This is a genomic window from Kitasatospora sp. MAP12-44 (assembly GCF_029892095.1).
Classification (GTDB): Bacteria; Actinomycetota; Actinomycetes; order Streptomycetales; family Streptomycetaceae; genus Kitasatospora.
In genome coordinates this window covers 4,912,070-4,968,430 of sequence record NZ_JARZAE010000004.1, presented here as the reverse complement: position 1 = coordinate 4,968,430, position 56,361 = coordinate 4,912,070, and the positions used below count along the sequence as shown (strand labels likewise).

The following is a 56,361-nucleotide window of genomic DNA, read 5'->3' as shown; positions in this document are numbered from 1 at the left end:
CTGCCACTGCCACTGCCACCGAGTCTGACCATCGCCTCGATCCGCGCGACCTGCGCAGCCGGCTGTTGGCCAACTGATCGACACCGGCGCGGAACTGGAAATTCAAGTTCCCTTTGTTTCCGCATACAGATAAACGGTCGGCCGCAGTCCCTGGGGACTGCGGCCGACCGTTTATCTCAGATCAACCCATGGGTTGGCGTCAAGCCGATATCGAAATCAGCCCTGCGCGGCGTTCAACTTGGGGTTGGGACCGTACTGGTTATCGCTCGGCTGACCGTCGGAGACCGTGAAGACGAGGAGGATGATCCCGCCGATGAACGGGATCGCGCCGATGAGCAGCCACCAGCCGGAACGCCCCGTGTCGTGCAGGCGGCGGACGGCCACCGCGAGCATCGGGAGCAGGACCGCGAGCACGTAGATCCCGGTGATGATGCCAGTCGTGCCGAGGACCGCGTCGATGATTTCCGCGACGACCATGGCGATGGTGTTGAAAAGCGTGAACATCCAGTATTCCTTGCGGCGCGCCCGACCGCTGAAACCCGCGTAGTTCTTGAGTACTGCCAGATACCAGTCCACGACTGCCCCGTTCCCCTTTTTCCGTTCTGCTGAGCGTTGAGAACGTACGGCCTGGCCAAAGAGCGGTCAAGTGAATAGGTTCGACTTGATGCGCGACCGTGATTATTGCCGGGGGGGATTTGACGGGTTTGGGGTAGCTAGGGCGGAGTTCCAGGACGGAGCCCCGGGGCTCGCCTCGGTCACAGCACCTCGGCCAGCTCCCGCAGCAGCTTGGCCTTGGCCCGGGCGCCGACCATCGACTTCACCGGCTGACCGGCCCGGAAGACCATCAGGGTCGGCATCGACAGCACGCCGTACGCCGCCGGGGTCTGCGGGTTGCTGTCCACGTCCAGGCTGACCACCTTGAGCCGGTCCGCCTCCTCCACCGCCACCTGGGCCAGCACCGGGGCGATCATGCGGCACGGGGGGCACCAGGAGGCGGTGAAGTCCACCAGGACGGGGAGGGCCGACTCCAGTACCTCGGCCGCGAAGGTCTCGTCGGTCACCTCTGTGAGCTGTGCGGTCGTCGTCATGCGGGTAGCTCCTTCGACGTCTGGTGAGAGGACAACTCACAGCGCGGGTCGGCGCGTTCGGCGCCCAACTCGGCGCGGGCCAGCTGCGCCGCGACCTGCTCGCGCACCACGCCGAGCCGGGCCAGGCAGTCGTCCAGCTCGGCCAGCTTGCGGCGGTAGACCTCCAACGAGGCCGGGCATGAGTCCCCGGCGGGATGGCCTGCCTGGAGGCACTCCACGAACGGGCGGGTGTCCTCCAGCTCGAAGCCGAAGTCCTGGAGCAACCGGATCTGCCGCACGAGGTGGAGGTCCGCCTCGCCGTACGCCCGGTACCCGTTCCCGGCCCGCCGCGCGGTCAGCAGCCCGCGCGCCTCGTAGTAGCGCAAGGTGCGCGTCGTCGTCCCGGCCCGCTCGGCCAACTCCCCGATCCGCATCGGCCCCGCCTCCTACCCGTCGCTGTCCCACCGACGGTAGACCTTGCCCCTGACGTCAACGCCAGTCCGGGGTGCCGTCCTCCGGCGGATCCGCCGCTCCCTGCGCCTGAGCCATACCGCTCGCCTCGGCGATCGCTTCGACCTCCCGCCGATCGCGAGCACGCTGCCCTTGGGCGACATCGAGTTTGTCCCGCATCGCCCGCAGGCGCTCCGGGTCTGCGGCAACCTCGGGTGGCACCAGCGACATCGCGCCGCTGACATGCGCGCCATCGCCCAGGTCGGCGACGACATGCTCGGACCGGTCCTCGCGACCAGGCTGCATCGCGCCGATCAGGCCCATCACGGCGAGCAACTCCGCACGCACCTCGGAGGTGAAGAGCTCTCTCTCCTCATCGTCCATCCGCAGCCGCACCGTGCCGCCGCCGGCCTCGGACCACATGCGCAGGACGTCCATCAGCAGCTTGAACTGGGCCTGCGGCATCCGAGCCGCAAGGGCCTCGATGTAGAGCTCCAGCCGGAGGCGCGGCAGGTCGGCTGCGCTGTCATCACCATCGCTCAACTGGTCCTCCGGGGTGAGAGGTTCGAGGTTCGGAGCAGGGCCTCTCATTCCAGCACACCGGCGGATGGCCGAGCGCCGCCTTCGGGAAGCACGACTGTGGCCCCGGCACGCCGAGGCCACAGCGGTGGGGCGGGTCGGGGCGGGCTAGTTGTGGACGGCCGAGAGCCGGTCAGCGCCGGCTGCGGCGGCGAACGCGCCCCAGGCCGCGCGGGAGAAGCGGAGCGCGGGGCCGGCGGGGTCCTTGCTGTCGCGGACGGCGATGTCACCGGACAGCGGGGCACACTCGACGCAGTTGTCATTGGGGTTGCTTCGACTCGACTTCTGCCAGACCACAGGAAGGGCGGCAGCGACAGGGAAGTGACTCATTTGATCTCGTCTCTCTACTCGGCGAGGCTCAAACAGACGGCAGATCGCCCACCTTGATCGCGGCGACGAAGGCACACCAGGCGTCAGCGGGAAAAGAGAGCACCGGCCCGTGCAGGTCCTTGGAGTCGCGTACCGCCTGGCCGTTGGCGACCGTCCGAGCAGTCTCCACGCACTCGCCACCCTGCTGGGAGTACGAGGACTTCCTGAACGATGACACGATGTCGGGCGAGCTCACAGCGGTCTTTCTCCCTGGCTTAGTCCTGCGGGAGCCGCCGGAACGCGTCCTCCAGGAAGTTCAGGGTCTGTTCCGGCGTCCACGCAGTCGATCTCAAGGTGTCAAGCGCATAGGAGTATAAGTTCAACTCCTCTTCCACGGCTAGAAGGTTGATGAAGCCCTGAAGGGTCAGTCGTGGACGACCGAGAGCCGGTCAGCGCCGGCTGCGGCGGCGAACGCGCCCCAGGCCGCGCGGGAGAAGCGGAGCGCGGGGCCGGCGGGGTCCTTGCTGTCGCGGACGGCGATGTCACCGGACAGGGGGGCGCACTCGACGCAGTTGTCCTGCTCGTTACTCCGACTCGACTTCTGCCAGATCACCGGCAGGGAAGCGGCGTTGGGGAAGTAGCTCACTTGATCTTGTCTCTCTTCTCGATGATGAGACCGAGCGAGTCATCGAGGTTCAGAGCTGTCGCAATGATCTCGTTGAAGCCCACTCGGTAGACCTCCACGCGGCCAGGGTCCTCCACCCACTCGCTGGCCACATGACTTGGCGTCAGGACGACATCAAGGGCACGCGTTGGAAACTCCAGAAGCGTGAAAGCGCCGTTCATGCCCGGGTGCGGAGGTGCCGAGGAGTCCATGATCTGGACGTTGATATTCGGGCTGCTGCTCAGGCTGATGAGCCTGTCGAGCTGGTCGACCATCACCCCATGGCCCACGTTGGTCGAGAGCGCCGACTCATGGATGACCGACCACATCGCAAGCGGGTTCTCCGTCCGGGTCAGGACGGCCTGCCTTGCGATTCGGACGTCAACCATGGCCGGAATGCCTGCCAGGTTGGGACTCAGCTTGGAGAAGATCGCCTGCGCGTACGCCCGCGTCTGGAACAGTCCCGGGATGAACGATGCCTCATACGACTTGATGCCGACGGCGCTTGCCTCCAGGGTGATCAGGTCGGTGTAGAGCGGGTTGAGCGCATCGCGGTAGCCCTGCCACCAGCCGCGTCGGCCCTTCTCCCTGGCGATCTCCAGCAGGGTGGTCTTGAGATCACCGTCGCAGCCATAGAGGTCGAGCAGTGCCTCGACCACCTCCGCCTTGGGATTGGCGACGCGGGCGTTCTCGTAGCGGCTCAGCTTCGGAAGGTTCATGCCGGGAAGTCGACTGATGACCTCCTCCGCGGAAAGATCCTTCTCCTCACGCAACCGGCGTAGCTCGGCTGCGATGCGCCGGTGTCGCACCGTAGGCACGTCGTTCATGGCCACGCCTTACATCCCTCCCGACCTGTCACGGGACCAGTCTGCCCGGCGGACCGGCCCTTCGCCACTGTCAACCCGACTTCTGGGTAGCCGAATTCAGGTTCGAATTGAATGTTTTCACATTTTGCTGACGCGCTTGCACGAAGAGGAGCGGAGGGGTCATGCTGAGCGTGACGGGAAGCAAGCAGAGAGTGGCGCGCTTCCCGCGAATCCTGGTGCCCAACCACATCTGACAGGCCGCGACTGGACCATCGAGTTCCGAAATCCCCTGGAGCCTCTGACGGTCAGTCACTCAGGTGCGTGCGTGCCTCACTAACGCACCCGCACCCATTCCCTTACCGGTGATCCCGTTCCCACAGGGGGCGTTCGCATGTCCGAGACCCTGAACCTCACTCCTGCACCAACCGGCGAACAGCACTGCTGGCTGCCCAACAGTCGGCGTGCGCCGGGGTTGGCCCGGCGGCTGTTGCGGGAGCTGCTGGACCGCGTCGAAGGTGGTCAACGGTTTCTCGATGACGGGGAGTTGGTGCTCTCCGAGCTGGTCACCAACGCGCTGGTGCACGGCACCAGAGCTGACCGGCTGATCTGGATCGGGCTGCGCGTCAACAGCTCCGAGCTCTGGATCGCCGTCGAGGACGCGTGCACGGATGCTCCGCAGCTGGCCTGCGAAGGGCTGGCGGAGTCCGGGCGGGGGCTGTTGCTCGTGCAACAGCTCTCGCTCTCCTGGGGCTTCGGACCTCGGAAGGGGATCGGGAAGCGGGTGTGGAGTGTGGTCGCGCCCGGGCGGCAGAACTGAGCGCCCCTGAGGGCAGGGCTGCCCTCAGGGGCGCTACGTCAGTTGGCCTTCCAGGTCAGCGGGGTGTTGTCCTTGTTCATCCACAGCACGTACTTGACCGGCGTGGCCGTCGGGGCCAGGTAGACCGCGCACTCGTGCTCGGTCTGGCCCTTGACGAAGTTGGCGCCGCCCTGCGGGACATCGCTGGCGCACTTCGAGAAGGCGCCGATCAGGTCGATCTTGGAGGCCTGGGTCTGGGCGTCGACCATCGCGCGCAGCTGGAGGTTGAAGTACGGCTCGAAGATGCCGTTGCCTCCCTCGTGGGTGTAGCTGACCGTGACGTAGTACGGGGTCTTGCCCGCAGTCTGGTCAGGCTTGAGGTCGAAGCTGGCCAGGTCGGCGATGTCGCCCTTGACCACCTTCACCGGGCCGATGGAGAGCGAGATGTCGCCCGCCGTACTGTCGTTGAAGACGCCCTTGGCCTGCGCGCCGGCGGCCAGCGCGCCCGGGAGGTCACCGCCCGGAGCCGCGCTGTTCGGGTCGGTCGGGGCGGTGGCGGGCGCGGACGGTGCGTCGGACGGCGCGGGCGCGGCGGAGTGGAACGACTTGCCGGACGAGGCCGCCGCGGACGGTGCGGCAGTGCCGTTGCCGGTGACCGAGGTGTCGTCCGGGCCGCAGCCGGTGAGCAGCAGCGCCAGCGCCGCGGTGGGCACGGCGACGCGCAGAAGCGTGCTGGTAAGCGTGTTGGTGTACGTGTTGGTGCGCATGAAACTCAAATCCCCCATGAAGAAAACCATTTCAGGCGCGGGGGGACAGAGCTGCGCCGTGCTTCACGGTCCGCCACTGGCTCCCCCGGCTCCCCGGCGAGCGCGCAGCGCGCACACCGGGGACTGCTACCGCAACTGCTGCGCGGTACCGCCGAGCGAAGAGTTTAGTGGCTGGTCAGGACCGTTGATCGACTGTTCCACCAGTCGAAGTTCATCCAGACGAGGTCTCCACTATCTCCACTAGTCGAGCACCGGCAGCAGCTCGGGCAGGTGGCCGTCGGAGGCCAGCGCCGCCGCGCGGCGCTCGGCCGGGACCTCGCCGTACGTGGTGGTGCGTTGACGCGAGGGGCGGCCGGCGGACTCGGCGATGGCCTCCAGGTCGCGGATGGACTGGTAGCTCCCGTACGCCGAACCGGCCATCCGGGAGATGGTCTCCTCCATCAGCGTGCCGCCCAGGTCGTTGGCGCCGGAGCGGAGCATCTCCGCCGCGCCCTGCGCTCCCAACTTCACCCAGCTGGTCTGGATGTTGGGGATGCGGGTGTGCAGCAGCAGCCGGGCCATCGCGATCACCGCGCGGTTGTCGCGGTGCGTGGGGCCCGGGCGGGCGATGCCGGCCAGGTAGACCGGGGCATTGGTGTGGATGAACGGCAGGGTGACGAACTCCGTGAACCCGCCGGTCCGTTGCTGGATCTCGGCGAGCAGGCGCAGGTGTCCGAGCCAGTGCGCCGGGGTGTCCACGTGCCCGTACATCATGGTGGAGGACGACCGGATGCCCAACTCGTGCGCTGCGGTGACCACTTCGATCCAGGTGGCGGACGGCAGCTTGCCCTTGGTGAGCACCCAGCGGACGTCGTCGTCGAGGATCTCGGCCGCCGTGCCGGGGATGGTGTCCAGGCCGGCCTCCTTCGCCGCCGCCAGCCAGTCGCGGATCGAAAGCCCGGTCCTGGTGGCCCCGTTGACCACCTCCATCGGCGAGAAGGCGTGCACGTGCATGCCGGGGACGCGCTCCTTGACCGCCTTGGCGATGTCGAAGTAGGCGGTGCCGGGCAGGTCCGGGTGGATGCCGCCCTGCATGCAGACCTCGGTGGCGCCGACGTCCCAGGCCTGCGCGGCCCGGTCGGCGACCTGGGAGAGCGAGAGGGTGTAGGCGTCGGCGTCGGTGCGGCGCTGGGCGAAGGCGCAGAAGCGGCAGCCGGTGTAGCAGACGTTGGTGAAGTTGATGTTCCGGGTGACGCAGTAGGTGACGGTGTCGCCGACCGCGTCGCGGCGCACCGCGTCGGCGATCGCGCAGAGCGCGTCCAGGGCCGGTCCATCGGCGTGGAAGAGGGCGAGCGCCTGGTCGTCCGTCAGCTTCAGCGGGTCGTCGGCGGCCACCGCCAGCGCCTCGCGGACGTCGCCGGACAGCCGCTCGGGGGCCATCGCGCCGACCTGCTCACGCAGGGCCTCCCAGTCGCCGTAGACGTCCTCGAAGTCGGCCCGGCGGTCGCCGGTACGGCCCTCGGTGTCGATCGTGCGGTGCAGGTCGGTGCGGCCGGAGGCGGCGGGCAGCTCCTCGGGCTCCTGCCAGGGCCGGCCGACGGGCAGCGCGTCAGGGCGGGCCAGCTTGGTCACCGGGTCGGCCAGCGCGTCGACGTGCGGCATGATCCGCGGGTCGAGCCAGGGTTCGCCGCGCAGCAGGTACTCGGGGTAGACCGTCAGGCGCTCGCGCAGCTCGAAGCCGGCGGCCGCGGTGCGGGCGGTCAGGTCGTCGATCTGCGGCCAGGGGCGCTCGGGGTTGACGTGGTCGGGTGTCAGGGGCGAGACGCCGCCCCAGTCGTCGATGCCGGCGTCGATGATCAGCTGGTATTCACCGTCCAGCAGGTTCGGCGGCGCCTGGACCCGCGCGGACGGGCCGAGCACCACCCGGGCCACCGCGACGGCGGCGGCCAGCTCCTCCAACTCGGCGTCCGGCATGGCGCGCATCGCGGTGTCCGGCTTGGCCCGGAAGTTCTGCACGATGACTTCCTGGATGCCGTGGTACTGCCGCGCGATCCGGCGGATCGCGAAGAGCGAGTCGGCCCGCTCCTCGTACGTCTCGCCGATGCCGATCAGGATGCCGGTGGTGAACGGGACGGCGCTGCGCCCGGCGTCCTCCAGCACCCGCAGCCGGACGGCCGGCTCCTTGTCCGGCGAGCCGTGGTGCGGGCCGCCGGGCTCCGACCAGAGGCGGGTGGCGGTGGTCTCCAGCATCATCCCCATCGAGGGGGAGACCGGCTTCAGACGCTGGAAGTCGGTCCAGCTCAGCACCCCGGGGTTGAGGTGCGGCAGCAGACCGGTCTCCTCCAGCACCCGGATCGACATCGCGCGGACGTACGCGAGGGTGTCGTCATAGCCGTGCGCGTCCAGCCACTCGCGGGCCTCGGGCCAGCGGTCCTCGGGGCGATCACCGAGCGTGAAGAGCGCCTCCTTGCAGCCCAGCGCGGCACCCTGACGGGCGATCTCCAGCACCTCGTCGGGTGACAGGTAGAGCCCGTGGCCGTCCTTGCGAAGCTTGCCGGGCACGGTCACGAAGGTGCAGTAGTGGCAGCGGTCCCGGCAGAGCCGGGTGAGCGGGATGAAGACCTTCTTCGAGTACGTGATCACCCCGGGGCGACCGGCCTGGGCCAACCCCGCGTCGCGCACCCGGGCGGCGCTCGCGCACAGATCGCGCAGGTCCTCGCCGCGGGCCTGGAGCAGCACGGCCGCCTCACCGACGTCCAGAGCCACCCCGTCGCGGGCCCTTCGCAGCACCCTGCGCATGGCGTTGGCGGTCGGTGCATCAGCGGTCGGCCCCGGTCGGCGCTCGGCATCCATGACGTGACCCTACGCCAGCAGGAGTACCCGCCACGCCCGATAACCCTGAGGTGGGATCAGGGTCACCTGCGCCCCTGGGCGTACACGCATTTGCCTCTCCAGGGCGATGCCCCGCCCGGCCGAAGGGACTCTAATGGGTGCAGGACGATCGGGATCGCAACGGAGGGGCTGACACGATGACGGAGTACGCGGGCTTCGAGGGTGAGCAGGGCGGCGAGGTCTACCGGTCGCGGCGCCGGGCGGCGATGCGGCTGCTGGTTCCGGTGGCCGTCGCCGCCGTCGCGGTGGCGGGGGTGAACCTGGTGCCGGCGCTGGCCAGCGACGGATCCCCGACCCTGCCCCAGCTGACGGCGGAGCAGCTGATCGCCAAGGCACTCGGCTCCAACACCCAGCAGCTGAGCGGCACTGTCCAGGTCTCGACCGATCTCGGCATCCCCGCCCAGGTGCTCGACATGGTGGGCCACGGCGGCGGCGCCGCCGCGGAGGTGGCCGGTACGGCGGGTGCGGCCGGCGGCAGTGGCCAGGCCCAGCAGCGGAACAGCGCGGCGGCCGACCCCGAGGCCAAACTGAGCGCCCTGCTCGCCGGCTCGCACACTCTGCGGGTGGCCGTGGACGGGCCGGACAAGCAGCGCGTCGCCCTGGTCGAGAGCCTGGCCGAGTACGACGTGATCCACAACGGCAACCAGCTCTGGGCCTATGACAGCGAGAGCAACCAGGCACTGCACCTGACGGCGCCGCAGAACGCCGCCGGGGCCGCGCACCGTCCGTCGACCGCCCCGCGCACCGGCGCCCCGCACACCGGCGCGCCGCTCACCGGTGTGCCGACCACCCCGCAGGAGGCCGCCCGGCAGTTCCTCGCGCAGAGCGCCGACAGCTCGACGGTGGTGATGGACGGCACCGCCACCGTGGCCGGGCGCAGCGCGTACGAGCTGAGCGTCAAGCCGAAGCAGTCGGGCTCCACGATCAGCCAGGTGCGGATCGCGGTGGACTCGGCGACCGGCACACCGCTGGCCGTGGTGGCCACCGGGGCGAGCGGCAACACCATCCTCGACATGCACTTCAGTGACGTCTCGTTCGGCGCGCCCTCGGCCAAGACCTTCGACTTCACACCGCCCAAGGGCGCCACGGTCACCCAGCAGACGCCGGGCCAGGACAAGAACGCGAAGGCCAAGACTCCGCGGGACACCGCGCCGGGCAAGTCCGCGCTGGGCGAGCCGAAGCTGATCGGCACGGACTGGACGACCGTGGTCTCCTTCCAGCTCCCCTCCGACGAGGGCTCGGCCGCCCTGTCGAGCACCGCGCAGGGCAGGAAGGGCCGGCTGGCCGGCGGGCTCAGCTCCTCGGCGCTGCTCAAGTCGCTCGGCAAGCCGGTCGCCGGCGGGACGCTGATCAGCACCCAGGTGGTCAACGTGCTGATCACCGACAGCGGCCGGGTCTACGCCGGCGCGGTGACCCTGCCCGTGCTGCAGAACGCGGCCGGGGTGAAGTAGCAGTGACGCACTCGCCACTCATCGAGGTCGCGGCGACCGCCGCGGACGGTCCGGTCGCCGCAGCGCCCGAGGCCCCCGCGGCCGGCCCCGCGGTGATCCGGACCACCGGCCTGACCAAGCGGTTCGCCGGCGGCCAGCTCGCCGTGGACGCACTGGACCTGACCGTCCCGCGCGGCAGCGTCTTCGGCTTCCTGGGCCCGAACGGCTCCGGCAAGACCACGACCATCCGGATGCTGATGGGGCTGATCGCCCCGACCTCGGGCGTGGCGACGGTGCTCGGCTCCTCGATGCCGCAGTCGGCGGGCAGCGTGCTGCCGCGGGTGGGTGCGCTGATCGAGGGGCCGGCGCTCTACGGGTTCCTCTCCGGGCGCGACAACCTGGTCCGCTACGACTGCGCCGACCCGACCGCCGACCCGCGCACCAGGTCGGCCCGGGTCGGCGAGGCACTGGACCGGGTGGGGCTGACGGCCGCGGCGGGCAAGAAGGCGCGGGCGTACTCGCTGGGGATGAAGCAGCGCCTCGGCCTGGCCGCCGCCCTGCTCCAGCCGCGCGAGCTGCTGGTGCTGGACGAGCCGACCAACGGTCTCGACCCGCAGGGTATGCGGGAGATCCGGGCCCTGATCCGCGAGTTGGCGGCCGAGGGCACCACGGTCTTCCTCTCCTCGCACCTGCTGGACGAGATCGAGCAGGTCTGCACCCACGCGGCCGTGATGTCCAGGGGTCGCCTGCTGGTGCAGGGCACCGTCCCCGAGCTCGCGGCGCGGGCCCAGGGCCGACTGGTGGTGCGCACGCCGGATGCCGCGCGGGCGGCCGAGGTGCTGGCGGCCCGTCAGGTGACCGACTTGCGGGTCGCCGAGGGCCGGGTGGACGGCGAACTGGCCGCCGCCGGCGAGGAGCCGCTGCCCGGGCTCTGCGCGGCGCTGGTCGAGGCCGGCGTGCGGGTGCGCGGCTTCGGGGTCGAGCGGGGCACGCTGGAGGACGCCTTCGTGGCGCTGACCGGGGAGGGATTCGATGTCGCGGGTTGAGGTGGCGAAGGTCGAGGCAACACAGGTCGAGGCGGCACAGGTCGCGGTGACGCAGGCCGAGGCGGCGCCGCGTCGGCAGCCGTCGATGGCGCCTGGTGTGCGGCCGCAGACGGCGACGGGCCTGCTGGCGCTGTTCCGCAACGAACTCACGCTGACCTTCCGCCGGACCAGGACGATCGCGCTGCTCGGGCTGCTGGCCGCGCTGCCGGTGCTGATCGGCGTGGTGGTGAAGATCGAGACCGGTGACATGCGCGGCGGCGGCGCCGGGCCGGCGTTCATCGCCCAGGTGACCCAGAACGGGCTCTTCCTGGTGTTCACCGCACTCGCGGTCGCGCTGCCGGTCTTCCTGCCGATGACGGTCGGCGTGGTGGCCGGCGACTCGATCGCCGGCGAGGCCGCCACCGGCACACTGCGCTACCTGCTGGTCGCGCCGGCCGGGCGGACCAGGCTGCTGGCCGCCAAGTTCACCGCGGCGATCACCTTCTGCCTGGCGTCGACGCTGGCGGTGGCACTCTCCGCGCTGGCCACCGGCGCCGCGCTCTTCCCGGTGGGCGATATGACGCTGCTCTCCGGCGACTCGATCGGCCTGGGCCAGGCGCTGCTGCGGGCCCTGCTGATCGCCGCGGTGGTCGCGCTGTCGCTGGCCGGGCTGGCGGCGATCGGGCTGTTCGTCTCCACCCTGACGAGCAGCGGGATCGCCGCGATGGCGACCACGGTCGGGCTGGTGATCCTGGTGCAGATCCTGGACAGCTTCCCGCAGCTGCACGCCATCCAGCCGTGGCTCTTCACCCACCAGTGGCTGACCTTCGGCGACCTGCTGCGGGCACCGATGTACTGGGATGGGGTGCTGAACAACCTGGGGTTGCAGGCGCTCTACGTGGCGGTCTTCGGCTCGGCCGCCTGGGCCCGCTTCACCAGCCGGGACATCACGGCCTGACGGCTGCGGCGTCCGCCGCGCCGGCGTCAAGTGCGGCCGGTACTCCGCTCGTCGGGGTACCGGCCGCCGCCGCGCGCAGCTGCCCGAGCCGGGCGCGGTCGGCGCGCATCCGGCGCAGCGCGTCCCAGGTGAGCAGCGCCAGCGCGACCCAGACCAGGGCGAACCCGGCCCAGCGGGCCGGCGGCATCGACTCGTGGAAGACCGTGATGCCGATCAGGAACTGGAAGATCGGCGCCAGGTACTGCAGCAGGCCGAGCGTGGAGAGCGGGACCCGGATCGCCGAGGCGCCGAAGCAGAGCAGCGGGATCGCGGTGACCACCCCGCTGAGCATCAGCAGGCTGGAGTGGCCCGCGCCGTGCCCGAGGGTGGCCTGGCCGCGTACGCCGAGGTAGACCAGGTAGCCGAGGGCGAAGGGGAAGAGGAACGCGGTCTCCACCGCGAAGCTCTCCAGCCCGCTCAGGGCGACCTTCTTCTTCAGCAGCCCGTAGACCGCGAAGCTGAACGCCAGGGTGAGCGCGATCCACGGCAGCCGGCCGTAGCCGATGGTCAGCACGACGACCGCGAGCGCGCCGACGCCGACCGCCACCCACTGCGCGCGGCGCAACCGCTCGTGCAGCAGCAGGACGCCGAAACCGATCGTGACCAGCGGATTGATGAAGTAGCCCAGGCTGGTCTCCACCACGTGCCCGGAGTTCACGCCCCAGATGTAGACGCCCCAGTTGAGCGAGACCGCGGCGGCGGCCAGCCCGGACAGCGCGATCCGGCGCGGCTGGCGCAGCAGCGGGCGGATCCAGGACCAGTGCCGCCGGGTGGTCAGGATCGCGGCCACCACGATCAGCGACCAGACCATCCGGTTGGCCAGGATCTCGCCGGAGCCTGCGGGCTCCAGCAGCGGCCAGTAGAGCGGGAAGAGCCCCCACATGCCGTACGCGGCGGTGCCGAGCCACACGCCGCGGGTGGAATCTGCCTGGGGTTCCTGCGGCATGACTGCCCTCTCCTCCACCCGTCGCACGTTGGTCGAGCCGAACGGTAACGGGCGAGGAGCGGGTTGTCATCTCCGTTCTCACTCTTTGGTCATGACAGCTTGGCCATGACAACGCCTGGCGGACAACACCTGGCGGCGCTCAGGCCTGGAGGGCGGCCTTGATGGAGTCGGCGAGCGGCGTGGTCGGCCGGCCGATCAGGCGGGCCAGGTCGCCGGTGGTCCCGGCCAGCTCGCCGCGGACGATGCCGGCGTCCACGTCCACCAGGAGCCCGGCGAAGCCCTCGGGCAGGCCGGCGCCGATCAGGACCTTGAGGTGCTCGTCGGCCGGCACGTTGTGGAAGGCCACGGCCTTGCCCGCCTGCGCGGACAGCTCGGCGGCGTACTCGGCGAAGCTCCACGCCACGTCGCCGCTCAGCTCGTAGCTGCGGCCCGCGTGGTTCTCACCGGTCAGCACCGCCACGGCCGCGGCCGCGTAGTCCCGGCGGGCCGCCGAGGCGATCCGGCCCTCGCTGCTGCTGCCGACGAGCGCGCCGCGCTCGACCGCGTCCGCGGCGTGGGCGGTGTAGTTCTCGCTGTACCAGCCGTTGCGCAGAAACACGTACGGCAGCCCCGAGGCGAGGATCGCCGCCTCGGTCACCTTGTGCTCGTCCGCCAGCCGGATGCCGGCCGCGTCGCCGCCGAGCACCCCGGTGTACGCCAGCAGGCCCACGCCGGCAGCCTTGGCCGCGTCGATCACGGCCTGGTGCTGCGGCACCCGGCTGCCGACCTCGCTGCCGGAGATCAGCAGCACCTTGTCACCGCTCGCGAAGACCCCGGCGAGCGTCTCGGGCCGGCTGTAGTCGGCGGTCCGGACGTCGACACCGCGAGCGGCGAGGTCGGCGGCCTTCTCGGCACTCCGCACGACGACGGCGAGGTCGCTCGCGGGGACGGCGGCCAGCAGGCCCTCGACGACCAGTCGGCCCAGCTGTCCGGTGGCACCGGTGACAACGATCATTGCTACTCCCTCATCGGTTCGTTGACGCCAACCCTAGGAGTAGTACTCACTATTCGAAAGTACCCACTTCGAAGTAGGGTACTTACATGAAGGTAATGACGGAGTCACCGCTACTCGGCCGGGTCGGGGACATCAACGACCGGATGTGCCCCTCGCGCGGGGTGCTGGAACACGTCACCAGTCGCTGGGGCGTCCTGGTACTGGTGGCACTGCTGGAGCGCGGCTACCGGTTCAGCGAACTGCGCCGCCGGGTGTCCGGGGTGAGCGAGAAGATGCTCGCGCAGACCCTGCAGGCGCTGGAGCGCGACGGTTTCGTGCGCCGCGAGGCGCACCCGGTGATCCCGCCCCGGGTGGACTACAGCCTGACCCCGGCGGGCCTGGAGGCGGCCGACCTGGTCAGCGCACTGGCCCACTGGGTCGAGCGGCAGATGCCGACGGTCACCGCGGCGCGCGCCGAGTACGACGCGCGCTAGCGACGCGCGCTATCGGCGCGCGTCCTCGGGGCCGTCGCCGCCGACCGGGCGAAGGCGCAGCAGCCAGCGGGCGTCGGCGGCCGCGGTGACGACGACCAGCCCGGGGCGCGGCACGCAGAGCACGTCCAGGCCCTCGCCGGTGCCGTGGACCAGCAGCTCGGCGGTCCCGCGCAACCGGCTGTCCTCCTTCGCTCCGCAGGCGCAGTCCGAGCCCGCCAAGCAGCCGCAGACGAACCGCGCGGACCAGGACCGCGAGGTCTCGATGTGCACCGCCACCTCGCGCGGCGCGGGAACATTCAGCAGGAAGAGGTCCGTGCCGGTCCCCTCGCCCTCCCCCTCCAACTCGGCGAGCTCTGCGGGGGCGCTCAGCCGGACGGACCACGCGCGCTTCCCGTAGTTGCCGGTCACCTTGAGGTGGGTGGCCTCACGGTCGAGCAGCACGCGGATTCGCTGCGGACTCGGCTTGTCCCACACCTCGACGATCTCGTCGAGGGTGCGCACCCGGTCACGGGTGCGGATCATCGGGTTGATCTTGAGATGGCCCCCCGCCGCCACGATGACCTCCGCCACAGCGGGGGCCCCAGGCTGCGGGAGTTCAATCGGGATCTCCTCCACCGTCTCGGTGTCCTCGGTCCGGGTGCCCGCGTAGTGGAAGGGCTCGCCGTGACTGGGCTCGACCACCAGATGGCGGGCGTCCTGCGGCCCGGCGGGAGCAAGCCGGGCGAGCCCGTCGGCCGGCACTGCATCGGCCGGCTCGGCCGCGCGGCGGGCCTCCAGCTGGAGCAGGGCCGAGTGCACGGAGGCCAGCGCGCCGGCCCGGTCGACGGGGGCCTGCTTGACCAGCCGTACGGCCCGAGCCGGAGCCGGGCCCAGCGCGGCCCGCGCGGCGTCCGCCGCGGCGGCGGCGGTCAGCGCGGCCTTGGTCGCGGCCTCCAGCGCCGCTCGCGTCTCGGCGTCGCGCCGCGGGCGCAGGATCTGCGCGGTGACCAGGCAGCCCAGCAGAAAGGTGGCAACGCTCAGCACAGTTCCCCCGGAAAGCCGATCCGATCGTGTGATCGGAGATTCGGACCGAGGCTACGCCGCAGGCTCGCCCGAGTCGATCACACCCCCACCGACGACCGGGTGGCCAGCTCCTGGACCCCCGCCAGGCAGCTCGGATAGGTCGGCGACCAGCCCAGCTCGGCCTTGGCCCGGTCGCTGCAGAGCCGCAGATTGGTCGACATCACGGAGTGCGCCAGCGGTGCCACCGGGCGCAGCAGCCAGAGCGGCACGGTCATCGGCTTGGGCACCCCGAACGCGGCGGCGACCGCCCGCACGTGACTGCCGAAGCCGACCGCCGTGTCGTCCGCGACGTTGTACGCCCGCCCCGCGACGCCGCGGTGCAGCGCGGCCAGCACGGCCGCGGCGGCATCCGGGACGTACGTCCAGGCGAGCGCCCGGCCCCGGTCGGCGACCACCGGCAGGGCGCGCCTGCGCAGCATCGGAACCACGGTGGTGTCGGTGACGCCCGGGCCGTAGAAGACGCCGAAGCGCAGCGCGACGCCGTCGATGCCGTCGTCCGCGCAGGTCAGCTCCTCCAGCGTGCGCATCGCCCCGACGTGCCGCTCCAGCCAGGCGCCCGTGCCGCGCGGGCCGAAGGCGTCGGCCTGCTCGGTGAGCGGGCGCTCGCCGTGGTCCCCGTAGCCGTAGCCGAACATCATCGACTCGGCTACCAGCCGGCGGGCGCCGGTGGCCCGGGCGGCGGCCAGCAGGTTGGCGGTGCCGGCGATCCGCAGCTCATTGGTGGGCTCCAGGTCCTGGTGGCGCGCCAGCGACTTGCCGGCCAGCGCCGTGGCGGCGTGCACCACGGCGTCGAACTCCAGGCCCTCGACGGCGCGCAGCACGGCGTCCCGGTCCAGTAGGTCGGCCCGCAGGGTGTTCCGCTCACCCCGCCCGAGCCCGCTGACCTGGTGGCCCTCGGCGGTCAGCAGCCGGGTGACACCGCGGCCCAGTACACCGCTGCCACCTGCCAGCAGAATCCTCATTGCGTCCTCCTCCGCGGAGGATGTGGTTTCCCCGGAGGTGGCCCGCGCCACCTCCGGGGAACGCGCTACGCCACCGTCCAGGTGTCGGCACCGGCCAGCAGGGTGGCCAGGTCGCCCTCGCCGCGCTGGTCGACGGCCGCCGCGAGCTGGTCGGCCATCAGGGTGTCGTAGACCGGCCGCTCGACGCTGCGCAGCACCCCGATCGGGGTGTGGTGCAGCGTGTCGTTGTCGGCGAGCCGGGTCAGGCCGAAGGCGGTGACCGGGTTGGGCGCGTGGATGTCGTGCACCAGCACCTGCGCCTCGTTCTCCGGCGTGATCGCGGCGGTGTGCAGCTCGCCGCTGAGCGGGTCCCGGAAGACGCCCTCACCGAGCTCGGGGCCGAAGCGGATCGGCTGCCCGTGTTCGAGCCGGATCAGCGCGCGCTCGGCCGTCGACGGGTCCTTGAGGGTCTCGAAGGCGCCGTCGTTGAAGATGTTGCAGTTCTGGTAGATCTCCACCAGCGCCGTGCCGCTGTGCTCGGCGGCCGCCCGCAGCACCGACTGCAGGTGCTTGCGGTCGGAGTCGATGGTGCGCGCCACGAAGGTGGCCTCGGCGCCGATCGCCAGCGACAGCGGGTTGAAGGGCGCGTCCAGCGAGCCCATCGGGGTGGACTTGGTGATCTTGCCGACCTCACTGGTCGGCGAGTACTGGCCCTTGGTCAGCCCGTAGATCCGGTTGTTGAAGAGCAGGATCTTCAGGTTGACGTTGCGACGCAGCGCGTGGATCAGGTGGTTGCCGCCGATCGAGAGGGCGTCGCCGTCGCCGGTGACCACCCAGACGCTGAGGTCAGATCGGGAGGTGGCCAGGCCAGTGGCGATCGCCGGGGCGCGGCCGTGGATCGAGTGCATCCCATAGGTGTTCATGTAGTACGGGAAGCGCGAGGAGCAGCCGATGCCGGAGACGAACACGGTGTTCTCGCGCTTGATGCCGAGCTCCGGCATGAAGGACTGCACCGCCGCCAGGATCGCGTAGTCCCCGCAGCCGGGGCACCAGCGGACCTCCTGGTCGGTCTTGAAGTCCTTGGCGCTCTGCGGCGTCTCGGTCTTGGGCACCAGGCTCAGGGACGGGAAGAAAACGTGGTCACTCATGGTCGTCGCTCCCTTCCAGGGTGCCGATCGCGGCCCACAGGACATCGGCCAACTGAGCTGCCTTGAAGGGCAGTCCGCGGACCTGGTTGTAGGACTGGGCATCCACCAGGTACTTGGCGCGCAGCAGCATGGCGAGCTGGCCCAGGTTCATCTCGGGGACGATCACCCGCTCGTAACTCCTCAGCACCGCACCGAGGTTGGCGGGGAACGGGTTGAGGTGACGCAGGTGCGCCTGGGCGATGTCGGCGCCGTCGGCGCGCAGCCTGCGCACCGCGGCGGCGATCGGCCCGTACGTCGACCCCCACCCCAGCACCAGCACCCGCGCCCTCCCCTGCGGGTCGTCGACCACGATCGGCGGGACGTCGATGCCGTCGATCTTGGCCTGCCGGGTGCGGACCATCAGGTCGTGGTTGGCCGGGTCGTAGGAGATGTTGCCGTTGCCGTCCTGCTTCTCGATGCCGCCGATCCGGTGTTCGAGGCCGGGCGTGCCGGGCACCGCCCAGGGGCGGGCCAGCGTCTGCGGATCGCGCAGGTACGGCCAGAACGAGCCGTCGGGGGCGTTCGGCTCGGTGGCGAACCCCGGCTTGATCTCCGGCAGTTGGTCGACGTCGGGGATCAGCCAGGGCTCCGAGCCGTTGGCCAGGTAGCCGTCCGAGAGCAGCAGCACCGGGGTGCGGTAGGTGACCGCGATCCGGGCCGCCTCCACCGCCGCGGTGAAGCACTCGGCGGCGGTGGCGGGAGCGACGATCGGCACCGGCGCCTCGCCGTTGCGGCCGAACATCGCCTGCAGCAGGTCAGCCTGCTCGGTCTTGGTCGGCAGCCCGGTGGAGGGGCCGCCGCGCTGGATGTCCACCACCAGCAGCGGCAGTTCGAGCGAGACGGCGAGCCCGATGGTCTCCGACTTCAGCGCCACGCCAGGCCCGGAGGTGGTGGTCACGCCCAGCGCGCCGCCGAACGCCGCGCCCAGGGCGGCGCCCACACCGGCGATCTCGTCCTCGGCCTGGAAGGTCCGCACGCCGAAGTTCTTGTGCTTGGACAGCTCGTGCAGGATGTCCGAGGCCGGCGTGATCGGGTAGGAGCCGAGGAAGAGCGGCAGCCCGGAGCGCTGGGAGGCGGCGATCAGGCCGTAGGACAGCGCCAGATTGCCGGAGATGTTGCGGTAGCGGCCGGGCGGGAGCTTGGCCGGCGGGATCTCGTAGGAGACCGCGAAGTCCTCGGTGGTCTCGCCGAAGTTCCAGCCCGCGCGGAAGGCCCGGATGTTGGCCTCGGCGATCAGCGGCTTCTTGGCGAACTTCTGCCGCAGGAAGCCCTCGGTGCCGTGGGTGGGCCGGTGGTACATCCAGGAGAGCAGACCCAGCGCGAACATGTTCTTGGCCCGCTCGGCGTCCTTGCGGGCCAGCCCGCTCTCCTTGAGGGCCTCCAGGGTCAGCGCGGTCAGCGGCACCTTGTGCAGGCGGTACGCCTCCAGGGACCCGTCGGAGAGCGGGTCGGCCGCGTAGCCGACCTTGGTGAATGCGCGCTTGGTGAATTCGTCGGTATTGACGATGATCTCCGCGCCGCGCGGAAGATCCGGCAGATTGGCCTTCAGGGCCGCCGGATTCATCGCCACCAGCACATTCGGAGCGTCACCCGGCGTGAGGATGTCGTGGTCGGCGAAATGCAGCTGGAAACTCGACACACCGGGCAGCGTGCCGGCGGGGGCCCTGATCTCGGCGGGGAAGTTGGGCAGCGTGGAAAGATCGTTTCCGAAGGAGGCGGTCTCCGAGGTGAAGCGATCGCCGGTCAGTTGCATGCCGTCACCGGAGTCCCCGGCGAAGCGGATGATCACCCGGTCGAGCCGCCGGATCGGCTTGGCCCGTCTAGGACCGTCCGGCCCGGACAGCCCCAACGGCCCGTCCGATCCGTCGTCCACTGCCTTTACCTGATCGACCTCGCTGGTCACTGCCGCGGACCTCCCTCAGGGGTACCAGCCGCGGGCGTGAGCCGTGTGCCCCCGTCCGCCTGGTGCACTGATCGCATCCTATGCGGATGGTGAATCCCTAGGCGGTAACTAGAGCAACCCCGGAGGGGTGGCTAATTCCCGCCGTCTTCCCGCCGTCCAATGACTGGAAAGGAGGTTCACGAGTTGAGATAACGCAGCACGGCCAGCACCCGGCGGTGGTCCTCGGGGCTCTGGGCCAGGCCGAGTTTGAGGAAGATATTGCTGACGTGCTTCTCCACCGCGCCGTCCGAGACGACCAGCTGCTTGGCCACCGCCGCATTGGTACGGCCCTCGGCCATCAGGGCGAGCACCTCGCGCTCGCGCGGCGTCAGCCCGGTCAGCACGTCGCTGCGGCGGCTGCGGATCAGCAGCTGCTGCACCACCTCCGGGTCCAGCGCGGTACCGCCGCCGGCCACCCGGACCACCGCGTCGACGAACTCGCGCACCTCGGCGACCCGGTCCTTGAGCAGGTAGCCGATGCCCCGGGTGGAGCCGGCCAGCAGCTCGCTGGCGTACTCCTGCTCGACGTACTGCGAGAGCACCAGGACGCCGAGCGTCGGGTAGAGACCGCGCAGGGTGACGCAGGCGCGCACGCCCTCGTCGGTGTGCGTGGGCGGCATCCGGACGTCCGCCACCACCACGTCCGGCAGGCCCTGCGAGGTGGACAGCTCGTGGACGGTGCGCAGCAGTTCCTCGCCGTCGCCGACCCCCGCCACCACCTCAAGGCCGCGGTCGGTGAGGAGCCTGGTCAGCCCCTCGCGGAGCAGGACGGAGTCCTCGGCGATGACGACGCGCAGCATGATGGTCTTCCCCCGGGCGTGTGGCGAGCTGGAGCTCACATGGTACGGATCGCCACCGCGTCGCAGAGACCCTGCAGGGCGGCCTTGGCCGGGCACTCGGGCAGCGGGACCAGCAGGGCGCGGGCCTCCTCGGCGTAGCGCAGGGTCTCCCGGCGGGCCCGCTCCAGCGCCGGGTGACGGCGCAGCAGGCGCAGTGCCTCGGCGTGCAGCTGATCGTCGGTCAGATCGAGCTGCAGCAGCTCGCGCAGCCGGGCGTCCTCGGGGTCGCTCTCGTCCACCGGCATCGACTGGAGCAGCAGGACGGGCAGCGTGGGGACACCCTCGCGCAGGTCGGTACCGGGGGTCTTGCCGGACTCGTGGCCGTCGCTGGCGATGTCCAGCACGTCGTCGGCCAACTGGAAGGCGGTGCCCATCCGCTCGCCGTACTGGGTGAGGATCTCGACCACCCACTCCTCGGCGCCGGACATCAGCGCGCCGAAGCGGCAGGAGACGGCGACCAGCGAGCCGGTCTTGCCCGCGATCACGTCGAGGTAGTGCTGCAGCTGGTCGTCGCCCGGGCGCGGCCCGGCGGTCTCCAGGATCTGACCGGTGACCAGCCGCTCGAAGGCGTCGGCCTGGATCCGCACGGCCTCGGGGCCGAGGTCGGACAGCACCTGGGAGGCGCGCGAGAAGAGGAAGTCGCCGGTGAGGATGGCCACCGAGTTGTCCCAGCGGGCGTTGGCGGTGGCCGCGCCGCGGCGCACCGGCGCCTCGTCCATCACGTCGTCGTGGTAGAGGGTGGCCATGTGGGTCAGCTCGACGACCACGGCCGCGGGGACCACGCCCGGCGCGTACGGGTCGCCGAACTGGGCGCCCAGCATCACGAGCAGCGGACGGAAGCGCTTGCCGCCGGCCTCCAGGAGGTGGCTGGCGGTGATGGTGATGAACGGGACGTCGCTCTTCACGGTCTCCGCGAGGGCGACCTCCACCGCGTCCATCCCGACCTGGACGTCCCGGGTCAGATCGCGGTCCTGCACGCTGAGCCCGAAGGGTCCCACGACGGTCACGAAGACCACTCCTGTCGCCGGTCGATCATGCGGTCCGGTCCCTGATGCCCGCCGCTGCCATATCCCAGCAGCGTATCCGGTCGGGAGTGGATCACTGCACGGGCGTGCGGGTACGGGGGTCACGAGCGGGTCCGGGTCGGTGGGCTCATGACCCCCGACCCGGACCGGTACAACTGAACTACCGTACGAACATCGAGGCTTTGGACGCCAGGTCCAGGAAGTACTGCGGGAGCACACCCAGAACCACCGTCACCAGCACCCCGAAGCCGATGGCGGTGCCGGTGAAGACGCTCGGCACCGCGACCGCGGGACCACCCGGCTGCGGGTCCGAGAAGAACATCAGCACGATCACCCTGATGTAGAAGAACGCGGCGACCGCCGAGCTCAGCACACCGACGATCACCAGCGGCGTCGCCCCGCCCGCCGCCGCGGCCTGGAAGACCGCGAACTTCCCGGTGAAGCCGCTGGTCAACGGGATACCGGCGAAGGCCAGCAGGAAGAGCGCGAAGACCGCCGCGACCAGCGGCGAGCGCCGGCCGAGCCCCGCCCAGCTGGACAGGTGGGTGGCCTCGCCCTTGGAGTCGCGCACCAGGGTCACCACCGCGAAGGCGCCGAGGGTGACGAAGGAGTACGACAGCAGATAGAAGAGCACCGCGCCCAGGCCCTGCCGGTTGGTGGCGATCACGCCGGTCAGGATGAAGCCCGCGTGCGCGATCGACGAGTACGCGAGCAGGCGCTTGACGTCCTGCTGAGTGACGGCCAGGACCGCGCCGACCACCATGGTGAGGATCGCCACGCCCCACATGACCGGCCGCCAGTCCCACCGCAGTCCGGGGAAGGCCACGTAGAAGAGCCGGAGCAGGGCGCCGAAGGCGGCGACCTTGGTGGCGGCGGCCATGAAACCGGTGACCGGCGTCGGCGCGCCCTGGTAGACGTCCGGGGTCCAGGAGTGGAACGGGACGGCGCCGACCTTGAAGAGCAGGCCGACCCCGAGCATCGCCAGGCCGATCAGCAGCAGCGCGTCGTTCTGGGTGGAGTTCGCCAGCGCCGGGGTCATCGGCGCGACACCGGAGATCACATCGGCGATCTCCGGCAGCCGCACGGTGCCCGCGTAGCCGTACAGCAGGGCGGTGCCGAAGAGGAAGAACGCCGAGGCGAACGAGCCCAGCAGGAAGTACTTGACCGCCGCCTCCTGGGAGAGCAGCCGCCGGCGGCGGGCCAGCGCGCAGAGCAGGTAGAGCGGGAGCGAGAAGACCTCCAGCGCCACGAACATCGTCAGCAGGTCGTTGGCCGCCGGGAAGAGCAGCATGCCGCCGACCGCGAACAGGGTCAGCGGGTAGACCTCGGTGCTGGCGAAGCCCGCCCTGGTGGCCTGCCGCTCCTGCTCGCCGCCGGGGGTGGCGGAGCCCTGCGCGGTGAAGGCGTCCGAGGCGACGCCCTCGACCCGCGGGTCGAGCCGGCGCTCGGCGTACATCAGCACCGAGACCACGGCGGCCAGCAGGATCACGCCCTGCAGGAAGAGTGCCGGGCCGTCCAGGGCGACCGAACCCATCGCGAGCAGGCCGCTCTTGGTGGTGCCGTAGCCGCTGGCGGCGAGCACCACCACGGCGGTGAAGGAGCCGATCAGGCCGATCAGGGCCAGCGCCACCTGCACGCGGTAGCGGGCCCGGCGGGGCACGAAGGCCTCGACCAGGACGCCGACCACGGCCGCGCCGAAGACGATCAGCATCGGGGACAGCTGGCTGTACTCGATCTTGGGAGCCGGGATGCTCGGGGTGTTGGCACCGGCAGCTTGGATCCACAGGCTGTGGACAGCGCTCACTTCTGTTCACCTCCTGCGGGGTCGGCCACCGGGTGGACCGGGGCCGGGTCGGTCCGGTGGACCTGGGCGAGGGTGTCGTTGACGGCCGGGTTCACCAGGTCGGTGAGCGGCTTCGGGTAGACGCCGAGGAACACGGTCAGCGCCACCAGCGGTGCCACCACCGCGAGTTCGCGGACCTTGAGGTCGGCCATGCCGCGCACGCCGTCGCGCACCGGGCCGGTCATGGTGCGCTGGTAGAGCACCAGCGCGTACAGCGCGGCCAGCACGATGCCGAAGGTCGCGATGATGCCGATCACCGGGTAGCGGCTGAAGGTGCCGACCAGGACCAGGAACTCGCTGACGAACGGGGCGAGTCCGGGCAGCGACAGGGTGGCCAGACCGCCGATCAGGAAGGTGCCGGCCAGCACCGGGGCGACCTTCTGCACGCCGCCGTAGTCGGCGATCAGACGCGAGCCGCGCCGCGAGATCAGGAAGCCGGCCACCAGCAGCCACGCGGCCGTCGAGATGCCGTGGTTGACCATGTAGAGGGTGGCGCCGCTCTGGCCCTGGCTGGTCATCGCGAAGATGCCCATGATGATGAAGCCGAAGTGCGAGATCGACGCGTAGGCGATCAGCCGCTTGATGTCCTTCTGGCCGACCGCCAGCAGCGCGCCGTAGACGATCCCGATCAGCGAGAGCACCAGGATCGCCGGGGCGAAGAACTTCGAGGCCTGCGGGAACAGGCCCAGGCAGAAGCGGAGCATCGCGAAGGTGCCGACCTTGTCGACAACCGCGGTGATCAGTACGGCCGTTCCGGCGGTCGACTCGCCCATCGCGTTCGGCAGCCAGGTGTGCAGCGGCCAGAGCGGGGCCTTCACCGCGAAGGCGAAGAAGAAGCCCAGGAAGAGCGCCCGCTGCGCGGTCGGGTCGATCACCAGCTTGCCGCTCGCGATGGCGGAGGTGAGCGACTGCAGGTCGAAGGTGGCCTGCCCCTGCTGCTGCGCGATCACGTACAGGCCGATCACGGCGGCCAGCATGACCAGGCCGCCGAGCAGGTTGTAGAGCAGGAACTTGACGGCCGCGTACGACCGTTGGCGCGCCGCCTCGGGCCCGCCGGCCTTGTCGCCGAAGCCGCCGATGAGGAAGTACATCGGGATCAGCATGGCTTCGAAGAAGACGTAGAAGAGGAAGACGTCGGTGGCCAGGAAGGAGACGATCACCATCGCCTCGACCGCCAGGATCAGCGCGAAGAAGCCCTGGGTACGGCGGCGGTTCTCGAACGTACCCTCGGGGGCCGGCGCCGGATCGGCGTCGTGCCAGGAGGCCAGCATCACGATCGGGACCAGCACGGCGGTGAGCAGCACCAGCACCGCGCCGATGCCGTCCACGCCGAGCGAGAAGCTGATCCCGAACGAGCGGATCCAGCTGTAGGACTCGGTGAGCTGGTAGCGCGCGCCGCCCGGCTTGAAGCGGGCGGCGACCAGCGCGGTGAGCACCAGGGTCGCCGCGGAGATGGTGATCGCGGTGAGCTTGGTGGTCCGCCGGCGGGCCTCGGTGGAGCCGGCGGGCAGCGCGGCGGTCAGGATCGCACCGGCCGCCGGGACGGCGCAGGTGGCCGTCAGCAGGTAGCTCATGGCCGTCCCCCCCGACGGGTCTTGGGGTACCCGCCCCGAGCCGAAGGGCCCGCCGGTGCCGAAAGCGACGAACGACGAGCGGCCGACGAAGGAGGGAGCGTGGGAGTGAGGAGTGTCGGCACCGGGTCAGAGGGCCCGGAGGCGAGCGGGCGAGTGGCAGTCATCAGACCGACCTCATCAGGAGAGTGGAGGCGACCAGCACCAGCGTGCCGCCGAACATGGAGAGGGCGTAACTGCGGACGTAGCCGTTCTGCACCCGCCGCAGGCGGCTGGAGATGCCGCCGATCAGCGCGGCCAGGCCGTTGACGAAGCCGTCCAGGCCCTTGCTGTCGAAGTAGACCAGCGCGGCCGCGAGCGCGGAGCCGGGGCGGACCAGGACGGCGTGGTTGAAGTCGTCCTGCAGCAGGTCGCGGCGGGCCGCCCGGGTGAGCAGCGAGCCCACCGGCGCGGTGACCGGGACCGGGCTGCGCCCGTACACCAGGTAGGAGTAGCCGATGCCGGCCAGCATGCAGGCCATGGTGAGCAGAGTGACCGTCAGCGAGGAGAGCGGCGAGTGGCCCTCGGAGTAGCCGGTGACCGGCTCCAACCAGTGCACGAACGAGCTGTTGAAGGCGAACAGGGCGCCCGCGAAGACCGAGCCGAAGGCCAGCACGATCATCGGCAGCGTCATGACGGCCGGCGACTCGTGCGGGTGCGGCTGGTGGCCCTCGTCGTTCGGCTGCCAGCGCTTCTCGCCGAAGAAGGTCAGGATCATCACCCGGGTCATGTAGAACGCGGTGAGCGCGGCGCCGATCAGGGTGACCACGCCGAGGATCCAGCCCTCGGTGCCGCCCTTGGCGAAGGCCGCCTCGATGATCTTGTCCTTGGAGAAGAAGCCCGACAGGCCCGGGAACCCGATGATGGCCAGGTAGCCGAGACCGAAGGTGACGAAGGTGAGCGGCATGAACTTGCGCAGGCCGCCGTAGTGACGCATGTTCACCTCGTCGTCCATGCCGTGCATGACCGACCCGGCGCCGAGGAACAGCCCGGCCTTGAAGAAGCCGTGGGTGACCAGGTGCATGATCGCGAAGACGTAGCCGATCGGGCCCAGGCCCGCCGCCAGGATCATGTAGCCGATCTGCGACATGGTCGAGCCGGCCAACGCCTTCTTGATGTCGTCCTTGGCGCTACCGACGATCGCACCGAAGAGCAGCGTCACCGCACCGACGCAGACCACGGTGACCTGCGCGTCGGGGGCGAGGTTGAAGATCACGCTGGAGCGGGTGATCAGGTAGACGCCGGCGGTGACCATGGTGGCCGCGTGGATCAGGGCCGAGACCGGGGTCGGGCCCTCCATCGCGTCACCGAGCCAGGACTGCAGCGGCACCTGGGCCGACTTGCCGCAGGCGGCCAGCAGCAGCATCAGGCCGATCGCCGTCAGCTTGCCCTGGCTGGCCTGCGGTGCCGCCCCGAAGACCGGGGTGAAGGCGAAGCTGCCGAACTCGGTGAACATCAGCATGATGGCGATCGAGAGGCCCATGTCGCCGACCCGGTTGACCAGGAAGGCCTTCTTGGCGGCGGTGGCGGCGCTCGGCTTGTGCTGCCAGAAGCCGATCAGCAGGTACGAGGCGAGCCCGACGCCCTCCCAACCGACGTACAGCAGAAGGTAGTTGTTGGACAGCACCAGCAGCAGCATGGCGGCCAGGAAGAGGTTGAGGTAGCCGAAGAAGCGGCGCCGGCGCTCGTCGTGCGCCATGTACCCCACCGAGTAGAGGTGGATCAACGTGCCGACGCCGGTGATCAGCAGCACGAAGGTGATCGACAACTGGTCCAGTTGGAAGGCCACGTCGGCCTGGAAGCCGTTCACCGGCACCCAGCTGAACAGGTACTCGGAGACTGGGCGTTGGGCAGTACTGCGGCCCAGCATGGAGAAGAAGAGCACCAGCCCGAAGGCGAACGAGAGCGCGGCCGCGAGCGTGCCGAGCCAGTGACCGAAACGGTCCAACGCGCGGCCGCCGAGCAGCAGCAGGACAGCGCCTGCCAGCGGAGCCGCCACGAGCAGCGGAATGAGAGAGTTCACCCTGGGCCCCTACAGCTTCATGAGGTTGCTGTCGTCGACCGAAGCCGAGTGCCTGGTACGGAAGATGCTCACGATGATGGCCAGGCCCACCACGACCTCGGCCGCCGCGACCACCATGGTGAAGAACGCGATGATCTGGCCGTCGAGATTGCCGTGCAGCCGGGAGAAGGTGACCAGGGCGAGGTTGGAGGCGTTGAGCATCAGCTCCACGCACATGAAGAGCACGATCGCGTTGCGCCTGATCAGCACCCCGCTCGCCCCGATGGTGAACAACAGGGCTGCGAGATACAGGTAGTTGACGGGGTTCACTCCGCGTCCTCCTCATGCCCGGGTACCGGGGTCAACTCCTGGCGGGGCCTGGGCGGCACCGGCCGGGCGGACGGCTCGCGGCCCTGCCAGTCGGCCGTGTCGGACTCCAGCTCGGCCATCCGGCGCAGCATGTCCTGGCTGACGTCGCGGATCTGGCCGCGCTCGCGCAGCGTGCCCATCACCGAGTCCTCGGCGATCGAGCCGTCCGGCAGCAGGCCGGGGATGTCCACGGCGTTGTGCCGGGCGTACACCCCGGGGGCCGGCAGCGGCGGCAGCTGGACGTTGTCCTTGACCCGCTGGGCGGCCAGCTCGCGCTGGGTCTTCGGCGCCTTCACATGCTCGCGGTGGGTGAGCACCATGGCGCCGACCGCGGCGGTGATCAGCAGCGCGCCGGTGACCTCGAAGGCCCAGACGTACTTGGTGAAGATCAGCCGGGCCAGGCCCTGCACATTGCCCTCGGCGTTGGCCTCCGAGAGGCCGGTGAAGTGCGAGAGCTTCGCGTTGGCGATGCCCGCGATCAGCAGCGTCCCGAAGCCGAGGCCGCAGATCACCGCGGCGATCCGCTGGCCCTTCAGCTGCTCGCGCAGCGAGTCCTCCGTGGTGACGCCGACCAGCATCACCACGAAGAGGAAGAGCATCATGATCGCGCCGGTGTAGACCACGATCTGCACCACGCCCAGGAACACGGCGCCCTGGGCCAGGTAGCAGATCGCCAGCGACATCATGGTGGCCGCCAGGCAGAGCGCGCTGTGCACGGCCCGGCGCATCAGCAGCATGCCGAGCGCGCCGCCGACCGCGATGACCGCGAGCACCCAGAACTGGACCGCCTCGCCGGTGGACGTCACTGGTCCACCTCCTCGTCCTGCTTGCGCGCGGTCTTCTCCTGCTGCACGGTGCCGGGCGCCGCCGCGGTGATCTCGCCGCGGTAGTAGGCGCCTTCGTCCGCACCCGGGAAGATCGAGTGCGGGGCCTCGACCATGCCCTCGGTGAGCCCGGAGAGCAGCTGCTCCTTGGTGAAGATCAGGTCGGCGCGCGAGGAGTCGGCCAGCTCGTACTCGTTGGTCATGGTGAGCGCGCGGGTCGGGCAGGCCTCGATGCACAGGCCGCACAGGATGCAGCGGGCGTAGTTGATCTGGTAGACCGCGCCGTAGCGCTCACCCGGGGAGTAGCGCTCCTCGTCGGTGTTGTCGGCGCCCTCGACGTAGATCGCGTCGGCCGGGCAGGCCCAGGCGCACAGCTCGCAGCCGATGCACTTCTCCAGACCGTCCGGGTGCCGGTTGAGCTGGTGGCGGCCGTGGAAGCGGGGGGCGGTGGGCTTCTTCTGCTCCGGGTACTGCTCGGTCAGCCGCTTCTTGAACATGGCCGTGAAGGTCACGCCGAAGCCTGCGGCCGGCCCCAGAAGTGACGGCTTGTCGTCCGGATCTGGCATCTCGGTTCAGCTCCCTTCGGAATGGTTGGCGCCGTTGAGCGCGTCCTGCAGTTGCTGCGGTTGCTGCTGCGGCGCGCGGCTGGGCCGGCGCGGGACCGGCGGCAGTTGCTGGCCGGGCAGCGGCGGCACCGGGTACCCGCCGGCCATCGGGTCGAACTCCCCTGCGGGCTCGGGCTCCTGGTCCTTGGCGGCCTGCTCCGACTTGTCCCGGAAGGCGTCCCAGATCAGCGAGAGCAGCAGCACCACTGCGACCGGCGCACCGACGTACAGCACCACCTGGCCGAAGCCGCGGCCCTCGTTGCGCAGCGCCCGGACGCTGGCGACCAGCACCAGCCAGACCAGCGAGACCGGGATCAGCACCTTCCAACCCAGCTTCATGAACTGGTCGTAGCGCAGCCGGGGCAGCGTGCCGCGCAGCCAGATGAAGAAGAAGAGCAGCAGCTGGATCTTGATGACGATCCAGAGCATCGGCCACCAGCCGTGGTTGGCCCCGGCCCAGAAGGTCGAGATCGGCCACGGTGCCCGCCAGCCGCCCAGGAAGAGCGTGCTGGCCACCGCCGAGACTGTCACCATGTTGACGTACTCCGCCAGCATGAACATCGCGAACTTCAGCGAGCTGTACTCGGTGTTGAAGCCGCCGACCAGCTCGCCCTCGGCCTCGGGGAGGTCGAACGGCGCCCGGTTGGTCTCACCGACCATCGAGATGATGTAGACGATGAAGGAGACCGGCAGCAGCACCGCGAACCAGGTGGGCTGCTGATGGGCGACGATCTCCGAGGTCGACATCGAGCCGGAGTAGATGAAGACCGCGGCGAACGACAGGCCCATCGCGATCTCGTAGGAGATCATCTGCGCCGACGAGCGCAGCCCGCCGAGCAGCGGGTACGTCGAGCCGGAGGACCAACCCGCCAGCACGATCCCGTAGATGCCGATCGAGGCGGTCGCCAGGATGTAGAGCAGCGCCACCGGGAGGTCGGTGAGCTGCAGCGGGGTCCGGGTGCCGAAGATCGACACCTCGTTGTCGGCCGGGCCGAACGGGATCACCGCGATGGCCATGAACGCCGGGATCGCGCAGATCACCGGGGCCAGGATGTAGACCACCTTGCTGGCGCCGGTGACCACCAGGTCTTCCTTGAGCGCGAGCTTGACGCCGTCGGCCAGCGACTGCAGCAGGCCCCAGGGTCCGTGCCGGTTGGGGCCGATCCGCAGCTGCATCCAGGCGACGACCTTGCGCTCCCAGACGATCGCGACCAGCACGGTGATCAGCAGGAAGGCGAAGCAGAACACCGCCTTGAGCAGGACCAGCCACCACGGGTCCCGGCCGAAGAAGCTGAGGGTCTCGCCGGTGGCGAGGCTGAGCTGGGAGATCATCACGACTCCTCCCCTGCCGGGGCGATGGTCACCAGGTGGCCGACGGTGGTCCCCAGGGTGCGGTGCACGCCGCCCGGGGTGGAGTTCAGCGGGAGCCAGACCGTGCGGTCCGGCAGCTCGGCGGTGATCTCCAGCGGCAGCACCAGGGAGCCGGCCGGGCCGCTGACCAGCAGCCGCTCGGTGGCGCCGATCTCGGTGGCGGTGGCCGGCGAGAGCCGGGCGACGGCGCGGTGGCGGGTGCCCGCGAGGTGCGGGTCGCCCTGCTGCAGCGAGCCGTTGTCCAGCAGCTGGCGCCAGCCGGCGAGCACCGCCTGCCCGGCGGCGGGCCGGGGCAGCGCGGCCGGGTGGCCGGCCGGCGCGGCCGGGCGGTCCCCCGTCCAGGGCGCGAGGGTGTCCAGCTCCAGCCGGGCCGCCCGGACGTCGGGCAGGCCGAGCCGGTGCCCGAGCGCGTCCGCGAGCATGTTCAACACCCGGACGTCCGAGGTGAGGTGACGTTGCATCAGCTGGTCGGACTTGAGGGCGGCTTCGAACATCCGGACCCGGCCCTCCCAGTCCAGGAAGGTGCCGGCCTTCTCGGCGACCGCGGCCACCGGCAGCACCACATCGGCGTGCGCGGTGACGGCCGAGGGCCGCAGCTCCAGCGAGAGGACGAAACCGACCCGGGTCAGCGCCTCCTCGGCGAGCGCCGGGTCGGCCAGGTCGTCGGGGTCGACGCCGCCGACCACCAGCGCGTCCAGATCGCCGTGCGCGGCCGCGGCCAGGATCTGGCCGGTGTCCCGGCCGAGCCGGGCGGGCAGTTCGGCGACGCCCCAGGCGGTGGCCGTCTCGGCGCGGGCGGCCGGGACGGTGACCGGGCGGCCGCCGGGCAGCAGCCCCGGCAGGGCGCCGGCCTCGACCGCGCCGCGCTCCCCCGCCCGGCGCGGCACCCAGGCCAGCCGGGCGCCGGTCGCGTGCGCGAGTCGCAGCGCGGCGGTCAGCGCGCCGGGGACGGCGGCCAGCCGCTCACCGGCCAGGATCACCGCGCCGGGCCGGCGCAGCAGCGCGGCCGCCGCACCCGCGTCGTCGCTGAGCGGCTCCTCGGCGGCCAGCGCGCCCAGCCACTCGGCCTCGGTGCCGGGCGCGGCGGGCAGCAGGCGGCCGCCGAGCTTGGTCAGGCCGCGCGAGCTGTGGGTGGCGACCGAGTAGACCTTGAGGCCGGTGCGGCTCGCCTTGCGCAGCCGCAGGAAGACGATCGGCGACTCCTCCTCGGGCTCGAAGCCCGCGAGCAGCACCATCGGGGCGCTCTGCAGCGCTGCGTAGGTCACCCCGCTGCCGTCCAGATCCACGCCGCGCCCGGCCACTGCGGCGGCCAGGAAGTCGGCCTCCTCGGCGCTGTGCGGGCGGGCCCGGAAGTCGACGTCGTTGGTGCCGAGCACCACGCGGGCGAACTTGGCGTAGCCGTACGCGTCCTCGACCGTCACCCGGCCGCCGGTGAGCACCGCGCTGCGGGCGCCGCGCAGCCCCTCGGCGGCGGCGGCCAGCGCCTCCGGCCAGGAGGCGGCGACGAGTTCACCGCTGACCCGGTCGCGCACCAGCGGGGTGGCGAGCCGGTCGCGCTGCTGGGCGTAGCGGAAGGCGAAGCGGCCCTTGTCGCAGCTCCACTCCTCGTTCACCTCGGGCTCGTCGCCGGCCAGTCGGCGCAGCACCTTGCCGCGCCGGTGGTCGGTGCGCAGCGAGCAGCCCGAGGAGCAGTGCTCACAGACGCTGGGCGAGGAGACCAGGTCGAAGGGGCGGGAGCGGAACCGGTAGGCGGCCGAGGTCAGCGCACCCACCGGGCAGATCTGGATGGTGTTGCCGGAGAAGTACGACTGGAAGTCGTCGCCCTCGCCGATCCCGACCTGCTCCAGCGCCCCGCGCTCCAGCAGCTCGATGAACGGGTCGCCGGCCACCTGCTGGGAGAAGCGGGTGCAGCGCGCGCAGAGCACGCAGCGCTCGCGGTCCAGCAGCACTTGGCTGCTGATCGGGATCGGCTTCTCGTAGGTCCGCTTCAGGCCGTCGAAGCGGGAGTCCGGGCCGCCGGTGGACATCGCCTGGTTCTGCAGCGGGCACTCGCCGCCCTTGTCGCAGACCGGGCAGTCCAGCGGGTGGTTGATCAGCAGCAGCTCCATCACGCCGCGCTGGGACTTCTCGGCCACCGCCGAGCTGAGCTGGGTGCGGACCACCATGCCCTCGGCCACCGGGATGGTGCAGGAGGCGACCGGCTTGCGCTGGCCCTCGATCTCCACGATGCACTGGCGGCAGGCGCCGACCGGGTCGAGCAGCGGGTGGTCGCAGAAGCGCGGGATCTGGGTGCCGATCTGCTCGGCGGCCCGGATCACCAAAGTCCCCTTGGGGACCTGGACTTCGACGCCGTCGATGGTGAGCGTGACCAGGTCGGTGGCGGTTTTCTGCGGCTCGGTGATGGTCATGCGTGCACCTCCCTGTCGTTGGCTGGCTGGGGGGCGAAGGGCCGGGGGCTGTCGGCCCAGACGGTGGCGGCGGCCGGGTCGAACGGGCAGCGGCGCTCGGCCAGGTGCTGCTCGTACTCGGCGCGGAAGTACTGGAGCGAGGAGGTGATCGGGCTGGCCGCGCCGTCGCCGAGCGCGCAGAACGACTTGCCGTTGATGTTGTCGGCGATGTCGAGCAGCTTCTCCAGGTCGCCTTCGAGGCCTTCGCCGGCCTCGATCCGCTTGAGCAACTGGACCAGCCAGTACGTGCCTTCGCGACACGGGGTGCACTTGCCGCAGGACTCGTGGGCGTAGAACTCGGTCCAGCGGGTGACGGCGCGCACCACGCAGGTGGTCTCGTCGAAGATCTGCAGCGCCTTGGTGCCGAGCATCGAGCCCGCCGCCCCCACGCCCTCGTAGTCGAGCGGGACGTCGAGATGCTGATCGGTGAACATCGGGGTGGAACTGCCGCCCGGGGTCCAGAACTTGATCCGGTGCCCGGCGCGCACCCCACCGCTGATGTCCAGCAGTTGACGCAGCGTCACCCCGAGCGGGGCCTCGTACTGGCCGGGGTTGGTGACATGGCCGGAGAGCGAGTAGAGCGTGAAGCCGGGCGACTTCTCGGTGCCCAGCGACTTGAACCACTCGTTGCCCCGGACCAGGATCGGCGGCACCGAGGCGATCGACTCGACGTTGTTGACCACCGTCGGGCACGCGTACAGGCCCGCGATGGCCGGGAACGGCGGCCGCAGCCGGGGTTGGCCGCGGCGGCCCTCCAGCGAGTCGAGCAGCGCCGTCTCCTCACCGCAGATGTAGGCGCCGGCGCCCGCGTGCACGGTGATGTCCAGGTCGATGCCCGAGCCCAGGATGTCCTTGCCGAGGTAACCCGCCTGGTACGCCTCCGCGACGGCGGCGTGCAGCCGGCGCAGCACCGGTACCACCTCGCCGCGCAGGTAGATGAAGGCGTGGTCGCAGCGGATCGCGTACGAGGCGATGATCATGCCCTCGATCAGCGCGTGCGGGTTGGCGAAGAGCAGCGGGATGTCCTTGCAGGTGCCCGGCTCGCTCTCGTCGGCGTTGACCACCAGGTAGTGCGGCTTGCCATCGTTCTGCGGGATGAACTGCCACTTCATGCCGGTCGGGAAGCCCGCGCCGCCGCGGCCGCGCAGGCCGGAGTCCTTGACCAGCGCGATCAGCGCGTCCGGGTCCATCGCGAGGGCGTTGCGCAGGCCCAGGTAGCCGTCGTGGCGCCGGTAGGTCTCCAGGCTCCACGGGCGGTGGTCGTCCCAACTGGCGGACAGGACGGGGGTGAGCAGCTTCTCAGCAGGCTCGGTCGCGGTCATCACGCCTCCGTCCCTTTGTTGCGCGGGGAGACCACGCGGGCCCCAGGAGTGCCGGGCAGGGCCTCGCCCTTGGCCAGCCGCAGACCGGCCAGCGAGGGCGCGCCGCCCGCGCCGGAGGCGTCCACCACGCCGGGGCGCTCGTCCGGGAAGCCGGCCAGGATGCGGGCGGTCTCCTTGAACGAGCAGAGCTTGGCGCCGCGGGTGGGCTCGACCTCGGCGCCCGCCCGCAGGTCGTCGACCAGCTGCTTGGCGCTCTCCGGCGTCTGGTTGTCGAAGAACTCCCAGTTGACCATCACCACGGGGGCGTAGTCGCAGGCCGCGTTGCACTCGATGTGCTCGATGGAGATCTCGCCGTCGGCGGTGGTCTCGTTGTTGCGGATCCCCAGGTGCTGCTGGAGCTCCTCGAAGATCTGGTCGCCGCCCAGCACCGCGCAGAGCGTGTTGGTGCAGACGCCCACGTGGTACGTGCCGGCCGGGCGGCGGCGGTACATCGTGTAGAAGGTCGCGACCGCCGTCACCTCGGCGGTGGTCAGCTCCAACTGCTCGGCGCAGAACCGGATTCCGGTCGGCGTGACGCAGCCCTCCTCCGCCTGCACCAGGTGCAGCAGGGGCAGCAGGGCGGAGCGGGTCACCGGGTAGCGTCCGATCAGCTCCCTGGCGTCGGCTGCCAGGCGCTCGTGCACCTCGGCGGGATACGGCTTGGCCGGCAGCGCCGGCAGGCCGAGTTCGACATTGCTCACCTGTCCACGCCTCCCATCACCGGGTCGATCCCGGCCACCGCGACGATCACGTCGGCGACCTGGCCGCCCTCGCACATCGCCGCCATCGACTGCAGGTTGGTGAACGACGGGTCGCGGAAGTGCACCCGGTAGGGGCGCGTCCCGCCGTCGCTCACCACGTGGACCCCGAGCTCGCCCTTGGGCGACTCGACCGCCGCGTACGCCTGGCCGACCGGGACCCTGAAGCCCTCGGTGACCAGCTTGAAGTGGTGGATCAGGGCCTCCATCGAGGTGCCCATGATCTTCCGGATGTGGTCGAGCGAGTTGCCCATCCCGTCCGGGCCGACCGCCAGTTGGGCCGGCCAGGCGATCTTCTTGTCGGCCACCATGACCGGCCCGGGCCGCAGCCGGTCCAGGCACTGCTCGACGATCCGCAGCGACTGGCGCATCTCCTCCAGGCGGATCAGGAACCGCCCGTAGGAGTCCGCGGTGTCGGCGACCGCGACCTCGAAGTCGTAGTTCTCGTAACCGCAGTACGGGTCGCTCTTGCGCAGGTCGTTCGGCAGTCCGGTGGCCCGCAGGATCGGGCCGGTCGCGCCGAGGGCCAGGCAGCCGGCCAGGTCCAGGAAGCCGACGTCGACCAGCCGGGCCTTGAACACCGGGTTGTTGGTGGCGAGTTTGTCGTACTCGTGCATCCGTGAGCGGAACAGCTTGACCGCCTCGCGGATCTGGTCCACGGCGCCCGGCGGCAGGTCCTGCGCCAGGCCGCCGGGGCGGACATAGGCGTGGTTCATCCGCAGGCCGGTGACCAACTCGAAGATGTCCAGGATGATTTCGCGATCCCGGAAGCCGTAGATCATCAGCGTGGTGGAGCCGATCTCCATACCGCCGGTGGCAAGGCACACCAGGTGCGAGGAGATCCGGTTGAGCTCCATCATCAGCACCCGGATGACGGTGGCCCGGTCGGGGATCTGATCGGTGATCCCGAGCAGCTTCTCCACCGCGAGGCAGTAGGCGGTCTCGTTGAAGAGCGGAGTCAGGTAGTCCATCCGGGTCACGAAGGTGGTGCCCTGGACCCAGTTGCGGAACTCCATGTTCTTCTCGATGCCGGTGTGCAGATAGCCGATGCCGCAGCGGGCCTCGGTCACCGTCTCGCCGTCGATCTCCAGGATCAGCCGCAACACGCCGTGGGTGGACGGGTGTTGCGGTCCCATGTTGACGATGATGCGCTCGTCGTCGGCCTTGGCGACGGCCTCGACCACCTCGCCCCAGTCGCCGCCCGTGACGGTGAAGACCCGGCCCTCGGTGGTCTCGCGGGTGCCTGCTTCTTCTGCTGCTTCGTAGTGAGTGGTCATGTGTACGACCTCCGCTGGTCGGGCGCCGGGATCTGGGCGCCCTTGTACTCGACGGGGATGCCACCCAGCGGGTAGTCCTTGCGCTGCGGGTGGCCCAGCCAGTCGTCCGGCATCATGATCCGGGTGAGCGCCGGGTGGCCGTCGAAGACGATGCCGAAGAAGTCATAGGCCTCGCGCTCGTGCCAGTCGTTGGTCGGGTAGACGCTGACCACCGAGGGGATGTGCGGGTCGGCGTCCGGCGCGGTGACCTCGACCCGGATCAGCCGGGTGTGGGTGATCGAGCGCAGGTGGTAGACCGCGTGCAACTCCCGCCCCGGGTCGGCGAGATAGTGCACGCCGCTGACGCCGAGGCAGAGCTCGAAGCGCAGCGCCGGGTCGTCGCGCAGCGTCCTGGCCACCTGGAGCAGGTGCTCGCGGGCGATGTGGAAGGTGAGTTCGCCGCGGTCGACGACGGTCTTCTCGATCGCGTCCGCCGGGTCGAGGCCCTGTTCCTCCAGGGCGCCCTCCAGCTCGTCGGCGACCTCGTCGAACCACCCGCCGTACGGGCGGCTGCTCGGGCCGGGCAGCACGATCGGGGCGACCAGGCCGCCGAAGCCCGAGGTGTCGCCGGTGCCGCCGGTGCCGAACATGCCCTGGCGGCTGCCGACCACCTCGATGGCCAGCTCACGATGTGGCTGTTCGCGGTGCGGCTGCGCGGGAACGGGTGCGGGTGCGGGTGCGTCGCTCATCGCAGCAGCCCCCGCATCTCGCTGGTCGGGGTGGCCTCCAGGGCCAGCTCCTCGGCCAGCTCCTGGGCCCGCAGCTTGTTCACGCCCAGCGGCTCGTGCTGGATCTTCTCGTGCAGCTTGAGGATCGCGTCCATCAGCATCTCCGGGCGGGGCGGGCACCCCGGCAGGTAGATGTCCACGGGGACGATGTGGTCGACACCCTGGACGATCGCGTAGTTGTTGAACATGCCGCCCGAGGACGCGCAGACGCCCATCGAGATGACCCACTTGGGGTTGGCCATCTGGTCGTAGACCTGGCGGAGCACCGGCGCCATCTTCTGGCTGACCCGGCCGGCCACGATCATCAGGTCGGCCTGCCGGGGTGAACCACGGAAGACCTCCATCCCGAATCTGGCCAGGTCGTAGCGGCCGGCACCGGTCGTCATCATCTCGATGGCGCAGCAGGCCAGCCCGAAGGTGGCCGGGAAGAGCGAGGCCTTTCTCACCCAACCCGCAGCGGTCTCCACGCTGGTGAGCAGAAAGCCGCTCGGCAGCTTCTCCTCGATACCCATCTACCCATCCCTCTCAGTGGCCTCAAATCCGGCTGGCTGCAATGCAGTTGTGCTGCAGGCTGCTTGGCCCGCGCTCAGTCCCACTCCAGGCCGCCGCGCCGCCAGACGTACGCGTAGGCGACGAAGACGGTGGCGATGAAGAGGAGCATCTCGACCAGCCCGAAGATCCCCAGGGCGTCGAAGGTGACCGCCCACGGGTAGAGGAAGACGATCTCGATGTCGAAGACGATGAAGAGCATCGCCGTCAGGTAGTACTTGATCGGGAACCGGCCGCCGCCCACGGGCTGCGGGGTCGGTTCGATACCGCACTCGTACGCCTCCAACTTGGCCCGGTTGTAGCGCTTCGGGCCGGTCAGCGAAGCCATCACGACGGAGCCGACCGCGAACGCCGCCGCGATGGCACCGAGTACGAGGATCGGTGCGTAGGCATTCATGTACCGCCGCTCCCTCCGTCCAGTCGTCCTTGACTGCAGATCGGAACTGTCGGATCACTGTGGGGTGATCCCGTGATCCAGTTCCCGAGATCCACCCCATGTGAGGCAGTTCACAAAGCCTGGATCGAGCGCATCTTATGCCCGTCGACTTGTGATCTGCGACACGGAGTTCAGGGGGATCTTTGTGATCTACGCCACCTCACGAACCGGTCGCAATGGCGACTAGTCGAGAGATATGAACGCAACGAACGCAAATGGTCGCAAAGTGTCATATTCATCGGCGAACCGACTGGTCAGAGCCGTGCGCCTATATCAACTATTGCGCGACCATCGCAAATTTCGGTGCTTCATGTTGACGTGCTAGTGGATCACCGAGAGCCTCACCCTCCCGAGTGGCAGGGGCGGCGTCCTCGCTTGACCTTTCGTTCACAAGCGCACGAAAGCCCCCGCGCGCCGGTCGGCGCGCGGGGGCCTACTCGATCACTGGAAAGCGCGGGGAAAGCTCAGGCGGGCAGCGGTTCCGGGGCGCCCGGCACTAGGACCCGGCGGCCCCACTCGGTGCCCGCCAGCACCAGCAGGCCGCCACAGAACGCGAGCGGCACCAGCCGGTCGCCGCCGAGCACGATGCCGACCACGGCGGCCCAGAGCGGCTCGGTGCCCAGCAGCAGGCTCACCCGGGACGGCGAGGTGGCCCGGACCGCCCACATCTGGACCAGGAACGCGACCAGCGTGCAGAACACCGCGAGGTAGAGCAGGTCGGCCCACTGCCCCGGACCGTACGACGCCGCCAGCGACCACGGGCTCGACCCGGCGAACGGCGAGACCAGGGCGAACACCACTGCCGCCGCCGCGAGTTGGACCCAGGTCAGGGCCAGCGAGTCGGTGTCCTTCAGCGCCCTGGCCCGCGACATCGCCAGCACGTGCGCGGTCCGGACCACGGCCGCGCCGAACACCAGCAGGTCACCGACGGACGGGGCGTGCAGGCCGGCGCCCTGCGTCAGCAGGCCGACGCCGAGCACGGACAGCCCGGCCGCGACGACGAACGCGCGCGGCAGCGGCACCCGGCCGTCGGCGCGGCCGACCAGGCTCTCGGCGAGCGGAGTGAAGACCATCGTGAGGCTGATGATCAGACCGGCATTGGTCGCCGTGGTGTGCACCACCCCATAGCTCTCCAGCAGGAAGATCGACCCCAGGATCCCCCCGAGCAACGCCCCGCCCAGCCACTCGGCCCGCCCCAACCCGCGCAGGCCACGGCGGGCGAATAGCCCGAGCACCGGCAGGACAAGACCGAACCGCAGCACCAGCATCGCCACCACACTCTGCGGGGTGGCCAGGTGCTTCACCGCGAGGTAGCTGGAACCCCAGACCACCGCGACCAGCAGCACGGGAAGGTCAGTGACGATCCCGCGGGGCGCGGCGGCTTGTGAAGGAGTTCTCATACGGGCGTTTCCCTCCGAAGCAGGACGGCGAACCCGTCATCCTCCCGCAGGGCTGATCATGCGATCAACGCCTTTAAGCCTCCGCCTCCGGCACCGCCGCCTGCGCCCCCACCGGTCGGACCGCGGCGCGCTCGCGCAGCGCGTACAACGCGTACAACGCGCCCGCCACGGTGAGCAGGCCCGAGCAGCTGATGATCATGTCGATCCGTCCGACCCGCAGACCGCCCAGGTCCGCGTGGAAGCCCCTGGGCACGCTGCTGGCGAACCAGCCCGCCATGCTCATCCCCGCCACACTGGCCACCTGCTGCACCGGACCGATCACCGAGAAGACCCGCCCGAGGTACTGCGGCGGAACAGCGGCGATCAGCAGCGGTGCGACCGCGGCGTTGAAGACGGCGAGCGCCACCCCGAGCACGGTGACCAGCGCGAGCGCCGGCCACAACTGGGTCATCCGGGAGTACCAGAGCAGCAGAGCCCCCGCCCCAAGCAGGCCCAGCGGGAACGTCCGGCGGTGGCCGAAGCGCTGCCCCAGCGGCGCGGCCATCGTCGCGCCGACCAGCAGGCCGACGCCGAGCAGCATGTCCAGGGTCCCGTACCACTTGGCCGCGACGTGCAGGTTGTCCGTGACGAAGAAGACGTTGACCGAGTTGAGCGCGGCGAAGCCGATCGAGCACAGCACGACGGTGGTCAGCAGCGCCTTGACCACCGCGCTCGACGCCACCGTCCGCAGCCCAGCGACGAGTTCGGCGCCCACCCCCTGGCGCCCGGCGGCCGGCCGCACCGCTCGCGGCTCCGGCCATACGCCGCGCACCAGGGCGAAGGAGACCAGGAACGAGAGCGCGTTCAGCACCAGCGCCCAGCGCACGCCGGCCGTGAAGAGCAGCGGCGCCGCCAGCGGCGGTCCGAGGATCGCGGCGATGCCCTGCACCGACTGGCCGATGCCGGCCGCCCGACCCCGGTCCTGCTCCCCCACCACCTCGCCGATCATCGCGAACCGCGCCGGGCTGAAGAACTGCGACACCGCCGCGCTGAGGAAGACCGCCGCGTAGACCACCGCCACCATGGCACCGGTCGCGACCGTCCCGGCCGGCAGGAAGGCCAGGACCGCCACGCCACCGATCAGCGCGGCCCGGATCAGGTCCGCCGCCAGCATCGTCCGCCGCCGGTTCCAGCGGTCGACGAACACCCCCGCCAGCGGCGCCACCAGCAGCGTCGCCACGGCCACGGTGACCAGCAGCCCGGCGACGGCGGCTGGCGCGTACGAGCGGCCGGCCAGCAGGACGGTGCCGACCCAGAGCGTCAGGGTCGTGTCGAAGACGTAGTCGCCGGTCAGCGAGACGGCCTGACCTGCCGCGAGCAGGCGAAAGTTGCGGTTGATCAGCACCGAGTCATCCTGGCACGAACGCTCGTTCGTCAAATGGCAGTTGACAGGAATGATTCAAGTGCACCGTGGGCACGATGGGGTGGACATGCCACGCTCCCCGTCCCCGGAGGCCCCACCCATGCCCCGCAAGCGTCTCGTCACCGCCGCCGCTGCCGCTGCCCTGGTCCTCGGTGCGACCAGCGCCGCGTCGGCCGCCACCGTCTCACCCGACGTCAAGGCGGCCCCGGCGGCGACCACTCCGGCCGCCTCCTGCGGGTTCACGGCCGCGGTGCCCGCCGACGACTTCAAGGGCATCCCGGTCTTCGACGCCAAGAAGGCCGCCAGGCCCTACAGCGCGACGCTGAAGACCAGCCAGGGATCGATCACCTTCCAGGCGCTGACCGCCCAGGCGCCGTGCACCACCTTCTCGTTCCGCTTCCTGGCCGACCACGACTACTTCGACGGCACCCACTGCCACCGCCTCACCACCCAGCGCCTGTGGGTCCTGCAGTGCGGCGACCCGACCGGCACCGGCAGCGGCGGCCCGGGGTACTCCTTCAACGACGAGAACCTGACCGGCGCCACCTACCCCGCCGGCACGGTGGCGATGGCCAACGCGGGCCCGAACACCAACGGCAGCCAGTTCTTCTTCGTCTGGAAGGACACCAAGCTCTCCCCCGCCTACACCCCGTTCGGCAAGATCACCGCCGGTCTCGACGTCCTGCAGAAGATCGCCGCCGGCGGCGAGGACGACCAGAACGGCCCCGGCGACGGCTTCCCCACCCTCCCCGTCAACATCAAGCACGTGAAGCTCAGCAACTCCCGCTGACACACGCCACAGGCTCGACCTCGCAGCAGCCACTGCGGGGTCGAGCCCAGGCGCTCACAGAAAGTCGACCAGCCCGACTTCTTGGACTAGGCTGCCGCCTTCTACTGAGCGACCACGCGCACACGCTCCCCGAGTCGGAGCGCGTCGAAATGCTCATCGCCTCGGCGGTCGACAGAATCGTGTAGTCGTCGAGGAACTGGCTCCAGGTCACGCAAGCGGCTTCAACGTGGCCAAGCTCCCACTGGGATACGCCGCCTGATCGTAGCCACCCACGCTGTCGTTGCGGCCGTCAGCCCTTGACAGCGCCACTTCGGTTTCGTTCATCCGACGACTGCTGCTGGTCAGCGAACTGGTCAACTGACTCGTCCCGCCAGAAGTCGGCCCCTCCGACTTCCCCTCCCGCTACGGTGATTCGCATGCCAGGGCAGCGGAAGCGTCAGCAGGACGAGGAGCTCACTGTGAGGCGGCCGGGCGTTGGGAAGTCCTCTACCAGACCCAGGACTACGACGACGCGAACGGCCGGGGACCGCAGGTGCGGTCCCCGGCCGGTGAGGCTGGGCTGACGCGGGGGCTAGAAGCCGCAGGCGTCCACGGTGCTGCCGGTCTCGAACTGGGTGTTGCTGGCCCAGGTCGCACGGCCGCTGCTGTTGTAGAAGACGAAGTTGCCGTCGTCCTGGACCGAGGCCCAGCCGCCGGGGGCCGGGTTGCCCTGGCCGAGCTCGCAGACCACGCCGTTGCCCGAGTTCAGCAGCTTGACGTAGCCCGACTGCGACCAGTCGACGTGGGTGACGCCCCTGCCCTCGGAGCCGCTGGCCCAGATCGGCCCGCCGCCGTTGACGTAGAGGACCAGGTTGCCGTCGCTCTGGAACTGCAGGTTGACGCTCGACGAGTAGGTGGACGCGCCGGCGTACCAGTCGGGCTGCGACAGGTTGAAGCCGGCGGCCGTGCTGTCGGCCAGCGCCGGGCCGGCGGCCAGGGCGAGCGCGGAGCCGATCGCGGTGACGACCAGGGCGGCTCGCGTCACACGCTTGCGGGTCGTGGTCGTGGTCTTGGTCGTACGGAACTTTGCCATCACTGAGAGTCCTCCCGTTGGCGGAACCGCGTCGGCTGACTCAAGGACGCGTTTCCGATCCTCGTTCTCTGCTGACAGAACCAGTTCACGTTCCAGGAGCCGGCGCCTCGGGCGCCTTCCCCCTGTGGAAGACCATACGAACTATCGGTATCGCGCGAGTAACTCCCTTGCGATACAAGGGTGTTACGCCATGCCGGGTCAGGCGTTCGGAGCCACCTTGGCGAGGCCGTTGATGATGCGGTCCATCGCGTCGCCGCCCTGCGGGTCGGTGAGGTTGGCGAGCATCTTGAGGACGAACTTCATCAGGACCGGGTGGGTCAGCCCGCGCTGGGTGGCGAGCTGCATGATCTTCGGGTTGCCGATCAGCTTCACGAAGCCGCGCCCCAGCGTGTAGTAGCCGCCGTAGACGTCCTTGAGCACCGCGGGGTACGCGTGCAGGGCGCGCTCGCGGCCGGCGGGGGTGACCCGGGCGTGGGCCTGGACGATGGTGCGGGCGGCGATCTGGCCCGACTCCATGGCGTAGGCGATGCCCTCGCCGTTGAACGGATTGACCATGCCGGCCGCGTCGCCGACCAGCAACAGGCCGCGCGTGTAGTGCGGTTGGCGGTTGAACGCCATCGGCAGCGCCGCGCCGCGGATCGGGTCGGTCATGTTCTCCGGCGTGTAGCCCCACTCCGCGGGCATGCTCGCGCACCACGCCTTGAGCACCTCGCGCCAGTCCAACTCCCCAAAGGCCGGCGAGGAGTTGAGGATGCCGAGGCCGACGTTGGAGGTGCCGTCGCCCATCCCGAAGATCCAACCGTAGCCCGGCAGCAGCTTCTTGTCGCCGCCGCGGGTGTCCCAGAGCTCCAGCCAGGACTCCAGGTAGTCGTCGTCGTGCCGCGGCGAGGTGAAGTACGTCCGGTAGGCGACGCCCATCGGCCGGTCCTCGCGGCGGTGCAGGCCCATCGCGAGCGAGAGCCGGGTGGAGTTGCCGTCGGCGGCGACCACCAGCGGGGCACGGAAGACGACCTCGCGCTTCTCCGCGCCGAGCTTGGCGGTGACCCCGGTGATCCGGCCGGTCCGCTCGTCCAGCACCGGGCCGGAGACGTTGCAGCGCTCGTACAGCCGGGCGCCGGCCTTCTGCGCCTGGCGGGCGAGCAGTTCGTCGAAGTCGGCGCGCTTGCGGACCAGCCCGTAGTCCGGGAACGCGGAGAGCTCGGGCCAGTCGAGCTCCAGCCGGACCCCGCCGCCGATGATCCGCAGGCCCTTGTTGTGCAGCCAGCCGTTGTCGGTCGAGACGTCGATTCCCATGTCCACCAGCTGCTTGGTGGCGCGCGGGGTCAGACCGTCGCCGCAGACCTTCTCGCGCGGGAACTCGGTCTTCTCCAGCAGCAGGACGTCGAGGCCGGCCTGCGCGAGGTAGTACGCGGTGGTCGCGCCCGCCGGGCCCGCCCCCACCACGATGACGTCAGCGGTGCTCTCGACGGCAGTGCTCTCGACGGCGGTCTCGGTCACGATGGGCACACTCCTGAGCACTGCTGCGGGGCACGGGCTGACTTCCCCAGCAGTCTAAGGGTTGCTTACTCCAGGGATTCCGAGGCGTTCCACAGCTCGTTGAAGCGCTTCACCAGATAGCTGACCCGGTCCGTGCGGAGCACCAGCCGGGTGTTGGCGATCACCGGGTGGGAGGCGTGCTCGACGGGCAGTCCGGGGGTGACCTCGTAGCTGAGGCTCTGGTCGAAGACGATGAAGTCGAACATCGGGTCGAGCTTGAGGCGGGGCGGCAGCTCGTTGATGGTCACCAGCTTGACGGTCACTCCGAGCTCGGTCTGCTGCTGGCAGACCCGGTGGAGCTCCTCCATCGCCGCCGGCTCGGGGCTCTCCAGGATGAAGAGCCGGCGCACCCGCACCCCGCGGTCGATCGCCGCGCGCTGCGCCGCCAGGTAGCGCAGGCCCAACTCGGTTCTCCAGAAGCCGACATCGACGGCCGTGCTGGTGGCGTCGATGGTCGCGGTGGCGCTGGCGCACAGGGCGAGCAGCCAGTCGTGGTCCTCGCCGTCGTAGGTGGCCTCGCCGCCCTTCAGACCCTTCAGCAGAGCGCTGAGCCGCTCGAACTCCTTCTGCGTGAAGACGTGCACGATCTCCGGGCCGTCCGCGCCGATCTCCGTCGCGTTGCGCACCAGTTGGGTCACCGCGTCGGTGCGCAGCCGGGAGCCGTCGACCCGGGCGAAGAGCTTGGTCGCCTCGCTGATCTGGGCGAACGAGGTGCCCAGCAGGGTCGTCATCTCGTCGGAGTGCAGGGCGAGTTCGGTCTCCACCCCGCTCAGCCGCCGCTCGAAGGTGACCAGGAACTCGATGATCAGCGTCATCCCGGCGGCGGCGACCGCAACCGTCAGTACGGTGCTCGGCGACTGGTGGGTGACCCGGCTCAGCAGCACCGCCAGCGCGCCCACCGCGCAGGTGCTGAGGGTTCTGCGCACGACCGGTGGTAACCGCCGCGCCTGGTCAGCCAAGGGTCGTCGATCCGGTCGGTTCATCACACTGCCCCCGTATCGGAAAGTAGTCATCAGCAGAGAAGTGCGGCGCCGCTCAGCCCCCGAGATGGCTGCGGAAGGCCAGGTCGACGGCCTGCAGCGCCAGGTGGTCCCGGATCCGCTGGACGGCCCCCGTCCACTGCCGGCTGAAGCCGGGACGGACCTCAAGGCCCGCCCAGAGCGGCGCGAGCGCCGGGTCGACCCGGGCCCCGGGCATCCACAGGTGCAGCAGGTGGTCGACGGCCGGACGCAGCCGGCGCAGCGGATCGGGGCCCGGCAGCGAGCCCAGGCCGCTGCGCTCGATCAGCAGCACCAGCGTGGTCAGCAGCCAGTCGTGCAGCGCCAGATCCTCGCAGAACGCGACCACCGCGACCGGGTCCACCCGCTCCAGGGTGAGCCGCAGGGTACGCAGCGTGCCGTCCTCGATGGTGAAGCGGCCGCCCGGCGGCTCGCCGCCCTCGGTGGCCAGCACCGCCGTCCACAGCAACCGGGTGCGCCGGGACCTGAACGGCGCGCGGCGGTCCAGCACCGGGTGCCCCTGCACCTCGGACAGCAGCCGCTCCGCGATGGCCCCGAGATCGAGCTCGCCGGCCGAACCGGACGCCTCAAGGAACCCGTCGACCAGATCCGTCCCGCGCAGCCGCCCGGCCGGCTCGACGGTCCCGGGCCGGGCCAGGTAGTGCCCCCACGGCAGTCGCAGGCTGCCCCCGGTGGCGGCGATCCGGACCCGCACGGACGCCTGCAGCACCCGCCCCTCGGTGAGCACCGCCCGCGACTGCGCCGTCCCGACGCCGCGCACCGCCCGGCGCGAGGCGGTCGGCAGCGGGCAGTCGACACCGGTCAGCAGGTCGGGCGAGAGGGCCTGCCCGTTCGGCCGCTCCGAGGTCCGCACCCGCTCGCCGTGCCGCAGTTGGAGCAGCTGGACGGCCGAGGTCCGGGGCAGTTCGACGGAGTGCTGCAGCAGGCTGGTGCGCACCTCGCCCAGCAGCAGGGCCGGCGGGTCGACCGCGCCCCCCTTCGCCTGGCCGGCCTTCATCGCTGGTGGTGGAACAGGTAGGCGACCCGGTCGGTCAGATCGTCCGGCACCGGCAGGCGCTCGCGCTCGGCGCGCTCGGCGATCTGCCGCAGCACCGGCTCCTCGGGCGACCACTGCTGCAGGATCACCCGCACCGCGTGCTCGATCGGCAGGAACCGGGAGGCCAGCACCGAGAAGGTCCGGTAGGCGGCGAACGGGTAGGCGCCCGGCGTGAGTTGGACCAGCGGCGGCAGCGCGTCCCAGGACTCGGGGAAGGCCTCGTCGCGCGGCACGGGCTGGATCGCCTGCTGCCCGTGGTCGCGCAGCAGGCCCAGCCGTAACAACTGCCAGACGGCGGCCAGGAACGGGCAGGACCAGGTGCGGCGGCCGTCCTGCTCGTCCCAGATCTCCACGTCCAGGAAGACCGAGTGCCGACGCGCCTCGGTCTCGCGCGGCGCCTGCCAGCCGGTGGTGCTGCGCATCGCCTCCAGCAGGCCGTCCGAGGGGGTGCGCTCGCCGTTGCTCAGCCAGCCCGCCTCGGTGGCCGGCGGCCGCGACCCGTTGCTGCCGGGGGTCGGCGACTGCACCAGGCGCGACTCCACCAGGCGGGCCGGCTGTAAGGCGCCGACCTCGGCGCAGGCCGACTCGCGGGCCAGGTAGTCGATCACCAGGCCGCACTGCTCGGCCTGCTCCAGCACCTGCGGCAGCACCTCGGCCGGCGAGGAGAAGCGGGTGAAGTAGTCGTCGACCAGGAAGCAGGTGCTGACCCTGGCCCGGCCGTCGGCCGACCCGGCGCCGGCCGCCCGGGCCGCGTCCGCCCGGGCCGCGTCCGCCCAGGGCTTGACCTTGCTGAACTGCTCGCGCAGCCGGGCCGGGCCGGCCGCGAAGTCGTCCATGTAGAGGTGGCCCAGCTCCAGCGAGAGGTGGGACAGCGGCACTGAGGCCGTCCGCGGGTCCGAGGAGACTTCCCGGAACGAGGTGTCCAACTGGCTCACTCCTTAAGCGGACTCGGGCGCGGCTTCGGGAACGGACGTCACAGCTGGCCCTCCCAGGCCTGGGCGTCGGTCAGCGCCGCCGCCAGAGCCGAAAACGCCTCCACCGTCTCGGGGTTGGCCACCTTGCTGGCCAACACGTCGTCATCGGTGATCAGTTGCTCCTGCCACTGCAGCAGCGGATCCAGCGGGACCACCCCCAGCGCCCGGGTCGGACCGAGCCGGTACTCGGAGGCCAGCCGGGTGAGGTCCTGGTCGCAGGCCCGCAGCCAGGCCGCCTGAGCCGGTCGCAGCTGGGCGAACATCGGCGACGACGGGTCCGGCACCGCGGCCCGCACGAACCGCACGCACTCGCGCAGCTCCTCCTCGTCATGCCCGCGCGCCGCTCCCGCCGCCATGATGCCGCGGTCGCCGTAGACCAGCCCGGAGGCCGCGATGATGTGCTGCCTGGTCCACCGGTGGAAGACCAGCCAACGGCCGGTCGAGGACGCCAACTCCGGTCTGGCGGTGGCCTCCAGGACCATCTCCGCAGCATAGGATCGCCCGGCGCTGAGGTCCACCAGGATGATGTCGAACTCCTCCTCCAGGCGCACGAACAGCTCCGCGCAGCGCCGCACCGCGTCCTGGCCGGTGACGAACTCACCACCCCCGCGGTCACCCGGCACCAGCACCAACTGCCCGCTCCCCGGCGGCCGGTGGCGCAGGCCCACGCTGTCCGACTCGGCCCAGACGTTGACCCGCTTGGGCTCCGCCACATTGCCCCGCAGGTAGGAGTGCAGACCGGCCTGCTCCACCCCGCGCAGCGCGTCGGGGACGTCGAAGACCGCGGCGCTGGTGGGCGAGCCGAAGTCGAAGTCCAGGTAGCAGACGTCGTCGCCGAGCAGCGAGCGGCGGTAGGCGATGTTGGCACTGGTGACCGAGCGGCCGGTGCCGCCCTTGTCCGAGGTCGCGAAGATCAGCACGGGATCACGGCCTCCACCCTGCGGCCCGCCGAGCGGCGACCAACTCGTCGAGTGCGGTGAGCACTTGGAGGGTCAGTGCAAGGGCGGTGCCGGGCCGGTCGCGAACGATCCGGCGGGCCCGCTGGAGCTGCACCTCGGCCTGCTGGAGCGTGGTGCGCACTGCGGAGAAGCCACCGCCGAGCTCCATCAGCTCCTTGTCGAGCAGGTGTTCCGCCTCGCTCAGCAGATCGGTGGCGATCGTGATCAACTGGGGGCTGCGGATCGGGGTTTCCTTGACCATCCCGAACGCGGTGACCAGGCACTCGACCACCCGCTCGGTCAGACTCCAGGACAGCGCCCCCGAGCCGGGCACGGATTTCGGGAAGACCGCCTCGATGTCGTCCCAGAGCAGTGCCCCGGGCCCGCCGGCGATCCGGCGCTGCCAGAGGTGGTCCATGATCCGCTCGGCCAGCCGCACCAGCCGGTCGTGCGAGCCGGTGTTGCGCGAGAGGCGGCTGAGCTGCAGGCTGCGCTTGAGCAGCTGGGCGGAGAAGTCGGCCACCGTCCACTGCAGCAGCGGACCGAGCGTCTCGCTGCCCAGCAGCGTCAGTTGGACGCCGGGCGCGTGCAGGGAGAGCGCCGACTCGTCCTTCTCCGCCATCCGCCGGGTGGTCCGGGAGCGCAGCGCCAGCTCCTCCATGACGGCCACCGTACGGGTCAGGTCGTCGTCGTTGGCCCGGCGCCGCTGCAGGTCCTGGACCAGGATCGAGGCGACCAGCAGACTGAAGTAGGCCGACTCCTGCTGGTCGCTGGTTCGCCAGGGGATGTCTTCCAGCGGCCAGGCCTCGTCGTCGAAGCGGGCCAGCGCCGACCAGTACTGCTGGGTGACCTCCCAGCGCAGGCGCAGCGCCTGGGCGAGGCGCTGCTGCTGCTCGTCGAGCAGGCCGAGGGTCAGCGTGCGGTCGGAGAACAGGTCGGCGATGCCGTCCAGCGCGACCACCGTGAAGTAGAGGTACGGGGCGGACATCGCCACCCCGGCGGGCTGCACGCCGATCCGCGGGTCGGTCTCGACCGGCGGGGCGTCCTGCACCACCCCCCAGGACCACCCGCACTCGAAGAGCAGGTTGTCGTTCTCCAGGTCGCCGGTGGCCGAGAGGCCGAGCGTGAAGTCGCGGATGGTCGCGCGCACGGGCTTGAGCTTGTCGCGCAGTTGCTGCACGATCACCCGGTTCGGAGCGCCGGTCTGGTTGACCATCGAGCAGAGCGTGCGGCCCTGATCGGAGTCGGCGTCGAAGGTGCTCACCGTGAAACTGCGCAGCAGGCCGGCCATCGCCGCGGTCAGCCGGATGCCGGTGGCGGTCTCCAACTTGGCCGCCCGCTCCCGCAGATCGGCCCGCCGGATGTTGCGGGTGAAGATCTTCAGGAAGCCGAGGGTGGCCAGCGAGAGGGTGACGGAGAGCGAGTAGGCGTCCACCACGCCGAGTTCGCGCTGCTCGGGCCCCATCGGCACCGCGCTGTCGGCGGAGGTCAGATAGGCCCCCGCCGAGAAGCTCGGTGCCTCGTCCGCGCCGGTGTGCCGCTCCATGAAGTCCATCAGCGTGTTGATCACCCTGCGCGGGATCTCCACACTGTCGCCGAGGTCGCGCAGCGCGTTCAGCACGTCCTCCTGCGTCTCGTCCGGCTCGTCGAGACGCAGCGCCGGGATCTCGGTCGCCGGATAGAGCACGCAGAGCAGTTGCTCGGCGTCGCTGACGCTGCTCGGCTCCCCCTCGCCGAACTCCCAGGCCTTGTCAGTGAAGCTCTGGCGCCCCAGCGCGTTCCAGATCTCCAAAATCTGCTGACGTGGTTGGAGTTTCATCCCTCACCCCTGCCGTTCCCCCGCTGTTCCCGACACGTCCTGGAGTTGTCACCCTGCCCGGGAGCCGGCCCGGCCCCGGCCGCTACGGACGCAACCGCCCGAGCGCCAGCAGCATCCCGGTGTAGCCGTCGCGCAGCAGCGGCTCCCCCGGGATCTCGATCCGGCTCACCCGCAGGTCGTCCGCCGCATGGGCGCGCAGCGAGGCGAGCACATCGTCCGCACCGACCCGGCAGGCCGGGAAGCGCAGGTCGCCGACGTCGTAGCCGAGCGAGTTCTCCATGAAGGCCACCGCGAACGGCGCTCCGGGCAGCAGCGTGCCGGCGAAGCGGTCGACGGCACTCTCGAACTCCTCGTGGGCGCTGGACATCGACTCGGCGACGAAGAACATCGTGCCGATCCCGCAGCTGCGCTCGGGCAGGTCGGCGAAGAGGTCGCCCTTGACAACGGTGGCGGCCCCGGCCAGCCGCCCGCGCGGGTCCTCGACCGCCCGGTAGGCCGCGCCCTCGCGCAGTACGGCCCAGAACTCGTCCCAGCCGTCACCGTAGTTGCGCACTTCGCGGCGCAGCCAGGCGACATTGCCCTCGGCCCGCTCGAAGAGCGTGACCTCGCCGCACCACGGCAGCATGGCAAGGGACGGGTAGAGGTTGGTGCCCGCGCCGACGTCGATACCGCGCAGGGCCGAGCCGGCCGGGCGGCCCGCGAAGTGGGCGCCGAAGTGGTCACGCACCAGGCCCAGGATCTGCCGGTCGTCCGAGCGAAGAGTCCGGTAGTTATGGCTCAGATAGGCCATCGAATCAAACGAGTCCCACGGGGCATCGCTGTTCAGCTTGAACTCTTCGCGCATCGGCGTGACATCCATGGCGAGACCCTATATGACACATCGTCAACTGATTGAAGCCTGGCCAACCCATGGTAGCCCTAGGCAGGTTGACGGGATACGGGCATGTTCACACAACAACACATCACACTTACCATGGATCCGGCTACGCCCCATACCGTTCTGCCGGACCGACGGCAACGCGCTACGCGTGTCGGCCTCGCCGGCGCAGAGCCGACGGAAGGTGCAGACGTGGAGCAGTCCGCTCGAAGGAGTGAACCCGTAGCGGGAGCGATCCGACCCGCAGGCCCCGCGGACCTACCCGGGCTGAGCCGCATCGACAGCACCATCTTCGCCGCGGACCCCTACCCGTTCTTCGTGCTGCGCCAGCTGTTCGACGTCCATGGCGAGCACTTCCTCGTCCTGGACTGCGACGACGAGCTGACCGGCTACACGCTGCTCGCCAACACGCCGGACCGGCGGGTCAGCTGGGTGCTCGGGCTCGGCGTGGTGCCGCACGCCCGCGGGCTCGGCCACGGGCGGCGGCTGATGACCGAGGGGCTGGACCGGATGGTCGCCGACAAGGTCCGCGAGGCCCGGCTCACCGTCGAGCCCGACAACACCATCGCGCTGAACCTCTACCACTCGCTCGGCTTCACCGTGGTCCAGCTCTGCGCGGGCTACTTCGGGCCGGGCGAGGACCGGCTGATCATGAGCCTGCCGATCGGTTAAAACCCAGCGACACGCGCTCAGTCGCGGGTGCCGCGGTGCAGCGCGACGATGCCGCCGGTGAGGTTGCGCCAGGCCACCTTGGCCCAGCCGGCCTGCTGGAGCTTGACCGCGAGCTCCGGCTGGTCGGGCCAGGCGCGGATCGACTCGGCGAGGTACACGTACGCGTCGGGGTTGCTGCTGACCTTGTTCGCGACCGGCGGCAGCGCGCGCATCAGGTACTCGGTGTAGACGGTGCGCAGCGGGGTCCAGGTCGGCGTGGAGAACTCGCAGATCACCACCTTGCCGCCGGGCTTGGTGACCCGGTACATCTCGCGCAGCGCCAGGTCGGTGTCCTGGACGTTGCGCAGCGCGAAGGAGATCGTCACGGCGTCGAACGAGGCGTCGGCGAACGGCAGCCGGGTCGCGTCGCCGGCCGTCAGCTGGAGCTCGGGGTGCCGCCGCTTGCCCTCCGTCAGCATGCCGACCGAGAAGTCGCACGGGACGACCTTGGCGCCGGCCTCGGCGAACGGCAGCGAGGAGGTGCCGGTGCCCGCGCCGAGGTCCAGCACCAGCTCACCGGGCTGGGCACCGACCGCCTCGGCCACCGCGCGGCGCCAGGCGCGGGCCTGGCCGAGCGAGAGGACGTCGTTGGTCCGGTCGTACTTGGCGGCGACGTCGTCGAACATCGCGGCGACTTCGTGCGGCTGCTTGTCCAGAGAGGCTCGGGTCATCACGCCCCTATTGTTCACCCTGGCGACGACAGTCCTGCGCGCGGGCTCAACGCAGCGCTCAAAGCAGCGCCCAATGCAGCGCTCAGCGCAGCGCGCGGCGGCCGCCCTTGCGCCGCCGCCGGGAGCGCTTGCCCTGGGTGATCGCGGGCATGCCGTCGGCCAGTGCCTCGGTGGCGAACGCGACCGTCGCGCGGACCCGCCCGCCGCGCACCCGGCTCGCCACCGCCCGCCGGAACCGCAGGATCCGCGCCACGCACAGCGCGCAGAGCAGCAGCGCGACCGGCACGCTGGTCTGCGCCAGCCGGACCCCGGCCGCCTGCGGGTAGTGCTGGTGGCAGACCCGGACGGCGCCCAGGTCGTCGGCGGCGTGCTCCAGGCAGATCGAGTCGCCGACCCTGGCCTCGTCCGGGAGCTGGAGGTCGGCGGCGGTGCGCTGCTGGCCGCCGGCCTGGTAGCTGACCGCGCTGTAGGTGGCGCTGCCGCCCGGCAGCCTGGTGACGACGCCCTGCACCTGGACGGGGTGCGCGCCGATCTTGTCCGCGAGGTCGGCCTGCCGAAGGCCCAGCAGGCACATGCCGACCGCCAGCACGGCACTGAGCACCGCACCGAGGTACCAACCTCGGCCGATCCTGGGAGCGGCGGACGGGGATCGCATGCTGCGCGGTGACCTGACTTCCGAAAAGGCGTGGTGAGGAGCCCGACGCGCCGGGGACGGACGGCTGCAGGACTGACCGGGATCGTAACTGCTGGCGCCCCCTCAGGTCACGGCGAGGGGTCATCAGGACGTCGGCGCACGGTAGGAGTTCGGATACGGATGACCTCGTTGCGCGGCCCTCAGCGCCTGCGGTAGACCAGCCGTCCGGCCAGCACGGTGGCCTCGCAGGCCTGGTCGGCGGGGGTCAGGACGGTGAAGTCGGCCCGCGCCCCGGGGGTCAGCGCGCCATACGGAACGGTGTCCGCGAGGGCCGCCCGCCCCTGCTCGGAAAGGTCGATTCCGGTCACAAAGGCACCAACTTCGGTCAAACCGAGCGGCAGCACCAGCAGACCGGAGCGGCTCACCGCCGTCCGGACCGCGGTGCGCTCGAACGGGCCCGCCACTGCCGTCGTCCCGCGCCCGAGCATCCGCTGCAGCCCGCGCCGGGCGCTGGCCCCCCACTCGGCGTCCGTCAGCGCGCGGGGCGGCGCCAGCGGCTCCTCGCCCAGCTCCTCGCGCGGATCGGGGTGGTAGCAGGCCTCCAGCAGCAGCCGGCCGTGCGGATTGGCCCGCCCGGGCGTCAGCACGCCCTCCCAGGCCCGCACCCGCGCGCCCGGGTGCGCTGCGAGCAGCTGCGCGTACGGACCGGCCTCGGCCACCACGTCGCCGCGCACCAGCACCGCCCCGTCGTCGATCGGCGGGGCGGTGGCGGAGACCAGCAGGGTGCCGGCCCGGTGCAGGGTGAGCATCAGCTGGCGCTGAGGATCTTCAGCTCCGGGTGCGCGGTGCCGCCCTCGATCGCGGTGGAGGCGATGTGCGAGGCCACCCGCGGGTCGACCGGGTCGTTCGCCGGGTCGTCCAGCACCCGGAGGTGCTGGTAGGTGGTGGAGCGCTGGGCCGGCGTGCGCCCGGCGGTACGGATCAGATGGATCAGCTCGGTGAGGTTGGAGCGGTGCTTGGCGCCGGCCGCCGAGACCACGTTCTCCTCGAGCATGACCGAGCCCAGGTCATCCGCGCCGTAGTGCAGCGAGAGCTGGCCGGCCTCCTTGCCGGTGGTCAGCCAGGAGCCCTGGATGTGCGCCACGTTGTCGAGGAAGAGCCGGGCGATCGAGATCATCCGCAGGTACTCGAAGACGGTGGCCTGGGTGGAGCCCTTGAGGTGGTTGTTCTGCGGCTGGTACGTGTACGGGATGAACGCCCGGAAGCCGCCGGTGCGGTCCTGCACGTCGCGGATCATCCGCAGGTGCTCGATCCGCTCGGCGTTGGTCTCGCCGGTGCCCATCAGCATGGTGGAGGTGGACTCCACGCCCAGGCCGTGCGAGATCTCCATGATCTCCAGCCAGCGCTCGCCGGACTCCTTGAGCGGCGCGATCGCCTTGCGCGGGCGCTCGGGCAGCAGCTCGGCGCCGGCGCCGGCGAAGGAGTCGAGACCGGCCGCGTGGATCCGGGTGATCGCCTCCTCGACCGAGACCTTCGACAGCCGCGCCATGTGCTCGACCTCGGAGGCGCCCAGCGAGTGGATCACCAGCTGCGGGAAGTCGGCCTTGATCGCGGCGAACGCGCGCTCGTAGTACTCCACGCCGTAGTCCGGGTGGTGGCCGCCCTGGAACATGATCTGGGTGCCGCCCAGCTCGACGGTCTCCGCGCAGCGGCGCAGGATCTCGTCGAGGTCGCGGGACCAGCCCTTGTCGCTCTTCGGCGCCACGTAGAAGGCGCAGAACTTGCAGGCCGTCACGCAGACGTTGGTGTAGTTGATGTTGCGCTCGATGATGTACGTCGCGATGTGCTCGGTACCGGCGTAGCGGCGGCGGCGGACCGCGTCGGCCGCCGCGCCCAGCGCGTGCAGCGGGGCGGAGCGGTAGAGCTCCAGGGCCTCCTCGGCGGAGATCCGGCCCCCGGCCGCCGCCCGGTCGAGGACGGCCTGCAGATCGGTGCTGGGCGCGGCACTGGGCGCTGCGAGCTCGGACACCTGGGGGCCTTCTTTCTGTCCGGAGAGATGACCGACCCAGCCTACGCCAGGGCTCCGGGCCCCTTTTGTGCAGTTCACCGGGCCCGGGGTCGGCCGCGCCACCGCTCGCTCAGCCGACCGGCGCGAGCAGGCTGATCGTCACATCGGGGGCGAAGCCGCTGTCGTGTCCGACCCGGCGCGCGAACTCGGCGATCCCGGCCAACTGCCGCTCTCCCAGCGAGAAGTCCAGCGCCTGGCTGAAGTACCGCTCCAGCAGCGGCGCGTCGAAGTTCTCCCAGCGCGCGGCCTGCGCGGCCACCAGGCCCGCCTCGGCGAGCGAGAGGTCGCGGGACTCCAGGAAGGCCCGGTGCACCTCCGCCACCGTCTGCGGGCGGCGGTCGGCGAAGTCCCGCCGGGCGGCCCAGACGGCGAAGACGAACGGCAGCCCGGTCCACTCCTTCCACATCAGCCCCAGGTCGTGGACGGTCAGCCCGCTGTCCGGGGTGGCCTCCAGGGTGGCCCGCAGCGCCGGGTCGCCGATCAGCACGGCGGCGTCCGCCTGCGCGAGCATCGCGTCCAGGTCCGGCGGGCAGCTGAAGTACTCGGGGCGCACGCCCTCGCGCTCCTCGAGCAGCAGCCGCGCGAGGCGGACCGAGGTCCGACTGGTGGAGCCCAGCGCGACCCGCCGGCCGTCCAGCTCGCCGAGCGGGACCTTGCTGACGATCACGCAGGACATCACCGGCCCGTCGCTGCCGACCGCGATGTCCGGCAGCACCACCAGTTCGTCCGCGTGCCGCAGGTACTCGACGCAGGTGATCGGACCGATGTCGAGCGAGCCGTCGACCAGCTGGTCGCTGAGCTTCTCGGGGGTGTCCTTGGCGAGGTCCAGGTCGAGCAGGCTGCCGGTCCTGGCGAGCCCCCAGTAGAGCGGGAGACAGTTCAGGAACTGAATGTGGCCGACCCGCGGTCGAACCGCCCGCGCACCCGCCGCGCCGTCCGGTCCGCTACCGCCGACGACCATTCCCGAGCCCTCCACCAGACCAGCCACCACGCGCTCCTTTGCCCGTCCCGTCCTGTCTTCGCAGGGTATGCCCCGCCCTGGTGGCGGCCCCGCCACCCCCTCCCCCGACACACCGTCCGGGGCCTCTGAGGCCTCTGGTCGAGCGCGCGGCCCCGTGCTACCGTTCCACCCAGTTGCAGTTTGATTCCCCTTGCAGTACTTGAAGCCTGCGGAGCATGTAACCCGCGGGCTTTTTGTAGTTTTTCAGCATTGTTGCGAAAAACTCCGGGCCCACTCCGGAGGCGGGGCGATCAGCGCAGCGGACCGGATGCCACACGGTGTGGTGTCCACCACGTCCCTCGCAAGGAGAACGGCATGGCTCAGGGAACCGTCAAGTGGTTCAACGCTGAGAAGGGCTTCGGCTTCATCGCCCAGGAGGGCGGCGGCCCCGACGTCTTCGTCCACTACTCCGCCATCAACGCGAACGGTTTCCGCTCGCTGGAGGAGAACCAGGCGGTGACGTTCGACGTCACCCAGGGCCCCAAGGGCCCGCAGGCGGAGAACGTCAGCGTTATCTGATCATCCTCCGATGACCTGATCGCTCAGGACCTCGCCCCGCGCCGGGTCCCTCGACGGTCCAGCCCAGGGCCGCAGAGCATGACTTGCACGACCAAGGGGGCTCGCCGCGTCATACGACCGGCGAGCCCCCTGCCGTTTGCCCTCCGCGGGCTACCTGGCGCCGACGGCGAGGGCGGCGGCGGCCTGGTCGAGCGGCGGATAGAAGGTCTGCGCCAACCGCTGGTAGCCGTCGTCGTCGGGGTGCAGCCGGTCGTGGAACTCGTCCTCGGTCAGCGCCGGGGCCTGGACGAAGCGCAGGAAGCGCCCGGACCGCGCCTCGATGCCCGGCAGCAGCCCGGCCCAGCGGTTGAACTCCTTGACGCGGTCCTCCAGACCCTCGGTGGTGGGGATCAGCCCCTGCAGCACCACCGCCACCCCCGGCCGGTCGGTGTAGATCCGGTCCACCAGCGTCCGCAGCCGGTCGACGGCGTGCACCTTGTCCGCGCCGCGGTCCAGGTCGTTGATGC

Annotated in this window: 56 protein-coding genes (1 of these 56 running past the window's edge); 8 read left to right on the top strand and 48 right to left on the bottom strand. The window is 70.5% G+C overall.

The genetic code is table 11. The features are described 5' to 3' along the window. Positions 1-216 precede the first annotated feature (216 nt). From P3T34_RS23265 to P3T34_RS23230, 8 genes are all read right to left on the bottom strand, one after another. Positions 217-576 (bottom strand): DUF805 domain-containing protein, encoded by a 360-nt coding sequence (locus P3T34_RS23265; RefSeq protein WP_280667975.1) that lies wholly within the window; start codon positions 574-576, stop codon positions 217-219. A gap of 179 nt (positions 577-755) precedes the next feature. Then, a complete protein-coding gene (gene trxA, locus P3T34_RS23260) occupies positions 756-1,088 on the bottom strand; it encodes a thioredoxin (protein WP_280667974.1) in 333 nt (110 codons plus the stop codon). Beyond that, positions 1,085-1,501, bottom strand: a complete 417-nt coding sequence (locus P3T34_RS23255) for a MerR family transcriptional regulator (protein ID WP_280667973.1) — start codon at positions 1,499-1,501, stop codon at positions 1,085-1,087. Before P3T34_RS23255 ends, trxA begins: the two co-directional genes overlap by 4 nt. 55 nt (positions 1,502-1,556) lie before the next feature. Continuing rightward, the gene (locus tag P3T34_RS23250) at positions 1,557-2,060 is read right to left on the bottom strand and encodes a hypothetical protein (RefSeq protein ID WP_280667972.1); all 504 of its coding nucleotides are present in this window, start codon (positions 2,058-2,060) and stop codon (positions 1,557-1,559) included. 144 nt (positions 2,061-2,204) lie between these two features. After that, positions 2,205-2,426, bottom strand: a complete 222-nt coding sequence (locus P3T34_RS23245) for a DUF397 domain-containing protein (protein ID WP_280667971.1) — start codon at positions 2,424-2,426, stop codon at positions 2,205-2,207. A gap of 28 nt (positions 2,427-2,454) precedes the next feature. Next, positions 2,455-2,661 (bottom strand): DUF397 domain-containing protein, encoded by a 207-nt coding sequence (locus P3T34_RS23240; RefSeq protein WP_280667970.1) that lies wholly within the window; start codon positions 2,659-2,661, stop codon positions 2,455-2,457. Between the two features lie 168 nt (positions 2,662-2,829). After that, a complete protein-coding gene (locus P3T34_RS23235) occupies positions 2,830-3,051 on the bottom strand; it encodes a DUF397 domain-containing protein (RefSeq protein WP_280667969.1) in 222 nt (73 codons plus the stop codon). After that, entirely contained in the window at positions 3,048-3,896 is an 849-nt protein-coding gene (locus tag P3T34_RS23230; protein WP_280672318.1) for a helix-turn-helix transcriptional regulator, read from the bottom strand. The genes P3T34_RS23235 and P3T34_RS23230 overlap by 4 nt, the downstream gene beginning before the upstream one ends. Before the next feature lie 370 nt (positions 3,897-4,266). Between P3T34_RS23230 and P3T34_RS23225 the strand changes: the two genes are divergently transcribed. Then, positions 4,267-4,692: an ATP-binding protein gene (locus tag P3T34_RS23225; protein WP_280667968.1), complete on the top strand. Its 426-nt coding sequence runs from the start codon at positions 4,267-4,269 to the stop codon at positions 4,690-4,692. Between the two features lie 38 nt (positions 4,693-4,730). Here the strand turns inward: P3T34_RS23225 and P3T34_RS23220 are convergent, their stop codons facing one another. Together P3T34_RS23220 and P3T34_RS23215 are read right to left on the bottom strand one after the other, a co-directional pair. Then, positions 4,731-5,438: a hypothetical protein gene (locus P3T34_RS23220; protein WP_280667967.1), complete on the bottom strand. Its 708-nt coding sequence runs from the start codon at positions 5,436-5,438 to the stop codon at positions 4,731-4,733. A gap of 240 nt (positions 5,439-5,678) precedes the next feature. Further along, on the bottom strand, positions 5,679-8,216 hold the full coding sequence (locus tag P3T34_RS23215; RefSeq protein ID WP_348534757.1) for a bifunctional FO biosynthesis protein CofGH: 2,538 nt from the start codon (positions 8,214-8,216) through the stop codon (positions 5,679-5,681). A gap of 230 nt (positions 8,217-8,446) precedes the next feature. Here P3T34_RS23215 and P3T34_RS23210 point away from each other — a divergent pair, with 230 nt between their 5' ends. From P3T34_RS23210 to P3T34_RS23200, 3 genes are all read left to right on the top strand, one after another. After that, positions 8,447-9,760, top strand: a complete 1,314-nt coding sequence (locus tag P3T34_RS23210) for a DUF2092 domain-containing protein (RefSeq protein WP_280667965.1) — start codon at positions 8,447-8,449, stop codon at positions 9,758-9,760. 92 nt (positions 9,761-9,852) lie between these two features. Next, positions 9,853-10,785, top strand: coding sequence for an ABC transporter ATP-binding protein (locus tag P3T34_RS23205; RefSeq protein ID WP_280672316.1), 933 nt, complete (start codon positions 9,853-9,855; stop codon positions 10,783-10,785). Positions 10,786-10,870: 85 nt separating this feature from the next. Beyond that, positions 10,871-11,722 (top strand): ABC transporter permease, encoded by an 852-nt coding sequence (locus P3T34_RS23200; protein WP_280672314.1) that lies wholly within the window; start codon positions 10,871-10,873, stop codon positions 11,720-11,722. On the opposite strand, the gene rarD is transcribed toward P3T34_RS23200, so the two are convergent. Continuing rightward, entirely contained in the window at positions 11,712-12,707 is a 996-nt protein-coding gene (rarD, locus tag P3T34_RS23195; protein ID WP_280667964.1) for an EamA family transporter RarD, read from the bottom strand. The two genes, P3T34_RS23200 and rarD, sit on opposite strands and share 11 nt — an antisense overlap. A 139-nt stretch (positions 12,708-12,846) precedes the next feature. Then, on the bottom strand, positions 12,847-13,701 hold the full coding sequence (locus P3T34_RS23190) for an SDR family oxidoreductase (protein WP_280667963.1): 855 nt from the start codon (positions 13,699-13,701) through the stop codon (positions 12,847-12,849). Positions 13,702-13,787: 86 nt separating this feature from the next. Here P3T34_RS23190 and P3T34_RS23185 point away from each other — a divergent pair, with 86 nt between their 5' ends. Further along, positions 13,788-14,174, top strand: a complete 387-nt coding sequence (locus tag P3T34_RS23185) for a helix-turn-helix domain-containing protein (protein WP_280667962.1) — start codon at positions 13,788-13,790, stop codon at positions 14,172-14,174. Between the two features lie 9 nt (positions 14,175-14,183). On the opposite strand, the gene P3T34_RS23180 is transcribed toward P3T34_RS23185, so the two are convergent. The 22 genes from P3T34_RS23180 to P3T34_RS23075 all read right to left on the bottom strand — a co-directional run bounded on the left by P3T34_RS23180 (position 14,184) and on the right by P3T34_RS23075 (position 40,173). Further along, positions 14,184-15,197 (bottom strand): hypothetical protein, encoded by a 1,014-nt coding sequence (locus tag P3T34_RS23180; RefSeq protein WP_280667961.1) that lies wholly within the window; start codon positions 15,195-15,197, stop codon positions 14,184-14,186. Positions 15,198-15,274: 77 nt separating this feature from the next. Further along, positions 15,275-16,198: an NAD(P)-dependent oxidoreductase gene (locus P3T34_RS23175; protein WP_280667960.1), complete on the bottom strand. Its 924-nt coding sequence runs from the start codon at positions 16,196-16,198 to the stop codon at positions 15,275-15,277. 65 nt (positions 16,199-16,263) lie between these two features. Further along, positions 16,264-17,325 (bottom strand): 2-oxoacid:ferredoxin oxidoreductase subunit beta, encoded by a 1,062-nt coding sequence (locus P3T34_RS23170; RefSeq protein WP_280667959.1) that lies wholly within the window; start codon positions 17,323-17,325, stop codon positions 16,264-16,266. Next, entirely contained in the window at positions 17,318-19,213 is a 1,896-nt protein-coding gene (locus P3T34_RS23165) for a 2-oxoacid:acceptor oxidoreductase subunit alpha (protein WP_280672312.1), read from the bottom strand. The genes P3T34_RS23170 and P3T34_RS23165 overlap by 8 nt, the downstream gene beginning before the upstream one ends. Positions 19,214-19,443: 230 nt before the next feature. Beyond that, positions 19,444-20,106 carry a response regulator transcription factor gene (locus tag P3T34_RS23160; RefSeq protein WP_280667958.1) on the bottom strand — a complete coding sequence of 221 codons (663 nt, stop codon included), beginning with the start codon at positions 20,104-20,106 and terminating at the stop codon, positions 19,444-19,446. 35 nt (positions 20,107-20,141) lie between these two features. Further along, positions 20,142-21,152 carry a polyprenyl synthetase family protein gene (locus P3T34_RS23155; protein WP_280667957.1) on the bottom strand — a complete coding sequence of 337 codons (1,011 nt, stop codon included), beginning with the start codon at positions 21,150-21,152 and terminating at the stop codon, positions 20,142-20,144. A gap of 178 nt (positions 21,153-21,330) precedes the next feature. After that, entirely contained in the window at positions 21,331-22,974 is a 1,644-nt protein-coding gene (gene nuoN / locus P3T34_RS23150; protein ID WP_280667956.1) for an NADH-quinone oxidoreductase subunit NuoN, read from the bottom strand. Continuing rightward, positions 22,971-24,587 (bottom strand): NADH-quinone oxidoreductase subunit M, encoded by a 1,617-nt coding sequence (locus P3T34_RS23145; RefSeq protein ID WP_280667955.1) that lies wholly within the window; start codon positions 24,585-24,587, stop codon positions 22,971-22,973. The genes nuoN and P3T34_RS23145 overlap by 4 nt, the downstream gene beginning before the upstream one ends. 163 nt (positions 24,588-24,750) lie before the next feature. Next, positions 24,751-26,646, bottom strand: coding sequence for an NADH-quinone oxidoreductase subunit L (nuoL, locus tag P3T34_RS23140; protein ID WP_280667954.1), 1,896 nt, complete (start codon positions 26,644-26,646; stop codon positions 24,751-24,753). 9 nt (positions 26,647-26,655) lie between these two features. Then, on the bottom strand, positions 26,656-26,955 hold the full coding sequence (gene nuoK, locus P3T34_RS23135; protein ID WP_035798594.1) for an NADH-quinone oxidoreductase subunit NuoK: 300 nt from the start codon (positions 26,953-26,955) through the stop codon (positions 26,656-26,658). Then, a complete protein-coding gene (locus P3T34_RS23130) occupies positions 26,952-27,800 on the bottom strand; it encodes an NADH-quinone oxidoreductase subunit J (protein WP_280667953.1) in 849 nt (282 codons plus the stop codon). Before P3T34_RS23130 ends, nuoK begins: the two co-directional genes overlap by 4 nt. Beyond that, positions 27,797-28,384, bottom strand: a complete 588-nt coding sequence (gene nuoI / locus P3T34_RS23125; protein WP_280667952.1) for an NADH-quinone oxidoreductase subunit NuoI — start codon at positions 28,382-28,384, stop codon at positions 27,797-27,799. Before nuoI ends, P3T34_RS23130 begins: the two co-directional genes overlap by 4 nt. A gap of 6 nt (positions 28,385-28,390) precedes the next feature. Further along, complete coding sequence (nuoH, locus tag P3T34_RS23120) at positions 28,391-29,755, bottom strand: NADH-quinone oxidoreductase subunit NuoH (protein WP_280667951.1); 1,365 nt, start codon at positions 29,753-29,755, stop codon at positions 28,391-28,393. Further along, positions 29,755-32,202 (bottom strand): NADH-quinone oxidoreductase subunit G, encoded by a 2,448-nt coding sequence (locus P3T34_RS23115; protein ID WP_280667950.1) that lies wholly within the window; start codon positions 32,200-32,202, stop codon positions 29,755-29,757. The genes nuoH and P3T34_RS23115 overlap by 1 nt, the downstream gene beginning before the upstream one ends. Further along, positions 32,199-33,563 carry an NADH-quinone oxidoreductase subunit NuoF gene (nuoF, locus tag P3T34_RS23110; RefSeq protein ID WP_280667949.1) on the bottom strand — a complete coding sequence of 455 codons (1,365 nt, stop codon included), beginning with the start codon at positions 33,561-33,563 and terminating at the stop codon, positions 32,199-32,201. The genes P3T34_RS23115 and nuoF overlap by 4 nt, the downstream gene beginning before the upstream one ends. Further along, the gene (nuoE, locus tag P3T34_RS23105; protein WP_280667948.1) at positions 33,563-34,303 is read right to left on the bottom strand and encodes an NADH-quinone oxidoreductase subunit NuoE; all 741 of its coding nucleotides are present in this window, start codon (positions 34,301-34,303) and stop codon (positions 33,563-33,565) included. The genes nuoF and nuoE overlap by 1 nt, the downstream gene beginning before the upstream one ends. Beyond that, entirely contained in the window at positions 34,300-35,637 is a 1,338-nt protein-coding gene (locus tag P3T34_RS23100; protein ID WP_280667947.1) for an NADH-quinone oxidoreductase subunit D, read from the bottom strand. The genes nuoE and P3T34_RS23100 overlap by 4 nt, the downstream gene beginning before the upstream one ends. Then, positions 35,634-36,365, bottom strand: a complete 732-nt coding sequence (locus tag P3T34_RS23095; RefSeq protein ID WP_280667946.1) for an NADH-quinone oxidoreductase subunit C — start codon at positions 36,363-36,365, stop codon at positions 35,634-35,636. The genes P3T34_RS23100 and P3T34_RS23095 overlap by 4 nt, the downstream gene beginning before the upstream one ends. Further along, positions 36,362-36,916 (bottom strand): NADH-quinone oxidoreductase subunit B family protein, encoded by a 555-nt coding sequence (locus P3T34_RS23090; protein ID WP_280667945.1) that lies wholly within the window; start codon positions 36,914-36,916, stop codon positions 36,362-36,364. The genes P3T34_RS23095 and P3T34_RS23090 overlap by 4 nt, the downstream gene beginning before the upstream one ends. Positions 36,917-36,990: 74 nt before the next feature. Then, positions 36,991-37,350 carry an NADH-quinone oxidoreductase subunit A gene (locus P3T34_RS23085; RefSeq protein WP_030060100.1) on the bottom strand — a complete coding sequence of 120 codons (360 nt, stop codon included), beginning with the start codon at positions 37,348-37,350 and terminating at the stop codon, positions 36,991-36,993. A gap of 503 nt (positions 37,351-37,853) precedes the next feature. Beyond that, the gene (locus P3T34_RS23080; protein ID WP_280667944.1) at positions 37,854-38,789 is read right to left on the bottom strand and encodes a DMT family transporter; all 936 of its coding nucleotides are present in this window, start codon (positions 38,787-38,789) and stop codon (positions 37,854-37,856) included. 73 nt (positions 38,790-38,862) lie between these two features. Further along, positions 38,863-40,173, bottom strand: coding sequence for an MFS transporter (locus tag P3T34_RS23075; RefSeq protein ID WP_280667943.1), 1,311 nt, complete (start codon positions 40,171-40,173; stop codon positions 38,863-38,865). A gap of 118 nt (positions 40,174-40,291) precedes the next feature. On the opposite strand from P3T34_RS23075, the gene P3T34_RS23070 reads away from it, so the two are divergent. Beyond that, complete coding sequence (locus P3T34_RS23070; protein WP_280667942.1) at positions 40,292-40,981, top strand: peptidylprolyl isomerase; 690 nt, start codon at positions 40,292-40,294, stop codon at positions 40,979-40,981. 571 nt (positions 40,982-41,552) lie between these two features. Here P3T34_RS23070 and P3T34_RS23060 read toward each other — a convergent pair. The 8 genes from P3T34_RS23060 to P3T34_RS23025 form a co-directional block, all read right to left on the bottom strand. After that, a complete protein-coding gene (locus P3T34_RS23060; RefSeq protein WP_280667941.1) occupies positions 41,553-42,053 on the bottom strand; it encodes a hypothetical protein in 501 nt (166 codons plus the stop codon). Between the two features lie 198 nt (positions 42,054-42,251). Further along, positions 42,252-43,550 (bottom strand): geranylgeranyl reductase family protein, encoded by a 1,299-nt coding sequence (locus tag P3T34_RS23055; RefSeq protein ID WP_280667940.1) that lies wholly within the window; start codon positions 43,548-43,550, stop codon positions 42,252-42,254. Between the two features lie 65 nt (positions 43,551-43,615). Beyond that, on the bottom strand, positions 43,616-44,515 hold the full coding sequence (locus P3T34_RS23050; RefSeq protein WP_280667939.1) for a hypothetical protein: 900 nt from the start codon (positions 44,513-44,515) through the stop codon (positions 43,616-43,618). Between the two features lie 109 nt (positions 44,516-44,624). Continuing rightward, the gene (locus P3T34_RS23045) at positions 44,625-45,605 is read right to left on the bottom strand and encodes an SCO2521 family protein (RefSeq protein WP_280667938.1); all 981 of its coding nucleotides are present in this window, start codon (positions 45,603-45,605) and stop codon (positions 44,625-44,627) included. Continuing rightward, a complete protein-coding gene (locus P3T34_RS23040) occupies positions 45,602-46,570 on the bottom strand; it encodes an SCO2522 family protein (RefSeq protein WP_280667937.1) in 969 nt (322 codons plus the stop codon). The genes P3T34_RS23045 and P3T34_RS23040 overlap by 4 nt, the downstream gene beginning before the upstream one ends. Positions 46,571-46,617: 47 nt before the next feature. Beyond that, a complete protein-coding gene (locus P3T34_RS23035) occupies positions 46,618-47,538 on the bottom strand; it encodes an SCO2523 family variant P-loop protein (RefSeq protein ID WP_280667936.1) in 921 nt (306 codons plus the stop codon). 4 nt (positions 47,539-47,542) lie between these two features. Then, positions 47,543-49,375, bottom strand: a complete 1,833-nt coding sequence (locus P3T34_RS23030) for an SCO2524 family protein (protein WP_280667935.1) — start codon at positions 49,373-49,375, stop codon at positions 47,543-47,545. Positions 49,376-49,457: 82 nt separating this feature from the next. Further along, a complete protein-coding gene (locus P3T34_RS23025; RefSeq protein WP_280667934.1) occupies positions 49,458-50,234 on the bottom strand; it encodes an SCO2525 family SAM-dependent methyltransferase in 777 nt (258 codons plus the stop codon). Between the two features lie 210 nt (positions 50,235-50,444). Here P3T34_RS23025 and P3T34_RS23020 point away from each other — a divergent pair, with 210 nt between their 5' ends. Beyond that, on the top strand, positions 50,445-50,924 hold the full coding sequence (locus P3T34_RS23020) for an N-acetyltransferase (RefSeq protein WP_280667933.1): 480 nt from the start codon (positions 50,445-50,447) through the stop codon (positions 50,922-50,924). A 17-nt stretch (positions 50,925-50,941) separates the two neighbouring features. Here the strand turns inward: P3T34_RS23020 and P3T34_RS23015 are convergent, their stop codons facing one another. The 5 genes from P3T34_RS23015 to P3T34_RS22995 form a co-directional block, all read right to left on the bottom strand. Next, entirely contained in the window at positions 50,942-51,634 is a 693-nt protein-coding gene (locus tag P3T34_RS23015) for a demethylmenaquinone methyltransferase (protein WP_280667932.1), read from the bottom strand. An 82-nt stretch (positions 51,635-51,716) separates the two neighbouring features. Then, positions 51,717-52,289: a hypothetical protein gene (locus P3T34_RS23010; RefSeq protein ID WP_280667931.1), complete on the bottom strand. Its 573-nt coding sequence runs from the start codon at positions 52,287-52,289 to the stop codon at positions 51,717-51,719. 179 nt (positions 52,290-52,468) lie between these two features. Beyond that, positions 52,469-53,077, bottom strand: a complete 609-nt coding sequence (locus tag P3T34_RS23005) for a hypothetical protein (RefSeq protein WP_280667930.1) — start codon at positions 53,075-53,077, stop codon at positions 52,469-52,471. Beyond that, positions 53,077-54,297, bottom strand: coding sequence for a cyclic dehypoxanthinyl futalosine synthase (gene mqnC, locus P3T34_RS23000; RefSeq protein ID WP_280667929.1), 1,221 nt, complete (start codon positions 54,295-54,297; stop codon positions 53,077-53,079). Before mqnC ends, P3T34_RS23005 begins: the two co-directional genes overlap by 1 nt. Before the next feature lie 109 nt (positions 54,298-54,406). Then, a complete protein-coding gene (locus tag P3T34_RS22995) occupies positions 54,407-55,297 on the bottom strand; it encodes a menaquinone biosynthesis protein (RefSeq protein ID WP_280672310.1) in 891 nt (296 codons plus the stop codon). 354 nt (positions 55,298-55,651) lie between these two features. Between P3T34_RS22995 and P3T34_RS22990 the strand changes: the two genes are divergently transcribed. Beyond that, positions 55,652-55,855, top strand: a complete 204-nt coding sequence (locus P3T34_RS22990) for a cold-shock protein (protein WP_280667928.1) — start codon at positions 55,652-55,654, stop codon at positions 55,853-55,855. 150 nt (positions 55,856-56,005) lie between these two features. Here the strand turns inward: P3T34_RS22990 and P3T34_RS22985 are convergent, their stop codons facing one another. Next, positions 56,006-56,361 carry the 3' end of an SGNH/GDSL hydrolase family protein gene (locus P3T34_RS22985; RefSeq protein ID WP_280667927.1) on the bottom strand. The gene runs 367 nt beyond the window's last position, so 356 of the gene's 723 nt are visible here — the last part of the coding sequence; the start codon falls outside the window, past its right edge; the stop codon is at positions 56,006-56,008.

Coding starts and splice junctions, on each gene's coding strand:
- trxA (WP_280667974.1), bottom strand. CDS start 1,088: ATGACGACGACCGCACAGCTCACAGAGGTGACCGACGAGACCTTCGCG.
- P3T34_RS23255 (WP_280667973.1), bottom strand. CDS start 1,501: ATGCGGATCGGGGAGTTGGCCGAGCGGGCCGGGACGACGACGCGCACC.
- P3T34_RS23245 (WP_280667971.1), bottom strand. CDS start 2,426: ATGAGTCACTTCCCTGTCGCTGCCGCCCTTCCTGTGGTCTGGCAGAAG.
- P3T34_RS23230 (WP_280672318.1), bottom strand. CDS start 3,896: ATGAACGACGTGCCTACGGTGCGACACCGGCGCATCGCAGCCGAGCTA.
- P3T34_RS23225 (WP_280667968.1), top strand. CDS start 4,267: ATGTCCGAGACCCTGAACCTCACTCCTGCACCAACCGGCGAACAGCAC.
- P3T34_RS23220 (WP_280667967.1), bottom strand. CDS start 5,438: ATGCGCACCAACACGTACACCAACACGCTTACCAGCACGCTTCTGCGC.
- P3T34_RS23215 (WP_348534757.1), bottom strand. CDS start 8,216: ATGCGCAGGGTGCTGCGAAGGGCCCGCGACGGGGTGGCTCTGGACGTC.
- P3T34_RS23210 (WP_280667965.1), top strand. CDS start 8,447: ATGACGGAGTACGCGGGCTTCGAGGGTGAGCAGGGCGGCGAGGTCTAC.
- P3T34_RS23200 (WP_280672314.1), top strand. CDS start 10,871: ATGGCGCCTGGTGTGCGGCCGCAGACGGCGACGGGCCTGCTGGCGCTG.
- rarD (WP_280667964.1), bottom strand. CDS start 12,707: ATGCCGCAGGAACCCCAGGCAGATTCCACCCGCGGCGTGTGGCTCGGC.
- P3T34_RS23190 (WP_280667963.1), bottom strand. CDS start 13,701: ATGATCGTTGTCACCGGTGCCACCGGACAGCTGGGCCGACTGGTCGTC.
- P3T34_RS23185 (WP_280667962.1), top strand. CDS start 13,788: ATGAAGGTAATGACGGAGTCACCGCTACTCGGCCGGGTCGGGGACATC.
- P3T34_RS23175 (WP_280667960.1), bottom strand. CDS start 16,198: ATGAGGATTCTGCTGGCAGGTGGCAGCGGTGTACTGGGCCGCGGTGTC.
- P3T34_RS23170 (WP_280667959.1), bottom strand. CDS start 17,325: ATGAGTGACCACGTTTTCTTCCCGTCCCTGAGCCTGGTGCCCAAGACC.
- P3T34_RS23160 (WP_280667958.1), bottom strand. CDS start 20,106: ATGCTGCGCGTCGTCATCGCCGAGGACTCCGTCCTGCTCCGCGAGGGG.
- P3T34_RS23145 (WP_280667955.1), bottom strand. CDS start 24,587: ATGAGCTACCTGCTGACGGCCACCTGCGCCGTCCCGGCGGCCGGTGCG.
- nuoI (WP_280667952.1), bottom strand. CDS start 28,384: ATGCCAGATCCGGACGACAAGCCGTCACTTCTGGGGCCGGCCGCAGGC.
- nuoH (WP_280667951.1), bottom strand. CDS start 29,755: ATGATCTCCCAGCTCAGCCTCGCCACCGGCGAGACCCTCAGCTTCTTC.
- P3T34_RS23115 (WP_280667950.1), bottom strand. CDS start 32,202: ATGACCATCACCGAGCCGCAGAAAACCGCCACCGACCTGGTCACGCTC.
- nuoF (WP_280667949.1), bottom strand. CDS start 33,563: ATGACCGCGACCGAGCCTGCTGAGAAGCTGCTCACCCCCGTCCTGTCC.
- P3T34_RS23100 (WP_280667947.1), bottom strand. CDS start 35,637: ATGACCACTCACTACGAAGCAGCAGAAGAAGCAGGCACCCGCGAGACC.
- P3T34_RS23095 (WP_280667946.1), bottom strand. CDS start 36,365: ATGAGCGACGCACCCGCACCCGCACCCGTTCCCGCGCAGCCGCACCGC.
- P3T34_RS23090 (WP_280667945.1), bottom strand. CDS start 36,916: ATGGGTATCGAGGAGAAGCTGCCGAGCGGCTTTCTGCTCACCAGCGTG.
- P3T34_RS23085 (WP_030060100.1), bottom strand. CDS start 37,350: ATGAATGCCTACGCACCGATCCTCGTACTCGGTGCCATCGCGGCGGCG.
- P3T34_RS23080 (WP_280667944.1), bottom strand. CDS start 38,789: ATGAGAACTCCTTCACAAGCCGCCGCGCCCCGCGGGATCGTCACTGAC.
- P3T34_RS23070 (WP_280667942.1), top strand. CDS start 40,292: ATGCCCCGCAAGCGTCTCGTCACCGCCGCCGCTGCCGCTGCCCTGGTC.
- P3T34_RS23060 (WP_280667941.1), bottom strand. CDS start 42,053: ATGGCAAAGTTCCGTACGACCAAGACCACGACCACGACCCGCAAGCGT.
- P3T34_RS23045 (WP_280667938.1), bottom strand. CDS start 45,605: ATGAAGGCCGGCCAGGCGAAGGGGGGCGCGGTCGACCCGCCGGCCCTG.
- P3T34_RS23030 (WP_280667935.1), bottom strand. CDS start 49,375: ATGAAACTCCAACCACGTCAGCAGATTTTGGAGATCTGGAACGCGCTG.
- P3T34_RS23025 (WP_280667934.1), bottom strand. CDS start 50,234: ATGGATGTCACGCCGATGCGCGAAGAGTTCAAGCTGAACAGCGATGCC.
- P3T34_RS23015 (WP_280667932.1), bottom strand. CDS start 51,634: ATGACCCGAGCCTCTCTGGACAAGCAGCCGCACGAAGTCGCCGCGATG.
- P3T34_RS23010 (WP_280667931.1), bottom strand. CDS start 52,289: ATGCGATCCCCGTCCGCCGCTCCCAGGATCGGCCGAGGTTGGTACCTC.
- P3T34_RS23005 (WP_280667930.1), bottom strand. CDS start 53,077: ATGCTCACCCTGCACCGGGCCGGCACCCTGCTGGTCTCCGCCACCGCC.
- P3T34_RS22995 (WP_280672310.1), bottom strand. CDS start 55,297: ATGGTCGTCGGCGGTAGCGGACCGGACGGCGCGGCGGGTGCGCGGGCG.
- P3T34_RS22990 (WP_280667928.1), top strand. CDS start 55,652: ATGGCTCAGGGAACCGTCAAGTGGTTCAACGCTGAGAAGGGCTTCGGC.